The following is a 57392-nucleotide window of genomic DNA, read 5'->3' on the forward strand; positions in this document are numbered from 1 at the left end:
GCGTCCGGCCGTCTCTCCAGCCCGTCCCACCGTCTCTCCAGTGTGTCACAAGCGCCTCAGCAGCGCCGGTGAAGGGGTATTTACGGATTAGGTCTGGGACCTGCAACCCCCAATCTGAAAAAACTTTGCATTTCTTAACAGAAACTTCTCTATGTTAATAAAAACAAAATGTTAGCTTAATAATTCTCTCTTCCGAGTCGGTAACGGACCGCATGGAACAGCGGAAAGAACAGCCCCTGGGCGGAATCGTACCCATTGCTGGGTATGCGCCCGGAACCGGGGCAAGGAAACGCCGCCCGAGTCTCCTCGGACGGCGCAAATTCTGCGAAGGTCACAGGCTTACTTCAGATCGAACCTGTCTGCATTCATGACCTTGTTCCAGGCCGAGACGAAGTCGCAGACAAATTTGCCTTCTGCGCCTGCCTGACCGTAGACCTCGACCAGAGCCCGCAGCTGCGAGTTGGAGCCGAAGACCAGATCGACGCGGGTACCGGTCCACTTGACCTCACCGCTGGCGCGGTCCCGACCTTCATAGACGCCTTTGCCCGCGGGTTTCCATTCGGTGCCCATGTCCAGCAGGTTGGTGAAGAAGTCGGTGCTGAGCGTGCCGACGCGGTCGGTCAACACACCATGCTTGGTGTCACCAAAATTGGCGCCGATCACGCGCAGACCGCCAACCAGCGCGGTCATTTCAGGCGCCGACAGCGTCAGCAGCTGGGCTTTGTCGACCAGAAGCTCTTCGGGCGAAACCGAATAATCCGTCTTCTGATAGTTGCGGAAGCCGTCGGCCTCGGGCTCGAGCACGGCAAAGCTGTCCACATCGGTTTGATCTTGCGTCGCATCGGTACGGCCCGGGGTGAACGGAACCTCAACCTCCTGACCGCCGGCCTTGGCGGCCTGTTCGACACCCACATTACCGGCCAGAACGATCACGTCGGCCAGAGACACTTTCTTGCCCCCGGATTGTGCGCCGTTGAACACCGCCTGAACGCCCTCAAGCGCGGTCAGTGCCTTGGCCAGCTTCATCGGTTCGTTCGCGTCCCAGTCTTTCTGCGGAGCAAGACGGATACGTGCGCCATTGGCACCGCCGCGCTTGTCCGAGCCGCGGAAGGTCGAGGCCGAAGCCCATGCGGTCGAAACCAGCTCGGACACCGAGAGGCCAGTGGCCGCGATCTTAGCCTTCAGCTCGGCCACATCCGCGTCACCGATCAGCTCGTGATCCACGGCGGGGACATTGTCTTGCCACAGCAGTTCCTCGGCCGGAAATTCCTCGCCGATGTAATTCGAACGCGGGCCCATGTCGCGGTGGGTCAGTTTGAACCATGCGCGGGCGAAAGCGTCAGCGAATTCTTCCGGGTTCTCGTGAAAACGCTTTGAGATCGGACCATAGATCGGGTCCATGCGCATCGCCATGTCGGCGGTGGTCATCATGGTTTTGACCTTCTTCGACGCGTCATGCGCCGCCGGGGCCATGTCTTCTTCTTTGACATTCACCGGTTCCCAAATCCACGCGCCCGAGGGGCTTTTGGTCAGGTTCCAGTCATATCCGAACAGCAGGTCGAAATAGCCGTTATCCCATTGGATCGGATTTGCGGTCCAGGCGCCTTCGATCCCTGATGTCGTGGTATCGTCACCCTTGCCGGACCCAAACTTGTTGATCCAACCAAAGCCCATCTCTTCGATCGGGGCGGCTTCGGGTTCGGGGCCGACCAGATCGGGATCGCCCGCGCCATGCGCCTTGCCGAAAGTGTGACCACCAGCAACCAGAGCAACGGTTTCCTCGTCATTCATTGCCATCCGGCCAAAAGTGTCGCGGATGTCACGACCCGAAGCCAGAACGTTGGGCTCTCCGTCCGGACCTTCAGGGTTTACATAGATCAGGCCCATCTGCACTGCGGCCAGAGGGTTTTCCAGATCGCGCTCACCGGAATACCGGCTCTGCGGATTGTCGGTCGGGGCCAGCCATTCTGTCTCGGTTCCCCAATAGATGTCTTCTTCGGGGGCCCAGATATCGGCACGGCCGCCGGCAAAACCAAAGGTTTTGCCACCCATGGATTCGATGGCGCAGTTACCTGCCAGGATCATCAGATCAGCCCAGGAAATCTGGTTTCCGTATTTTTGCTTGATCGGCCACAGCAGACGACGCGCCTTGTCGAGGTTACCGTTGTCCGGCCAACTGTTGAGCGGCGCAAAACGCTGGTTCCCGGTCGAGGCCCCGCCACGGCCATCTGCCGTCCGGTAGGTGCCTGCACTATGCCAGGCCATCCGAATGAACAGACCGCCGTAATGGCCATAATCCGCCGGCCACCACTCCTGTGAATCGGTCATCAGCGCATATAGGTCTTCTTTCAGCGCCTTCATATCCAGCTTTTTGAACTCTTCGGCATAGTCGAAATCCGAACCCAGAGGGTTCGAAGCCGCTCCGTGCTGGTGCAGGATCGACAGGTTTAGCTGGTTCGGCCACCAATCCCGGTTGGAACGGGTTCCAGCGCCGTGCATCACAGGGCATCCGCCTGCTTTGGGGTTATCACTTCCGTCCATATCGGTCTCCAATCCTAGCTAATATCCGGCGATCTTGCGCAGTGAAATTCGTGGTAATCAAGAACACAGATTCAAGACACGTCTTCCCCATCCAAATACGCTGAGCATCTGGCAAGGGTATCGGTATTCCTGAAGTCCTGACCTAGTCAGAAATAGCAAATTGCATTCATGCATAAAAGTTTTGTTTAATGATGAAAACCATAGGAAATAATTATGAAGAGAACATCCCCGGATCCCGTGCAATCGGAGCAATTTTCAAATCCCTGAATAACCTTGGGTCACATATAGACCACAGCCCTTGTTTTTCATCCGTATGCGACCACTGTCTTTATGAACGACATGAGCGCGGGTTCTTTTGTTCGGATCCGCGCCTAATACAGATTGACCGGCGTATTTGACTGCCGGTTCCGAAAATTTTTGGAGTCTGAATGCAATTTGATTATGTAATTGTCGGCGCAGGATCCGCCGGTTCGGTTCTTGCCGGTCGTCTGAGCGAAGATCCTGGAATACGTGTCTGCCTTCTTGAAGCCGGAAACGGCGGCAACGGCATGCTTACCAGATTGCCCGCGGCAACAGTGGCCTCGCTGCCGGGGCGGCCGAAAATCAACAACTGGGCATTTGAAACCGTGGCCCAACCGGGGCTGAACGGCCGCAAAGGATATCAGCCGCGCGGCAAAACGGTGGGTGGGTCCAGCGCGATTAACGCAATGTTGTACGTCCGGGGTCAGCGTCAGGACTATGATGGCTGGGCTGAACTGGGCTGTGCCGGTTGGGACTGGGACAGCGTCCTTCCCTATTTCAAGATGTCCGAACATAACGAAGATGGCGCCGACGACCATCACGGCGACAGCGGCCCTCTGCACGTGTCAAACCAGAAACAGCCGCGCCCGATCACACTTGCCTTTATCGAGGCCGCCGAACAGATGCAGCACCGCCGAAGCCGGGACTTCAACCGCGGCGATAACGAGGGCGTTGGTTTGTATCAGGTCACACAGTTTCACGACCCGTCGAAGAATGGCGAGCGATGCTCGGCAGCGGCGGCCTATGTCTTTCCGGTCATGGACCGCCCGAACCTGACGGTCATTACTGACGCCCATGCCAAAGAGCTGACCTTTGAAGGAAAGCGGGCCACCGGCGTGGTGTACAGGAAAAAGGCCAAAGGTGCGGATATCACTGTCTCCGCCAGGCGCGAGGTTCTGGTTTGCGCCGGTGCACTTCAAACTCCGCAGTTGTTGCAGCTATCCGGGATTGGTGCCGCTGATGATCTGGTCAAACATGGGATCGAGGTACGGCACGACCTGCCGGGCGTTGGCAAGAACCTGCAGGACCATCTGGATTTCACGCTGCTCTATAAAACCCGGGACACCAACACATTCGGCATCGGTGCCGCTGCCGCATTGAATTTGGCAGGACATATTTGGCGCTGGCGTAAGACCGGTAAGTCGATGGCGGCCACGCCATTTGCCGAGGGCGCCGCGTTTCTGAAAACCTCCCCGGCTTTGGATCGCCCCGACATCCAGCTGCACTTTGTCATTTCCTTGGCCGATGATCATGCAAGGAAGCTGCATTATGGCTATGGGTTCGGCTGCCATGTGTGCAAATTGCGCCCCGAAAGCCGTGGCACGGTCGGGCTGCACAGCGCCGATCCCTTTGCCGCTCCGGCCATTGATCCGGCTTACCTGTCCGATGACCGCGATCTGGACACGCTGATCAAGGGCGCGCGTATAACCAAAGACATTCTGCACGCGCCGGCCTTCAGTAGATTCCGGCACAAAGCGATGTACGGCATAGATGACGCTCAAACCGATGCGGATTGGGAGCACCATATTCGCGCTCGCGCAGATACGATCTATCACCCGGTCGGAACCTGCAAAATGGGTGTGGATGCGATGGCCGTGGTTGACCCCGAACTGCGTGTGCGCGGGATCGAGGGGCTGCGCGTGGTCGATGCATCGGTCATGCCTACTCTGGTTTCGGGAAACACCAACGCCCCAACCATCATGATCGCCGAGAAAGCCGCGGACCTGATCAAAGCCACCGCCCGATAATGGCTCAGCCGTCCTTCATCAGGGCCTGCAGTCCAGCGCGGTAATCCGGATACAAAAGCCGGATACCCAGTTCATCCTTGATCCGGTCATTCCTGACCCGCTTGTTTTCATTATAGAAACTTCGGGCCATCGGGGACATATCGGCCTGGTCGAACGGAACCGCAGCGGGCAGAGGCAGGCCTTGCAGTTCAGCCGCATAGGCGATGACATCCTGTGGCGGCACCGGCTCATCGTCACAGACATTGTAAATCGCACCTGGGTTCGGCGATGCCATCGACGCCGCAAGCACCTGCGAGATGTCCGCCACATGGATGCGCGAGAACACCTGCCCCGGTTTGATTATGCGGCGCATTCCCACCCGTTTAAGTTTGGAAAATGGGCCGCGCCCGGGGCCATATATCCCGGCAAGGCGAAAGATGTGGACGGGCAGGCCCGTAATGTCTTGCCATTGTGTCTCGGCCCGGACGCGCCACCTGCCGCGCTCGGCCATTGGTGAAGGAAGGGTCGCCTCGTCCACCCAACCGCCTTTGTGGTCCCCATAGACTGCGGTTGTGGAAAGGTATCCGACCCAATCGAACTGACCTGCGCGGTCAGCGATTTTGTCGCCAAGCGCCGCCAGCACCGGATCTCCGCCCGCATTCGGCGCGGTCGAAATCAACAGATGTGTTACCCCGTCCAAATCAACCTTCTGACCGGGCCAGATCACCGGTTCGGCACCGGATGCGCGGACCGCACCCGATTGCGCCGGATCGCGCGTAGTTCCGAATACGCGCCAACCCGCCGGTTCAAGATGCCGCGACAGGGCCTGCGCCGAATATCCGTGACCGAATGAAAAGAGTGTCTTAACCATATCCTTCTTGATGATCGCCAATGGTCCAAGATGCAAGCACCCGCCACTGGATACTTGATTCGAATCCCCACATACGCCTTTCATGAGTCATGCGTACAAAATCGCCCGACCTGCATGCAGCTTATGCGCTAGACAGCCCCGAGGACCACAAACGGCTTTATGCCGAATGGGCTGGCGACTATGATGACGGTTTTGCGGCGCGCGAGGACTATCAGTTGCATATCCACACCGCCCGCGCCTTTGTCAGCGCCGGGGGACAGGGTCCGGTTTTGGATGTCGGTGCAGGCACCGGGCTTTGCGGTGCGGTACTGGCCGGGTTGGGCGTTGGCCCAATCGACGCCACCGATATCAGCGCCGAGATGCTGGATCAGGCCCTGCGCAAAGACATCTACCGCGACGCGATTGAGGCTGACCTGAACCAGGGCATCCCGGTGCCGCGCGACAGCTATTCGGGCATTGTGTCCTCGGGCACATTTACCCATGGCCATCTCGGCCCCGAGGCCCTGCCCGCGCTGTTGAACGTGGCCCGGACAGGCGCGCAATTCGCTCTGTCGATTAACGCGAAACACTACGAATCTCTGGGATTTGCTGACGCACTGCACCAGCTTGCCCATGGGCAGATACAAAACCTGTCCCTGCCCGAAGTTCGAATCTACGGCGACCTGGCTGCCGGGCCCAACCGGGACGATACCGCCCTTATCGCAATGTTCGAGAAGATCTGAACCCGCTCAGCGCCCTTTCCAGACCGGGTCGCGTTTCTCGGCAAAGGCGCGCGCGCCTTCGAGGTTGTCTTCAGAACCATATAGAATGTCCACCGTCGGCAACTGCCGCCCGGTGATCCGGTTCATGGCATCCTGAAACTTGGAATCTTCGGCGTCGCGCACGATCTCTTTGATCGCCGCGTAAACCAGCGGGGGGCCGCTGGCCAGTAAACGGGCCAGTTCCCATGCCCGGTCTAAAAGCTGATCACCTGGGACGATCTCGTTGATCAGGCCCCACCCTTTTGCCTCAACCGGATCGAACCAGCGGCCAGTCAGCAGCAGTTCCATCGCGATATGGTAGGGGATGCGTTTTGGCAGCTTTACACTGGCCGCATCGGCCACGGTGCCCGACCGGATTTCGGGCAGGGCAAAGCTGGCATGCTCTGCAGCGATGATCATATCCGCACTCAGCGCCAGTTCCAGCCCGCCACCACAGGCAATCCCGTTCACCGCGGCGATGACAGGCTTGTTCATATCCCGTAATTCCTGCAGCCCGCCAAAACCGCCGACTCCATAATCTCCGTCCACGGCGTCTCCGTCCGCGGCGGCCTTCAGGTCCCACCCCGGGCAAAAGAACTTTTCGCCACCACCGGTCAGGATGGCCACGCGCAACTCAGGATCATCGCGGAATTCGCGGAACACTTCACCCATGATCCGGCTGGTGGCCAGATCAATGGCATTTGCCTTGGGTCGGTCCAGAGTGACCTGCAGAATCGCGCCATCGCGCATGGTTTTAACCGGGTTCATATACGTGCCTTTCGGATCAGAGCATCCACGGCCACAGCGCCATCGGGATTGCAGATGAGTGGATTGATTTCAACTTCGCTGACATGGGCTGCATTGGCAATAACATAGGCTTGCACAGCCTCGGCTGCATTCAGGATCGCCTCGGTATCCGCCGCCGGTTTACCGCGATACCCCGCAAGCAACGGCGCACAGTTCAGCTTGCCCAGCGCCTGACGGACCACGTCCCGGGATGACGGGATCAGCACTGAAACACTGTCGCGCAGAATTTCGGTCAGCACGCCTCCAGCCCCTAGCGTCAGAACATAGCCATGGGCCGGATCACGGGTGACGCCGATCAATAACTCGGCAACACCGCCTTGGGCCATCTCTTCGATCAGAACTTCGTCGGTTCCAAGCTCGGTCGCAACCGCGCTCAGATCGTCCAAGCCGACGCCAAGGCGCACCGCACCGTGTTCGGATTTATGCGCAAGCCCGACGCCCTTGACCGCGAAAGGCGCGGTCAGATTCGATGCAGCATGCGCAGCCTTGTCCGGACGCGTCACTACGGATTGAGGAATCCGCAGACCATGATCTGCCAGCGCCCGTTTGGCCTCTGCTTCGGTCAAGACATGGTCTGCCTCAGCCTGCGAGGGCAACAGTACCGGATCAGCCGGTGCCGCAACCGGCCGCGCGGCGGCCTCAACCGCAGCCAAGGCTTCATGCAGACCGGCAAAGGGCACCACACCGCCGTCCAGCAGGCGCTGCGCCACATCCTCTGGCAAAAGTTCGGGTAGGGTCGCGGCAACGGCAAAAGGTCGCTCGGTTTGGGCGGCGCAGTTCAACGCCGCTTGGGTGGCACATTCCCAATCCGATGCGTCGGTGTGAGGATAGTCCACAATCGCAATGGTAATGGCCTGTTCCGGCCCGGTCATCGCCGACCACGCGCGGGTCATCGCTTCGGTATCGCGCCATATATAGGTGTGGTAGTCCAGCGGGTTCGCCAACGCCACCATGGGCCCCAAAGCTGCGCGCAGGTCAGCTTGCTGTACCTTGGTCAATGGCGGGAAATGCAGATCGCGTCCCTCGGACATATCTGCGGCTAGGCTGGCCTCACCGCCCGAGCAGCTGATGGTACCCAACCCGCTGCCGCGCAATCGCCCCGTAACATGCAACAGCTTGAGACATTCCAAAAAGCTGGGAATGTCGTCCAACCGTGCGATTCCCAACCGGTCCAAAAAAGCCTGCGCGCCCGCATCACCACCTGCCAAAGACGCCGTATGGGATATCGTTGCCGCCTGCGCATGGGACGAGCGGCCCATTTTCAAAGCAACGACCGATACGCCCCGTCTGCGTGCCTTGTCGGCCAAAGCCTCCCATTTTCGCAGATCGCCAAACCCTTCGATATGAACACCGATAGCAGTGATCCGGTCGTCGTCCAGAAGTGTTGAGGCAACGTCAGCCTGATGTGTCTGCGCCTGATTCCCGCAGGTCAGCATGAACGCCAGGGGCAGGGCCCGGCGTTGCATGGTCATGTTGATTGCAATATTCGAACTTTGCGTCAGGATCGCTACGCCTCGTTCCACCGGTTGCATCCCATGCTGATCCGGCCAGACTGCGACTTGATCCAGCCCGTTGACGAAACCATAGCAGTTGGGACCCAGAACAGGCATTTCGCCGGCGGCCGCAATCAACTGGTCCTGCAGATCGGCGCCCAGATCATCCTCGGCTCGCGCCTCGGTGAACCCCGACGCGAAACAAACCGCGCCCCCTGCCCCGATCGCTGCCAGCGCCTGAACCGCCTCGATTGTTGCATGACGATTGATGCCCACAAAGGCCACATCCGGGGCCGAGGGCAGATCTTCGAGCCGTGCAAACACCCTCTCTCTGGCGACCTCGGCGGCTTTGGGATGGACCGGCCAGATATCGCCCTGAAACCCGAACTTGCGCGCCTGTTGAATGACTGACGCGCACCAAGCCCCACCACCGATCACGGCAATGGAGCTGGGGTTCAACGCCCGTGCCAGCGCCGTTGTCATGCGCCAAGTGCCCGCAACAGCTCACGACTGATGATGTGACGCTGAATCTCGCTGGTACCGTCCCAGATGCGTTCGACACGCGCATCGCGCCAGAACCGTTCCAGCGGGTAATCGTCCATCAGCCCCATGCCGCCATGCACCTGAATCGCGGCATCGGTCACGCGCGACAGCATTTCGGACGCATAGAGCTTGGCCGAGGCAATCTCGCGGTTTGCAGGCAGCCCCTTGTCCAGCCGGTCGGCCGCTGCCAGCGTCAACAGGTCAGCGGCATCGATTTCGGTGATCATATCGGCGATCTGGAATGACACGCCCTGGAACTTGCCGATTTTCTGACCGAATTGTTCACGCGTGGCTGCATAGTCCAGCGCATAGTCAAAGGCGCGACGTGCGCGTCCGACCGACATGGTCGCCACGGTGATGCGGGTGGCATAAAGCCAGGTATTCATCACCTCGAACCCGCCATCGACCTCGCCCAACACCTGACTGTCGGGCAGGCGACAATCGTCAAAATCCAGGACCATGTTCTTATAGCCCCGGTGGCTGACCGATTTATACCCGTCCCGGATGGTGAATCCCGGCGTGCCCCGATCCACAAGAAAGGCTGTGATCCGTTTCTTTGGACCTTTTGGCGTCTGATCTTCACCCGTCGCGATGAAAACGATGATGAAATCGGCATGCTCCGCGCCCGAGATGAAATGTTTGGTCCCGTTGACGACCCAATCTCCGCCGTCTCGAACTGCGGCACATTTCATACCACGCACATCCGAACCTGCACCTGGTTCGGTCATCGCCAGTGCATCCATCCTTTCGCCCCGAACTGCGGGCATCAGATAGCGTTCGACTTGCTCGCCCTCGCAGGCCATCAGGATGTTTTGCGGACGGCCAAAGAAGTGGTTCAAGGCCATCGATCCCCGGCCCAGTTCGCGCTCGACCAGTGCAAATTCCCGATGGTTCAGCCCGGCACATCCGACGCTTTCGGGAAAATTGCAGGCATAGAAACCCAATTCAATTGTCTTGCGCTTGATCTCATCCGCTATTTCCTGCGGAACCTCGCCGGTACGTTCAACCAGCTCTTCATGTGGATAGATCTCTTTCTCGACGAAACTGCGAACAGTCGCGGCGATCATCTCTTGCTCGTCGGTCAGGCCATATTGCATCTGCGGTCTCCACATCTGGGGCTTGCGATATCGTGGCCCGGGTTGCAAAGTTCATCGTGCAGAAATAGACGTTAAACATGCGAAGATGGACAAAATCGCCTGCCGCGATGCAGCAATTCGGGGTTCTGCTTTTTGATGGGTTTTCAAACCATTGCCTTGCCAACACGGTCGAACCCCTGCGCGCGGCCAATTCGCTGGCTGGAAGAAAACTGTATGACTGGGAATTCCTGTCGCTGACAGAAGGGCCGGTCACATCATCCTCGGGGTTGCAGGTTACGCCGCACGCAAGACTGCAATCTGCCCACGGCGGTACATTGATGGTGATGCCATCATATGGGTTTCGCGCGCATGGCGGCTGGCCGACGCTGACCGGATTGCGATCCGCCGCAAATCGCTATGACGTTCTGGCTGGGCTGGACACCGGAAGCTGGCTGCTGGCGCTGGCCGGACTGCTGGACGGGTATCGCGCCACCATCCATTGGGAAGAGCTGACCGGCTTTACCGAGCGGTTCCCCGAGATCGACGCCCGGCGCGAGCGGTATGTCTTAGACCGGAATCGCATTACCTGTTCCGGCGCCATGGCAGCTTTCGATCTTGTGTTGCATCTGATCGGTCATGACCACGGGCAGGCACTGGCACTGGAAGTCGCGCAGTTGTTCATGACCCGTGATTCCGCTCGGTCGCATTCCGGAGGGGCTGGGGCGACTACCGGCTATGTAAACAAGGCTCTGGCGCTGATGCAGGAGAATCTTGAAACTCCGCTGCCCATTACGGATATCGCCCGACAGGTCGGACGCTCGCACAAGGCATTGTCCACAAGGATGCAATCCGAACTGGGTGCGGGTCCGGCCCAGGTCTATCGCCGCTTGCGCCTGAATTTAGCGCGGAAGCTGGTGGCAGAAACCGACCTGACTGTCAGCGAGATCGCCCTGCGGGCCGGATACGATGATCCCAGCGCCCTGACCCGCGCCTTCCGAGCCGAATTCGGGATCACCCCCCGTGCCCTACGGGTCGGCTAGGTATACATCTGCTTTTTATAAGCCCGCGTGCGCGTCGTCGCCTCGGCTGAGCCGTCATGATAGGTGCCAAACCACTTGTCGAACGGGATCTCTGAGGTGCCATAGTTGCACTCGAAATACCGGTGATGCAGCTGGTGGAAAAAATCGCCTGCGCGGGCGGCCTCGGTCTCCCCGGCTTTCAGCTTTTCGAACCCGGAATGGGACAGAACCGGGCTGACCTGCTGGAAATAGGCGTGGAATAACAAATGTATCGGGTGCGACGGCACGATCAGGTGGATGAAATAGGTGGTGAAGTACAACAGGTTCTCAAACCAGTGATTTGATATCCCCGACCACGGCCCGATATTGACGTTGCGGTGATGCACCGCGTGGACATGTTTATACAGCTTGGGGTGATGTTCCAGCCGATGCACCCAATAGAAATGCAGCCCCGACCACATGGGGATTAGCGACATCCAGATCACAAACCAGACCGGTGCGGCGGACCATGTGACCGTGGGGACATAGCCATTTGCCATCGCCCAATAGATCCCCCATTGGTAAATCGTGGCGACACTCATGGCGCTGCCCAGGGTCCACCAGATATTGTCCCAGACCTGATTGCGAAAGGTGAAGGTCCCGTTGTCCCGGGTCAGATCCCGGCGGTCGAACTTCTTGTACATGCCCTGCCCTTTGCGCATGTACAGCCACCAATGCAGCCCGCCCGCGACCAGAATCTGAGGCACCATGTTCAGCAACCAGATTCGGAACATCCAGCCGGGCTGGAAGGTCTTCATCGTCTCTAAACCCGGGAAAAACAGCACATAGGCCACCACCGCAAGCCCCAGGCACAGGGTCAGGGCAGTGACCTGAAGCCATGCACCACCATACCATTTCAACACTGCAGACAGGCGGGGCGGCCAGTTAAACAGCGGGTTCAAAGCCACAGGCCCATCGGGGTGGTAATTCCAGCGGGCGGCCTCGGGATTTTGGTCAGTGTCCGGCATCACGGTCTCTCGTCAGCTTGCGTAATCCGAGCCTTCGGCATCCAACAGGGCCTTGATCTCACGCAAATGTGCCTCGGCCTGATCGGGATATTCTTCCAGTTCCTGAGCTGTCTTTTCCGCAATCTCGTCTGACAAAACGCGCAGGGGTTGGCCCGTCTGTAAGGCACGGATATACGTTTCAGCAGCGCGTTCGAAATAGTAGAGTCTATTAAAGGCATCTGCCGGGTTACTGCCCAAAATCAAAACCCCATGATTACCCATGATCATGACTTTCTTTTTTGGGTCTGCCAGCATGGTCGCGCAACGTTCCCCCTCGCTTTCGAAAGCAAGTCCACCAAATTCGTGATCGACCACATAACGGTTGTAGAACGTAGTGGTGTTCTGATCGATCGGCGGCAATGTGCTGTCGGCCAACGAGGCCAGAACCGTGGCAAAGATGGAATGCACATGCATTACACAGCGGGCATGAGGACAGTGCCGGTGAATCGAACCATGCAGGCCCCAGGCAGTTGGGTCCGGTGCGCCGGGTTGGGTCATGACATCAGCGTCTTTGGCATCCAGAAAAAGCAGGTTCGATGCTTTGACTCGTGCAAAATGCATCTGATTGGCGTTCATCAAGAATTGCGTGCCGTCCTGATTCACCGCCAAGCTAAAATGGTTTGCAACCCCTTCGTGCATATTCAGACGTTCAGCCCATCGAAATGTGGCCGCCAGATCCACACGCTCAGGCCAATGGTCAATATTGGGGCGCAAGCTGGCAACGCTCATTTCCGTCTCCTGTCAGCGGATTGCTTGATTGGAAAATCGTGCCCGCAGTAGAAAAAATTGACCAACGAAAAAATCGCGCCTATTTCATAAGCTGAACTAATGGCCAGGTTATGCCCATGCAAAAACAGCTGCCCCCGTTGGGTTGGCTTCGGACTTTCGAGGCCGCGGCCCGCCACCTGTCCTTTACCGCTGCAGCGCGCGACCTGAACATGACACAAAGTGCAGTCAGCCAGCAAATCAAGTCGCTTGAGGCCTATCTTGGCCAACCGCTTTTCCTGCGCCGTCCCCGCGCACTTGAACTGACCGGGGCCGGGATCAGCTATCTCCCTGTCGTGCGTGAGGCATTTCGCACATTACTGCGCGGAACGCGGGCCGTGACCGGGGCCCAGCAGAACGCGGTGCAGGTACAATGCAACATCACTTTTGCGGTCAACTGGCTGGCCCCCCGCCTTCCAATGTTTCAGGCCGAACACCCGTCTGTACAGCTGAACATATTCACCGAGTTGTGGGAGCCCCGGGAAATGGCGGAGGGGGCTGCGGTAGAAATTCGATTTTCGCTCAGACCTTCGGACACGGTGCGAACCGAACTGCTGCGATCCGATCATTATTATCCGGTTTGCGCGCCGGGCTATGAGGTGTCGCTGGATACACTACAGCGAACCCCTTTGTATGACTGCTCAAACCTGCTGTCGAATTGGCAGAATTGGATCGAAGATCAGGGTCTAATTTGGGAAAATCCTCCAATCACATATTCCACCACCTATCTGGTCAGCCTGTCGGTTGCGATGGCCGGGGGTGGCTTGTGCCTGACACATGACACAATCGCGCGCGACTTGATTGATGAAGGTCGATTGGTTGCACCATTCGAATATCGCGCAGTTGTGCCAGAGGCCTATTACCTGTTGCTGTCGCCTCAGGCAGAAGAGTCACCTGGAGCGATTGCCTTTGCCGAATGGGTCCGGCGCGAGATTGCGAAAACGTTCTCTGGCTAGGCTGTGGCTCTCCTGCCTAACATAGCGGCTCTTACGGGACCTTCACGGGGCTAGGCACAACAGCGCTGACGCGCTGCATGACGGAATCATGATAACTGCCGAGCAGGGGTTGCACCTTTCCGTGCGTTCGGGAAAGTTGGGCCATGGAATTCACACCTTTCCCAAGCTGGCCCGATACCGCCCCCCGTCTGATCGCTGTCGCCGCAGGGCGTCAAGCCGCTGACCTTGTTGTCCGTAGCGGGATCTGGGTTAACGTGCACAGCCGCGAAGCCCTGCCCGATCATGACATCGCGATTGTCGATGGACGTATCGCCTATGTTGGCCCTGATGCTTCGCACTGCGTCGGCCCGAACACCCGGATCATCGAGGCAGAGGGGCGGTATATGCTGCCCGGCCTGTGCGACGGGCATATGCATATCGAATCAGGAATGCTGACCCCGGCCGAATTTGCGGGGGCCGTTATCCCTCATGGCACGACAAGCATGTTCACTGACCCGCACGAAATAGCCAACGTCCTGGGGCTGGACGGCGTTCGTATGATGCATGACGAGGCGCTGATGCAGCCCGTTAACATTTTCACCCAGATGCCCTCTTGCGCGCCATCGGCGCCGGGGCTTGAGACCACCGGTTATGAGATCACCGCCGAGGACGTTGCCGAAGCAATGAGCTGGCCGGGCATCATCGGGCTGGGTGAGATGATGAATTTCCCTGGGGTGATCAATGGTGATCCCGTGATGCTGGCCGAGATTGCCGCGACCCAACGGGCAGGGAAAACCGTTGGCGGGCACTATGCTTCGCCTGATTTAGGGCCTGATTTCGCAGCTTATGTCGCAGGCGGCCCTGCCGACGACCACGAAGGCACCTGCGAGGCCGATGCCATCGCGCGGGTGCGTCAAGGGATGCGGTCGATGATGCGATTGGGATCGGCCTGGTATGACGTGGAAACTCAGATCACCGCCATCACCGAGAAAGGGCTGGATCCGCGCAACTTCATCCTGTGCACGGATGATTGCCACTCCGGCACACTGGTCAATGAAGGGCATATGAACCGCGTGGTGCGCCATGCGATTGCCTGTGGCTGTGATCCTTTGGTGGCGCTGCAGATGGCAACGATCAACACAGCCACGCATTTCGGGTTGGAACGCGATATCGGCTCGATCACGCCCGGGCGCAGGGCGGATATCATCCTCAGCTCGGACCTGAAGGACCTGCCCATCGAGCTTGTCATAGCGCGCGGCCAAATCGTGGCAGAGGACGGCAAGATCACTGTGGACTGCCCGCATCTGAATTGGCCTGCAGCCGCTCGAAACACCGTGCATCTGGGCCATGCCCTGACCAGCGCGGATTTTCAGATCGAGGCCCCCAAAGGGGCGAACCGCGTTCAGGCCAATGTGATTGGTGTGGTCGAAAACCAGGCCCCGACCAAAGCGCTAAAGGCCGAACTGCCCATCATTGGCGGCCTGGTTGAAGCCGAGGGGGAGGTCTGCCAGATTGCGCTTGTCGAACGCCACCGCGCAACGGGCGGGGTCACAAATGCCTTTGTCTCGGGGTTTGGATATCAGGGGCGCATGGCAATGGCTTCGACCGTGGCCCATGACAGTCACCATATGATTGTTGTTGGGACCGACCGCGAACAGATGGCCCTTGCCGCAAATCGGCTGGCCGAGATCGGCGGTGGCATCACCATTTTCCGAGACGGTGAGGAACTGGCGCTGGTGGAATTGCCCATCGCTGGACTGATGTCTGATAGCCCGGCAGCCGAAGTGGCCGCCAAGGCCGAACAAATGGTTCGGGCGATGCAGGCCTGTGGCTGTAAACTGAACAACGCCTATATGCAGCACTCATTGCTGGCCCTGGTGGTGATCCCTGAATTGCGGATCTCGGATGTCGGGCTGGTGGATGTGCGCAAATTTGAAAAGATCGATCTTTTGGAACCCCTTGCATGACAATAATACGAGCACCTAAGGCCCCCGCGCCCGAGAACTTCACCGATCCCGCAGCCGCGGTCGCAAGGTTGGAAGAACTGTACGAGCAAGCCACCAGCTTCCTGTGCGAGAACTTTGCCAATGTGATCGAGCACGGAGCACCAACTGAACGCTTCAGAGCCTATTACCCGGAAATTCGCATCAAAACCTCCTCCTATGCGCGGGTCGACAGCCGGCTAAGTTTTGGTCACGTCTCGGAACCGGGCATCCACTCGACCACTGTAACGCGGCCAGATCTGTTCCGGTCCTATTTGACCCAACAGATTGCCCTGTTGATCAGAAACCATGACCAGCCGGTCACGATCGGGGCTTCGGATACACCCATTCCGGTTCATTTCGCCGTGGCCAACAATCCTGATCTGATCGTTCCGCATCAGGGCGCCGCCGGATTTACCCTGCGCGATGTATTCGACGTACCGGACCTGACAACCACCCATGACGACATCGTCAATGGCGTCCATGACCACGAGGAAGAAGACGGCCCGCTGTCTTTGTTTACTGCGCAAAGGGTCGACTATTCACTGGCCCGGCTGGCGCATTACACTGCGACTGATCCCAGTCATTTCCAGAACCATGTGCTGTTCACCAACTATCAGTTCTACGTCTCGGAATTCGAAAACTATGCACGCGCGCAGCTGGCTGAACCAGACAGTGGCTATACCAGCTTTGTCTCGACTGGAAATGTAGAGATCACCACCGAAGGCGGAGTGCTGGAACAACCCCTAAAGCTGCCGCAGATGCCGACCTATCACCTAAAGCGGGCGGATGGATCGGGTATCACGCTGGTCAACATCGGCGTCGGTCCGTCGAACGCCAAAACCGCGACCGATCATATCGCCGTGCTACGCCCGCATGCCTGGCTGATGGTTGGCCACTGCGCCGGGCTGCGCAACACACAGGCATTGGGCGATTTTGTTCTGGCCCATGCCTATCTGCGCGAAGACAAGGTTCTGGATGATGACCTGCCGGTCTGGGTGCCGATTCCGCCTTTGGCCGAGGTTCAGGTTGCGCTGGAACAGGCTGTAGCCGAGGTCACCGAGCTGGAAGGTTATGAGCTGAAACGGGTCATGCGCACAGGCACAGTTGCTTCGGTCGATAACCGCAACTGGGAACTGCGCGACCAGTCCGGCCCGGTACAGCGGCTCAGCCAATCACGGGCAATCGCGCTGGATATGGAAAGCGCGACCATTGCCGCCAACGGCTATCGGTTCCGTGTTCCCTATGGCACGTTGCTCTGTGTTTCAGACAAGCCGCTGCACGGCGAATTAAAGCTTCCTGGCATGGCCTCTGCCTTCTATACCACACAGGTTAGCCGCCATCTCGCGATCGGAATTCGTGCGATGGAGCACCTGAGGGGCATGCCGCTAGAGCGCCTGCACAGCCGGAAATTGCGTTCCTTTGATGAAACGGCCTTTCTCTGAAGCAAAAAAGCAACGAATTCCCCCTATTTTTAGGGTTTTCGACGCTACTATTCGTTGTGTTCACCTACAATATCCCGTTACAGTTACGCGGTGAGGCCCTATTTATCGGGCACGTTAAGGAGACCAAGAAATGGCAAAGCCTATGACAAAGACTCAGCTGGTTGCTGCTCTCGCTGAGGAAATGGGAACCGACAAGAAAGCTGCGAACACTGCGCTGGAGGCCATGACCGGCCTGATCACCCGCGAAGTGTCGACGGGCGGCGCGGTGACCCTGCCTGGTGTCGGCAAAATCTACTGTCGCGAGCGCCCCGAGCGCATGGTGCGTAACCCTGCCACCGGCGAGCAGTTCAAGAAAGAAGCCGACAAAGTGGTCAAAATGACCATTGCGAAGGCGCTGAAGGACAGCGTGAACGGCTGATCCAGCTTTCACTGCAAAACGATCAAGGGCCGCCGCTTGGGGGCCCTTTTTCTTTTACCCCCCTATTGAAGCCAGTTTTTTGTAAGGCTTTGGGAGGCCGGCCGTGGTCAGCCTGGTGTTATGCAATCTGAGATCGGCGAAGAATAAATCTAGCGCCGCGCTCATTAGCTGGGTGCGCAACAGGACCGGTGGCCTAAGCTGGCGAATGCCACAAATTCGCGAGGCTGGCCCCGTCACAGAACAAGAACGGACAATATCCGGTCGACTTTCGGACCAGTAATTTGTTTTGCCGCACTCGCCCCAAAAAGAAATTCATTCTCGGCGATGGATATTTTGATTGGCTCATCCGAACCAATTTTTAGTCATGTGTCACCTTTCGAAGCGAGTGAACTGTCTAAAGTATGGAAAATAAATGATTTCATTAGATATCTTGGCGACCCCGGCAGGATTCGAACCTGCAACCTGCCCCTTAGGAGGGGGCTGCTCTATCCAGTTGAGCCACGGGGCCGCGCAAAACTCTCTGTAGCGTGGTTTTTTCGGGTTGTCATCGGCTTTGAAGGGCAGTTGTAAAATGCGTCCTGTTCACGCTACCATCGGACAAAACAACAACGCAGGTGCACCCCGTGACCACAGAAAACAAACGCCCACTCACCCTTCGTGATGTTTCTGAAGCGTCCGGAGTGTCTGAGATGACGGTCAGCCGGGTTCTGCGCAATCGGGGTGACGTGTCGGATGCGACCCGCACACGCGTTCTGGCCGCAGCAAAAGAACTGGGATACGTGCCGAACAAAATCGCTGGTGCGCTTGCCTCAAGCCGGGTGAACCTTGTGGCGGTGATCATCCCGTCGCTGTCGAACATGGTGTTCCCCGAGGTGCTGACCGGGATCAATCAGATTCTTGAGGATACCGAGCTACAGCCAGTGGTCGGCGTCACCGATTATTTGCCCGAAAAAGAGGAAAAAGTCCTGTACGAGATGCTCTCGTGGCGGCCCTCGGGCGTGATCATCGCCGGATTGGAACATACCGATGCCGCACGCGCCATGCTGGATTCGGCGGGGATTCCGGTGGTCGAGATCATGGACACCGATGGTAAGCCGGTGGACGCGATGGTCGGGATTTCCCATCGCCGCGCTGGGCGTGAGATGGCACAGGCGATCCTGAAAGCGGGCTATGAACATATCGGCTTTATGGGCACCAAAATGCCCCTGGATCACCGCGCCCGGAAACGGTTCGAAGGCTTTACCGAAGTGCTGGGCAAGCATGGGATCGAGATCGAAGACCGCGAGTTTTATTCCGGGGGCTCGGCCTTGGCCAAAGGCCGCGAGATGACTCAAGCCATGTTGGAACGCTCACCGGATCTGGATTTCCTGTATTATTCCAACGACATGATTGGTGCTGGCGGGTTGCTGTATCTGTTGGACCAGGGGATAGACATTCCAGGCCAGATCGGTTTGGCAGGGTTCAACAATGTCGAACTGTTACAGGGTCTGCCGCGCAAGCTGGCCACAATGGATGCATGTCGACACGAGATTGGGCGCAAGGCAGCCGAGATAATCGCCGTTCAGCTTTCCGATCCCGCTTCCGAGGTCGAAAACCGCATAACTCTGACCCCCAAGATCAGTTATGGCGATACGCTGAAACGCCGCTGACCCATGGCGATGCAAAGGCTGAACAATCGGGCGGCCCGCGCCCTGTTCATGGACCGGCACGCGCTGGCAGAACAGCCGTCCGGGGCTGCGAAAGGGCCTGACCTGCTTGAATTGATCAGGCGTCTGGGATTTGTTCAGCTGGACAGTATCAACACGGTCGCCCGCGCCCATGACATGATCCTGTTTTCGCGCAGGCCCGCCTATCGCGCCAAAAACCTCAAGCATGTCTACGAACGTGACCGTGGGCTGTTCGAACATTGGACCCATGATGCCGCAGTCATTCCGATGGAGTTCTACCCCCATTGGCATCTACGGTTTCAGCGCGACGCTGACCTGCTGAAATCGCGCTGGAAAAACTGGCGTCGCGATGGGTTCGAGCAGCAATTTGAAACCGTATTGCAGCATATACGCAATCATGGGCCAGTTTCCTCGTCGGATGTGGGAAAAGACGAAAAGAAAGGCTCCGGTGGCTGGTGGGATTGGCACCCGTCGAAAACCGCGCTTGAATTCCTCTGGCGCTCGGGCGCGCTGACCGTGATCGGCAGGCAAGGGTTCCAGAAACGCTATGACCTGACCGAGCGGGTGATCGAGACGCATCTTTGCCTCGGCAACATGCAGTGTGACGCCGAACAGACCGTGGATTGGTTGTGCCATGCGGCACTTGACCGGCTGGGGTTTGCGACCTCGGGCGAATTGGCGGCGTTTTGGGATACGGTCAGCAGCGCAGAAGCCCGAGACTGGTGCAAAACCGCCTTGACCGAAGGCCATGTCGAAGAAATCGAGATCGAATGTGCCAATGGTCAGGTCAGGAAACTGTTTGCACGCCCGGGTGTTGCTGAACAAGCCGCGCAGATCCCCCCAGCACCGGGTCGGATCAGAGTGCTCAGTCCGTTTGACCCGATGCTGCGGGACCGTGACCGCGCGCAGCGGCTGTTTGGGTTTCACTACCGGATCGAGGTTTTTGTTCCTGCCCCTAAACGCACCTATGGCTATTATGTTTTCCCGCTTCTCGAAGGCGACCGGCTGATTGGCCGGATCGACATGAAGGCCCATCGCGATCAGTCGGTGCTGCGGGTCAGCGCCCTGTGGCCAGAACGTACAGTACGGTGGTCAGATGCCCGCATGCGCCGCCTACAGGCCGAACTGGACCGGGTTCGTCGCTTTGCCGGGTTGGATGACATAGAATTTGCCGAGAATTGGCAAAAAGACCCTATTTAGGGTCTGATATACTCAATTTGACCGGCTGCAACCCGTCAATCTCACCCTCGAGTGAATCTCCGGGCTGAACCGGTCCTACACCAGCCGGCGTTCCGGTCAGGATCAAATCCCCTGGTCGCAGATGATAATAGCCGGACAAGTGACTTATGATCTCGTCAATCGACCAGATCAGCTCATCCAAGGTTGCGTCCTGCCGGGTTTCGCCATTAACGCGCAAAATGATGCGTTTTTGCGGGTCGGGTTGCCAATCGCTCACGCGGGTCAGAGGGGCAAATACGGCTGCATTCTCGAAATCTTTTCCAAGATCCCAAGGGCGCTGTTTGTTGCGCTCGCGAATTTGCAGATCACGTCGGGTCATGTCCAAGGCGCAGCCAAAGCCAAACACCGCTTCCTGCACCTGAGAAGTATCAGCCTGAAAAACCGGCTTTCCGATTGCAACAGCCAGCTCCATCTCATGGTGGAAATTTTCGGTCCCCGGAGGATAAGCCGTCGTCACCCCAGACAGGACCGCGTTTGCAGCGGCCTTGGTGAAATAGAAAGGGGCCTCACGGTCGACCTCATGTCCCATTTCAGCCGCATGTGCGGCATAGTTCCTGCCCACACAAAAGATTCGCCCAACCGGGTATGTGTCGTCCTCGCCGGTAACCGGCAAAGCGATCGGATCAGGAATAGAGAACAGGCTACCCATCATCATGCCGCCATAACACAGGTTAGTTAAAGTGGATATTAAAGGGCATAAACCAGAGCAAGTCGCAATCCTTGGAAACCCGCACGCCGGTTTTTGCCGACAATTCGGGGATGATTCGGCACAGGCTTGCCCAAATCGAACCGGTAAGCCTGCGCGTGTTTCAAAATTCGCAGACATGGCTACTTATGGCGCTGGGCTTACTTTCAACATGCGACTGAAAACACTGCGACAGCTCATTCAGATTTTAGCCGTCAAGCCTTGGAAAACTGCTGTATCGCGCTAGCTTATTGCTAACAGAAAGCGTTCAGCACTGAGACGTCACCACTCACAAAGGCGGCGGACCACCAATCCTCCGCCTTCTTGCGAAGACACCCGCGTGGACGGCAGAAATCGCTGAAATCCGGGTGCGAGTATTCAGAGGACCACGGCCAAACACCCATCCCCCTGGGTAAGTTTGCGCCTGAGAAACCCCGATTTTCGGGGTCTGATGTTCTCTGAAACGTTGCCGGATCGTTTGAACACCCCTCGTATCCGGCTGTAGGCCAGGCACATGGTCCACTCGGGCCTGGCCACTCCGCCAGAGAGGTCACAAAGGCCCTCTGGCGGGGCCCACACACTGTTAGTCCCGAGAATCTGATTGTAATTTCAACTCGTGCAGATCGTTGAGAAGATCCAGCAACGCCTCATGCCGCTCTGGTCCCAGCGTGTTGCGGATTTCTTCAGCCAAAAGCAACGTATAGTCGATGTTATCCCGGATAATCCCTGCCCCTTTGACCGTGATCTCAACAATCTGCCTGCGCTTGTCGACCGGATGGCTTTTCCGCGCGACAAGGCCCTTGGCCTCAAGCTTTTGCAGAATGCGGGTCAGGCTGGGCAAAAGCAGACAGGCACGGTCAGCAATATGCGTGGGCTCTTGAGGGCCTTCCTCTTCCAGCACCCGCAGAACTCGCCATTGCTGTTCGGTTACGCCCGCTTCGACAAGCATTCTACGGATAGGCCCCATAACCCGTTCCCTCGCGCGCAGCAGCGCAATAGGCAAAGACCGGGACGTCAATGGAATTTCATGAGCCATGTTAAATTCTGGCCGAATTCGGTTCATTCTTCAACTGACCTTTCCGTGTTTGGAATTCTAGGCATTTATCGCTTATTAGAGCCTAAATTATTCCATTTCTCTCTGCGGAAACATGTTCAGATAAATCTCAGACCACTGGATTCCTGCAAAGGGCGTTGACGTTTCAACCCGGATATTCATCACTGGCACAGGATCGAAAGCGGTGTTCAGAGAAGATTGGAAGATAAAATGAACTGGGATGAATTCTCGGATTGGGGCGCCAAGATTGCTGAGTGGGCACAGGATTACCATCTGACTGTCGGCGACAATCCGGTTCGGGCCAGAACGGAACCCGGTGATATTCTTAACGCCTTACCCGCGCGCCCTCCCGAGCGCTCCCAGGCGATGGAGGAAATCTTTCACGATTTCGAACAGATCGTGATGCCTGGGATTACCCATTGGCAACATCCTCGCTTTTTTGCCTATTTTAATGCAAACGCCTCGGCCCCGTCGGTTCTGGCCGAGTTTCTAACCAGCGCCATCGCTCCGCAATGCATGTTGTGGCAGACATCCCCCGCCGCGACCGAGATGGAGACGCGGATGATGGATTGGTTGCGGCAGGCCCTGGATCTGCCCACGGGCTTTGCAGGTGTCATTCAGGATTCCGCCTCGTCCGCGACCCTGGCCGCTGTGCTGACCATGCGGGAAAAGGCGCTGAATTGGCAGGGCAACCAACATGGGTTGTTCGGACAGAAACCGCTGCGCGTATATTGCTCGGCCGAAGTCCATACCTCGGTTGATCGCGCCATATGGGTTGCGGGGATCGGGCAGGAAAATCTGGTGCGGGTGCCCATACAAGGCGACTGGCGCGGGATGGACCCACAGGCGCTGGAAACAGCAATCCAAGCCGATTTAGACTCTGGTTATCAACCAACCGGCGTGATCCTCTGCGTCGGCGGCACCGGAACCGGCGCGACCGATCCGGTAGAGGAATGTCTGAAGATTGCGCAAAAATACGGGCTATATTCGCATGTCGATGCAGCTTGGGCTGGCTCGGCCATGATATGCCCCGAATACCGCCATTACTGGGAGGGAGTCGAGCAAGCCGACAGCATCGTGTTCAACCCGCATAAATGGCTGGGTGTTCAGTTCGATTGCTGCGCCCATTTTCTGAAGGACCCCGATGATCTGGTACGGACACTCGCGATCAGCCCGGAATTCCTGAAGACCCACGGCAAGGACGGGATCATAAATTATTCTGAATGGTCGGTACCGCTGGGCCGCAGGTTCCGAGCCCTGAAACTGTGGTTCGTCATCCGCGCCTATGGTCTGGAAGGGCTACGTGAAAGGTTGCGCAATCATATAACATGGTCAGTGGCTCTGCATGACCGGCTGAAAGCTGAATCCGATTTCGAAATCACCACTAACCCTATGTGGTCATTGTGGACATTCCGCTATGCCCCCCCTGGATCAACCGATCTGGACGATCTGAACCTACGGCTGGTCAATGCGATCAATGATGATGGCCGCATTTACTTGACTCAAACCCGCGTTGATGGCGACTTGGTGATCCGCTTTCAGGCCGGTCAGTTTGAGACCACGCAGGCAGACGTCCAAATGGCATTTGACGTGATCACTGAAATCGCCCGCTCGCTAAACTAGAGGTTCCACATGTCCGCACCCGTCAACACGTTCAAACAAGCCCTGAAAAACGGCGACCATCTGATTGGTTGTTGGTCCAGCTTTGCTGAGGCGGTAACAGCCGAGATCATGGGCACTGCCGGATTCGACTGGCTGGTGATCGACGGTGAGCACGCGCCGAATGATATCCGGTCCATCCGGGATCAGCTGATCGCGCTGGCCGCCAGTCCGACACATCCCGTCGTGCGAATCCCGGTGGGCGACACCGCATTGATCAAGATGGTGCTGGACGCAGGTGCTCAGACAATCCTGGTACCGATGGTGGAAAGTGCTGAACAGGCGCGCGATCTGGTACGTGCCTGCCGCTATCCGCCCCAAGGTGTGCGGGGCGTCGGCGCGATGGCCTCACGCGCAACGCAATACGGAACGGTTCAGGACTACATTCAGACCGCAGACGATCAGATATGTCTGCTGTTACAGGTGGAAAACCGCGCCGGTATCGCCGCATTGGATGCCATTGCACAGGTAAAAGGCGTGGATGGCGTGTTTATCGGTCCGTCTGACCTGTCCACTGACATGGGTTTTCAGGGAAACAGCGCCGCGCCCGAGGTCCAGGCGGTGATCGCCGACGCGATGAAGCGCATCGTTGCAGCAGGCAAAGCCCCGGGCATTCTTGGTGTCACGGATGAGGCATCGCAGGCCTATAAGGACATGGGCGCCCAGTTCCAGGCGGTGGGGATCGACGTGATGCTGCTGACACAGGCGGCGCGTGCCCTGGCCGCAAGGTGGAAGGCCTAAGCCCGCATCGCCGAGGCCGCCTGAGCATACCCGCCCGAGGCACCATCGACGAAATGTACGTGATCGTCACGGGTGGCCGAGGGGACAAAGCAGGTCATCATCGCCTCGTCCTGTGCATGCAAGCCATAGTGGATGCTGCCCTGTTTCCGAGCCTGTTCAAGAACGGTCTGAATTTGCTTCAAGGTTGCCGGGTCACAATCCAGCGTCATTTTAAGACCGTCATCGAATTTGCGGAAATCCGCATTGCGACTGACCGTGCGCTTGTAGTGACCAGGCTCGAAATTACCCAATCGCTTTCCAGATTTGAACAGCAGTGCGATCATCAAATTCTGCGCCAACAGCTTGAGTTTCTGTACCAACAGATTGCGACCCGCACGGGAAACATGGGCGTCCAGCGCCAAACCAGGCGGAGGCCAGCGGATCGGAGGGCCGCTTTCCGGCATCGGGTGGCCGGACCGGTCCAATCCTTCAGCGGCCACTAGAACAGCCCTTGACAGGTCGGCGAAATCGGTCTCGGTAGCGCGGGCAGTTGGCTGAACCACCACCGAGACAATCTGACCATTCTGCGCCTTGCTGTTGGACCAGCGGCAGGACAGCCCGGTCAAATCCGGCAGCGCACCAGGGGCTGCGTACGGAACCTCAAACCGGCCTGCTTTCATCTCGGCCTCGGCCCAGGCCAGACCACCGCCCGAGAACATTGCATAATCCACCCCCTCGGATGGCGCGTAACGCGCAACCCGAAGATCCTTGCCCGCCTGCCGGATTTCGGCGACGGGCACGACGGCCCCACGCAACGCGATCGAGAACTCTTCTTCTGCCCAGCGCCGCAAATCGGCCAGAACGCTACGTGCTGCCTCTGCCGCGCTTGCCGGTACGGCGAACCCGGCACCATCACCCCCAAAGACATAGGGAAATTCTTGCCCGCGCAGCGCATTGATCATGGCCGAGATCACCGCGGCCCCCACCATGTTCACGGCCTTATATCGGCCCCGCCCAATCTGACCGGTGGAATCCACCACATCCGCAACACCAAGAACCCATTCCGTCGGCACCGCGGTAAAGCGTTCAGGATCGGTCAGATTGTTAAAGTCCCGCAACAGCGGAAGGCTGTCATAAAATGCGGCCTGTGCGTCTTTCATTGGTTCCTCGACAATATGAATAGACCTTCAGATAGCCCAAATTTGTTCGATGTCCGCTGAAAACATCATAGCACACGCGCTTGTACATATCACGGGGACATGCCAAGCATTTGCTGGCGGGTTGGGCGAAAGAGGCGTCTCATGAAAACCGGACTGGTGGTTCTGTGTCTGGGCTATGTGCTCAGCCAATTTTTTCGTGCCTTTCTTGCCGTGCTCAGCGTCGATCTGGGGCGTGACATCGGGGCAAGGCCCGAAGATCTGGCCTTTGCTTCGGGGCTTTGGTTTCTGGTCTTTGCCGCCATGCAACTGCCAGTGGGTTGGGCGCTGGACCGGATCGGGCCGCGTTTGACGGCAGCGGTTTTGTTGCTGGCAGGCGGCGCCGGCGGCGCTGCGTTGTTTGCAGTGGCCAGCACCCCGTTTCATATCGCAATCGCGATGGGGCTGATCGGAGTCGGGTGCTCGCCCGTTCTGATGGCTTCCTATTACATCTTTGCCCGCGAATACCCGCCCGCCCGCTTTGCCACGCTAGCAGCCATCATGCTGGGCGTTGGGTCGGTCGGCAATCTTGTGGCCTCCTACCCCACAGCACTTGCGGTCGAACTGATGGGCTGGCGCGCCACAATGGCTACACTGGCCGTCGTTTCGGCCATTATCGCAGCGGGCATCTGGATCAGCGTACACGACCCGAAACCGGTTGAGACCGAGCATCGCGGATCAGTGCTGGACCTGCTGAAAGAACCTGCCCTGTGGGCCATCCTGCCGCTGATGCTGGTGGCCTACGCCCCGGCGGCTGCGACACGAGGCCTGTGGGCGGGTCCATATCTGAACGACGTTTTTGCCCTCAGCACCACGCAGATCGGAACCGCGACGCTGGTCATGGGGGCGGCTATGATTGCCGGCACCTTTGCCTATGGGCCACTGGACCGGCTTTTGGGCACACGGAAATGGGTGATCTTTGGCGGCAATGCCTTGGGCGCGGCGGCGCTGGGGCTGTTGTGCCTGTGGATCGACATGGCAGTCTGGGTGTCAGTAAGTCTGATGGCGGTGATCGGTTTCATGGGCGCCAGCTTTCCGGTCATCATGGCCCATGGCCGCGCCTTCGTGCCGCCGCATCTGGTCGGGCGTGGCATGACCCTGTTGAATCTGTTCGGCATCGGCGGAGTGGGACTGGCGCAATTTGTCACCGGCCGCGTCCATGCCGCGACAGTGGACATCAGTCCAACCGCGCCCTACACAGCGATATTCGGCTTTTTTGCAGTCACGCTTGCCATTGGATGCGTGATTTACCTATTCAGCCGCGACAGCGTTGACTGACGCTGGAACCATCGGGAGAGCCCATGTCCGACCCTGTTGTCATCGCACCCAACCTCAAACGCAGGCTGTCCGGCGTGACCGCGACGATTGCGCGGCTGGTGCCTTTGCAGGTGCAATGGATCGACATCGCCGCCACCGGACCGGGCCTTCCAGCCGACCTGCCCCATATCCCGCTGGGCCGCCTGCCCTTTCTGTCGCGCAAGACCACGCGCGTCTGGCATGCGCGCCGCAATACCGAGATGCTGTTGGGCCTGTTCCTGCGCAATGTCTTTCGTCTGCGCCTGAGACTGCTATTCACCAGCGCCTCGCAGCGGTCGCATACGGGCTATACCAAATGGCTGATCGACCAGATGGACGCGGTGGTTGCCACCTCGCGCAAAACCGCCGGATATCTTGAGCGGGACGCGCAGGTCATCATGCATGGCATCAACCTGCAGAATTTCACCCCGCCCGCGGACAAAGCCGCCCTGCGGGGCAAACTTGGCCTGCCCAGTGGTCTGCTGCTTGGGTGCTATGGCCGTATCCGGCACCAGAAAGGCACCGATGCTTTCGTCGATGCGATGATCGACCTTTGTGGCCGTTTCGAAGACGTCCATGGCATCGTCATGGGCCGCGCGACCGAAAAACACACCGGCTTTCTGGCCGAGCTGAAAGACAAGGTCGCCAAGGCGGGCCTGTCTGACCGCATCCTATTCAAACCCGAGGTCACGGTGGATCAGATCGCCGAGTGGTACCAGGTGCTGGACTTGTTCATCGCGCCGCAACGCTGGGAAGGCTTTGGTCTGACCCCGCTCGAGGCGATGGCCTGCGGCGTGCCTGTGGTGGCAACCGATGTCGGTGCCTTTGCAGAGATCGTGACCGACCCCTCACTGGGCCAAGTGGTCGAACCGGGGAACATTCCCGCCTTGGCTGATGCCGCCGCTGAAATGCTGTCGAACTCCGAGTCGCTGGCGCTATCCGGCAGCGCCGCCCGCGTCCATGTGGAACAGAATTTCGACATCTACGGCGAGGCAAAGACCTTGGTGGCGCTCTATGAACGGCTTCTAACCGACGCCTGAGGCGATGCACCGCGTCAAATCGGTGTCATTGGGGGAAATATCCCGTGAAACCTCTTTTTTCTTTGCTGCAACGCGGCTATGAACGCGCGTCCTTAACTTTGGAGACATGAAATGGGCTATCGCGTCGTAGTCGTCGGCGCCACAGGTAATGTGGGCCGCGAAATGCTGAACATTCTGGCAGAACGCCAGTTCCCCATCGATGAACTTGCCGTGCTGGCAAGCCGTCGGTCGCTGGGAACCGAAGTAAGCTTTGGCGACAAGACACTCACGACCAAAGACCTGGACACGTTTGATTTCACCGGCTGGGACATGGCGCTGTTTGCCGTGGGATCCGAGGCGACCAAGGTCTACGCCCCCAAGGCGGCGGCGGCTGGCTGCGTGGTGATCGACAACTCGTCCCTGTATCGCTATGACCCTGCAATTCCGCTGATCGTGCCGGAATGTAACCCCGAGGCGATCCACGACTATAAGAACAAGAACATCATCGCCAACCCCAACTGCTCGACCGCGCAGATGGTTGTCGCGCTGAAACCGCTGCATGACCGCGCCAAGATCAAGCGCGTCGTCGTGTCGACCTATCAGTCGGTTTCCGGCGCGGGCAAAGAAGGGATGGATGAGCTGTGGGATCAGACCAAAGCCATCTACAACCCCACCACCGAAGTTCCGCCGAACAAGTTCCAGAAGCAGATCGCCTTCAACGTCATTCCGCAGATCGACGTCTTCATGGAAGACGGCTCGACTAAAGAAGAGTGGAAGATGGTTGTCGAAACCAAGAAGATCGTCGATCCCTCGATCAAGGTTACAGCCACTTGCGTCCGCGTTCCGGTCTTTGTCGGCCATTCAGAGGCCGTGAATATCGAGTTCGAGGAATTCTTGGACGAAGACGAAGCCCGTGACATCCTGCGCGAAGCACCAGGTATCATGGTGATCGATAAGCGCGAACCGGGCGGCTACGTCTCGCCGATCGAATGCGCAGGTGATTTCGCCACCTTCATCAGCCGCATCCGTCAGGATTCAACCATCGAGAACGGCCTGAACCTGTGGTGCGTCAGTGACAACCTGCGCAAGGGCGCAGCGCTGAACGCGGTACAAATCGCCGAATTGCTGGGCCGTGAGGTCCTGAAGAAGGGGTGAGCGATACGCACAACCCTTAGCATTGATTAAGTAAACCCCGCTGCATGGTCAGCGGGGGGTTTCTTTATTGAACGTCGGCTAGGCGGACAAAACGGACATCCGACGCACAAGGCCGAATGTCCGCTTAATCCAATCAATCTCAGTTGATATCCTGAACATCCATGACCAGGTTTTCCCAGTTCCGCTGGTTTTCCATGTCGTGCTCTAGGCCCTGCTCGTCTGCGATCGTGAAGCGTTTAACGGCTGATGTTTTGCTCGTTGCCTGGTAGAGCCAATAGGCCTCGGCCTTCAGGGCCTCATCGATAGGCTTGTCGATCGACTCGTAGACCATCTGCTTGCAGGCATTGATGGACTCTGCCGGGAACTTGGAAATCCGCTGCGCCAAGGTGTTTACGTAGTCGTCGATCTCATCGGCATCCAACGCTTTATTGATCGTGCCCATTGCCTCGGCTTCATCGGCGTCAAAGTCTCGGGCACTCAGGATGATTTCCAGCGCGCGGCCCAGACCGGTCTGACGGGCCATGCGGGACGCACCGCCGCCGCAGGGCAGGATACCCATGCCGACTTCCATCTGCATGAACTTGAATTTGCCACGCGCCGCAAAGCGCATGTCCAGCGCCAGGGCCAACTCGTGGCCACCACCGCGTGCGAAGCCTTCCAGCTTCGCGATCGTGGCCTGAGGCACCTTGCTGATGCGTTCGCAGACCGCTTGCAAATCGAGCAGCTGGGCTTCATCGCGGGAGACAGCTTCGGTCGACATGTCCTTGAGCAGCTCGGTGTCGTAGTGGCAGACCCAAACCTCGGGGTTCGCGGATTGGAAGATGACCACCTTGGTATCGCGGTCCCGCTCCAGCCGCATGGCAAGGCTGTTGAGGTCGGCCAGCATTTCCTGGCCTTGCACATTCACTGTTCCAAAATCGAATGCCACCGTTGCGATGGCGTCTTGGACCTTCACGTCAAAGGTTTGAAAATTCTCGTATTTCATCAGTCAGTCCTTTCTTGGGTCCGGACAACGCATGTCGCCGGAGGGTTGCAGCTTCAGGTGGTGTAAAAGACGCCCGACGTCAGACGGGCGTCAGTGGGATCAGCTGAGAGATTTCAAAGCATCTTCGATGCCTTGCATCACCTGCGCCGAATGAGTTGCGTCCAGTGCAGCCGCATGTGGCTGCGCGAACTGGCCGCTGTCATTGTCAAAATACTTGCCCGAAACATCCGCGAACGACGACCCGAGCGCCGCTTCACGCAGGATGTTCGCGCCGATGGACAGATCGTTGCCCGCGATGCCGTAGCCTTCTTTGACCATCTTCGAAGCCAACAACGATCCGGGATTGACGGCGACGACGACGGGTCCGTCGGTCAACTCCTTCGCCAATTCGCGGGTCCAGATCGTGATGCCGAGCTTGCTTTGCGCGTAGGCGTCATTGTGGCCAAGCTGTTTTTCCCCGCGCATGGCAGCCAAATCAATCGGCGCTTGCGCGGCAGAGGATAGATTCACGATCCGCCCGTCTTTCGGAATGATCGGCAGAAGCGCGCGGGTCAGCGCATAGGGCGCCAAGGTGTTGACCATGAACCGCACATCATGGCCGGCCTCGGTCTGGGTGTCCGCGACTTTCAGCACGCCCGCGTTATTGATCAGCACATCAAGGCGGTCGTGTTTCTCGCGCACCTCTGCCGCGAAGGTTTGGATATCGGCCATACGCGACAGGTCAGCGGCATAGGTTTCGACGTCGCCGCCGACCTCGTTGACGGCGGCTTCCAGTTTGGCTGCACCGCGTCCATGAAGCAGAATTTTGTGCCCCTCTTTTGCGAGGGTCTGCGCCGTCAAAAGACCGATGCCGTCTGTTGATCCGGTGACAAGAATTGTCTTGGTCATGATTGTCTCTCTCCGTTTGCTCGTGTTTCGTGGGTCCGATGATGGGATCAGGCAAAACGCACTAGGGTGCGGCTCTCAATGCTTTTGCGGATGGTCATGACGTTTGGGTCTTCGACCATGTCCAACGCGGAGTGCCCGATGGAGGGCCGTCCCTGATTGTCGAAGATGTTGAAGTAGGCGACCTCATCCGGGGTCATCTTCGACATGTAGATCCACTGATGATTCGGGTTTGCCGCCAACCCCATGATCTGTCCTTTGCGGTCGGGATAGATCAGATCAAGCAGGATCCAGTCTTCCGGGGCGACGCTCGACGGCAGGATAAACCCGAGCGGGGCTGAGTTGATCGCCGCCTCGATCGGTCGCCAGATGTTAATGAAGGCGTAGTGCCCCGCGCTCCATTTTGCCGCTGTATCAGCACCAAGAATGTCGATCAGTCGCTGTTCTGCGCCGTCAGGGCTGTAGTCGCTGTGGACGTTTCGTGCGGGCTTGCGCGCGGCGTCAGGGTCATCCACCCGGATCGTGTGATCAAAGATGATCACCTCCTGCGCGTCCAGCTTGGTCGTCAGAAGCGACGTCAGCTCTGCGTCGTACTCCGCTTGCCAGGCATCATCGTCTTGCGCGAACGAGACCGCTGTGGGGGCGAAAGAAAACGCGACAGCGTCATCCTCGAATGATGGGTCTGTGGCTGACCTGCGCGCGTCGCGCACTTTCACTTCGGTTGGGGCGAGTTCTGGCGCGATCAGATTGCCAACGATGCCACCGGCATCAAGCTCGAACGCCTGACGCTCCGGTTTGTGGACGTGATAATTCACTGTCGCTGTCTGAGTCATTCCGCTCTCCGCTCTGTCTTGAGCTTTGACCTATACCGCTGCGCAGATATATAAACGGTAGATAATCGAATTCAGTTTTCTGGAAAAATATACAATATGGATACGCAAAGCCTCCGCCTCTTCGTCCTTGCTACTGAAACGCTGAACATCAGCGCGGCGGGCCGAACGCTAGGGATGGCACCGGCGGTGGCCAGCGCGCGGCTCGCAAAGCTTGAAAAACTGCTGGGCGCCGAATTGTTGCATCGATCCACGCGGAAAGTCTCGGTGTCCCTAGAGGGGCAGGACTTCTTGCCGTACGCCCGAGAGATGATCGAACAGGAAGAAGCGGCCCTCGCCGCATTCGGCAAAGGCAAGGCCGAGGTGAGCGGGACATTGCGCTTTGCCGCTCCAAGCACCTTTGCCCAGCTCTATATCGCGCCCCTGTTGCCCGCTTTTATGGATGCCTATCCAGACCTGACGCTCGATTTGCATTTATCAGATACCCAGTTCAACCTGATTGAGGGCAGCTATGATCTGGCCCTCCGCAATTCTATTCTGGAGGACAGCAGTCTGACGGCGCGCAAACTGGCAAACGACACACGTATTCTTTGTGCAGCACCAGACTATCTGGAAACACATGGGGTGCCCGGCACACCGGATGACCTCGCGGCGCATCGTCTGGTCGCCTTCAAGGATCTGGAGCCGCGCGCCTTGGTGTCAGATGACGGAGCCAAAGCAACATTCGACCTCCACAAAGCCTCCCACAGGCTGATCGTGAACGACGGGCTGACACAAGTGCGTGTCACGCTCAAGGGTGCCGGCATTTCGATTAACTCCCTCTGGGCGGTCCACAGCGAGCTGAATGATGGGTCCCTTGTGCAGGTGCTGCCCGGGTACACACTGGCGGACAATCCGGCGCTTTGGCTGATCTACCCCAAAAGCAACGTAGTCTCCGCAAAGGTCCGCGTCTTCATGGACTATCTGATCCAACAGATCGGACGGTCAGCGGCTTGGGCCGGGTCCTAGGCGCCACACCTCTATTATGTAGAAAAAACGAATTCTGTTATCAAAAATATGTCCATTCATACGCAATCTAAGCGTAATATCTGATGTCTCGGAAGCAACAGGCTTGACCATCAGAAAGTTGAGACAGGACATGACACAATCTGCATTAGAGCGCGCACGCGCCGTGGAACGCCCCACACGCGAAGCAATGCTGCAACGCGCCCCGCAAGTCGCGCAATTCTGGAATGACAACCAGGAGCTGTTCAAACACGCATGGAAGGAATGGGAGCAGGCCAATCAAACCGCCTTGGATGCATCTGTTCATGACGACCGTCTCCGCGCAGCGGTCGAGGGGGCCTGGAAAGACCCGGCAACCGAAGGCGAAGTGAAAAAACTATGGGAAGAGGTCTTCCCCGGTGTCTACAAAACCCAGTTCTTTGACCCCGAACGGCTGTTCGTTTTGCGCAGCTATCTGGACAGCGTCGCCGATGCAGGCATTCCGCTGCGCCCACCCTATGGCATTTCCCTCAACCGGGGCGGTGCAATGCTTGACCCGCGCTCGGAAGGGCATCTTGGGGCCTCAGCCTTCCAGACGTTCTACCGCGACCTCATGAACACCTATATGCGGCCCATCTCACGGCTCTTGTTCCCGGATGTGATAGGATACGACACGCAGACCTTCGGGTTTTCCATCCAGTGGCAAGCAGATAAGGACACGTCGCTCCGGCCTCACTCAGACGCATCATCGGTCACGCTGAATATCAATCTAAATCTACCGGACGAGGCCTTTTCTGGCTCTGCTGTCAGCTTCATTGATCCCGCGTCGCGACGGGTCGAAAAACTGCACTTTGAGCCCGGCACGGCCTTGATCCACCACGGCAGCGTCCCCCATGCGTCTGAACCGATCACCGAAGGTCAACGCTCCAATTTCGTGCTGTGGCTCTACGGTCAAAACGGCCAGATCCCGCATCCTGGTGCGTTCGCGCCCACAATCGATCCGCGCGCGCGCTGGACGGTCCCGACCGATCCATCGGACGGGTTTGCGCCCTTCTGATCCGCGGACCTCGACAGGTTGGTTGGGTGATAGACGTCGCCCAGCCAACATAGCGGAGGCTCGTTGGCCGCTTTTTCAGATAATCTCGAAGCAGCCATTGGTGCAGGTTGCAGCATTCGTTGTTTTGGGCTCAAAGCCGCCATCCGAATACACCTCGGGGTCCTCTAAATCACCCCTGCCCCTCGACCAGCGTTTTCAGATTATCCAACCCGCGCTGGTAATCTCCGCCAACCCATTTATCCATCATCAGCCCCATCCAGCGGGACATGGGATTCATACCCAATTCGGATTCAAACCCCCAGGTCACTTTGGTGCCGCTGCCCTCCGGCTGCAGTTCAAACATGGCAATGGCAGTGCCCATTGGACCAAAATCCAAGGCGGTTCTGACCATCTGGTTTTCAACGCTTTCGGTGATCTCTTGCGAACCGGTGCCGACCTGCGGGTGATCCGACGACCAGTTCAGCACATTCCCGACCCCGGAATCAGGCCCGCCATAGGTCAGCTTCGTCTCGGGATCACGAGATAACCATGGCGACCATTTCTCGGTCTCCTGCATGGAGTTGACATAAGGAAAGATGACCTCGGGCGAGGCATCAATCGTGATGCTACGCGAAACATCTGCTTTGCCTGGCAATATAAAGGACACCCCTACCAGAACCAGAATCAAGACTAGCAAGGTGACAAGAACACGTTTGATCAATCGCATGGAATGCTCCGAATCCCTAAAATGACATCCCAAACTTATCAAAAAAACAGCGCGGAATCAGTAGTCTGATCCGCGCTGCCTGAAATTGTCGAAAATCCGCCGGGTCAGACGACCACGAATTTCTTTTCGCCGGGATCATAACACTGAAGGCCACCTTCACCGATATCTGTCCACAAACCGTGCAGGCTGAGCGAGCCGCTCTCTACCGCCGCGGAGATGAAGGGGAAGGTCATCAGGTTTTCGAGCGAAGCAACAACCGCCTGCCGTTCGAACTGGCGCGCTTGGTCGGTGCTGTCTTCGATATCGGCAACCAGATCATATTTTGGTTTGAGGATATCCATCCAGCGACCAACAAAGCTTTCTTTGGCTTCCAGCAGTGGTGCCTGGCCCTTGCACATGTCGATACAGCCCTGCACACCACCGCATTGGGAATGGCCCAGCACGATCAGATGCGCCACTTTCAGCGCAGTCACCGCGTATTCGATGGCAGCACTGGTACCGTGATGATCACCGTCGGGCGCATAAGGCGGAACCAGGTTTGCAATATTGCGGTGAATAAAGAACTCACCTTGATCCGCCCCAAAAATCGAGGTGACATGAACCCGGCTGTCGCAACAGGAAATCACCATGGCCCGCGGACGCTGCCCTTCGGTGGCCAGACGGCGATACCAGACCTGGTTTTCCGAATATGTGGTGGCTTTCCAGCCATGATACCGATTGACCAGATAGTTTGGCAAAGGTTTGGCGAATTCCATTCTTGTGTCCCTGTTCGTGTCTCGGTGGACTGCTGTAACCTGAATTCGAAGAAAATTCGAGCCATTATCCTGCCCCATGGCAAGGTTTTGCAAAGGAATTGCGCACCACATTCGGGCTATGCCGTGGGGGCGTATAGAATTGGGGTGAATGTGGTGGAAAAGATCGTCACGCTTGAACACAAAGAAACAGTGCGGCTGGATTCGGATCGTCTGAATGGGCTGTATCGACAACTGGGTGAGAAAAACGCGTTGGACGTGCTGTGTCGCACGGTCGAGGAATTGGCGGTGCGCCTGTCGAATTGCGAGCGGTTCTGGAGACAGCGTGACTGGGCCGGGCTGCGCAAATGTGCGCGATCCATTGTGGCCATTGCCGAACAGATCGGAATGATGGCGCTGGCCCGTGTGGCGAATGATGTGGCGCAGAATGTGGACGCGGGCGACTCGGTCGCCGCCGGGGCCACGCTGTCGCGGCTGATCAGGGTGGGTGAGAAATCGCTGACTGTGATCTGGGATCAGCAAGATCTTTCGGTCTGACAGGGCTTGCGGACGGTCCATGGACGGCTAGGTTGGGCATAAGCCACAACAGTCGAGATTTCCATGACCCTGTCTTTCGCTCCATCGTCGGACGCATCTGTCCCCCTTCAAGTCATTGCCCAGCCGGATCTGGACGACTGGCTGGCGGGTCAGCCCGAAGCCGTGACGACCTGGGCCAAGATCAGTGGATTTACTGGTGCACTGGGTCAGGTCTTACTGATTCCCGGCGCTGACGGTGCGGTACAGTCTGCTTTGGCGGGGTATGGCACAGCCACAGGTCGGGCCCGCAAGCGGTTTCCGCTGGCCGCCGCCGCCGAAGCCCTGCCCAAAGGCACATATCACATCGCATCGGGCATTGACCAAGCGGATCTCGAAACCGAATGCCTGGGGTGGTTGCTGACCGGCTATGCCTTTGACCGCTATGCCAGCCAATCCCCGGCCAAGGCCCGATTGGTTGCACCCGATGGTATCGACGCAGCCCGGCTTGAAATTCTGGCCGGGGCCGAGGCCTTGACCCGCGATCTGGTCAATACACCGGCCTCTGATATGGGGCCGGAACAGCTTCATAGCGCAGCCGAAGCCCTGGCACAGGAATTCGGCGCCTCTTTCGAGGTTGTTCTGGGCGACGCCCTGCTAGAGCAGAACTTCCCCATGATCCACACGGTTGGCCGCGCCGCCGCACAAGCGCCCCGTCTGATTGAGATGAACTGGGGCGTGACAGGCCCAAAGCTGACCCTTGTCGGTAAGGGCGTCTGCTTTGACACTGGAGGGCTAAACCTGAAACCCGGCGCCTCGATGGGGCTGATGAAGAAAGATATGGGCGGGGCCGCAAATGTATTGGGGCTAGCCCGGATGATCATGGCCCTAGAGCTGCCCGTGCAGCTGCGCGTGCTGATCCCGGCAGTAGAGAATTCCGTTGCGGGCAACGCCTTCCGGCCCGGCGACATCCTGACCTCGCGCAAGGGGCTGACGGTTGAGATCAATAATACCGATGCCGAAGGGCGCTTGGTTCTGGCCGATGCATTGGCGCTGGCGGATGAGGGCGAACCGGATCTGGTAATCTCGATGGCGACACTGACCGGGGCGGCACGTGTGGCGGTGGGCAGCGATCTGGCGCCGTTCTATACCGACAGCGATACTGCGGCGAACGCCTTGACCCGCGCAGCGGGCAAAGCGGCCGATCCGGTCTGGCGCATGCCTTTCCACGACCCCTATGAGGGCCTGATTGAACCCGGTATTGCGGACCTGGATAACGCACCGGCGGGTGGTTTTGCCGGTTCGATCACCGCCGCGCTGTTCCTGCGCAGATTTGTCGGTGACAGCCCCTATATGCATTTCGACATCTTCTCGTGGCAGCGCAGCAAGGAACCCGGACGCAGCAAGGGCGGGTTCGGTCAGGGGCCCCGCGCCCTTCTGACGGCCCTGCCTGAGATTTTGGGCATATGACCCGGCACCGCATCATACAACCGGTCATCGACCTGTTGCGCGCCCCGGACGGGCCGCGAGATCGCCAGCTTTTGTATGGGGATGGTGTTTGCACGCATGAAGAGAACAAGGGCTGGAGCCGGATCACCTCGGACAAGGACGGCTATGCGGGCTGGGTCCGGTCAGACTGTCTGGCTCCCGAATTGCCTGCCACCCATTGGATCACCGCGCCCTCAACCCATGCTTATGAGCAGCCCGCGATGAAATCCCGGGACCGAACCTCGTTAAGCTTTGGCAGCAAGGTTCAGGCCCTGTCCGAACAGAATGGATTTCTTGAGACGGAACTAGGCTTTATCCCGGCCATACACGCCAAACAGATCAACGTAACCCTGACCGATCCGGTCGCCGTGGCCGAGCTGTTTCTGGGAACGCCCTATCTTTGGGGCGGCAACAGCCGGTTCGGACTTGATTGTTCAGGTCTGGTTCAGGCCGGAATGCTGGCTTGTGGGCTGCCCTGCCCCGGTGATAGTGGCGACCAGGAGCGTGATCTGGGTCAGGCGCTGACCCCTGGCACACCCGCTCAGCGCGGTGATCTGTTGTTCTGGAAAGGGCATGTGGCCTGGGTCTACGGCGACAATATGCTGCTGCACGCAAATGCGTTCCACATGGACGTGACCTTTGAGCCGATGGATGTTGCAATCACGCGCATTCTGGAACAGGGCGATGGGCCCGTGACCGCCCATAAAAGGCTCTAATCCAAGTCGACCGACCGTATCAGCTTGCGTTCCAATACTCGCAGAACCGTGCGCAGATCATGACCGCGTTTCAGGATGCGACCATCCATACCGACCACCGAATACATCCCTTGTCGTGCCCGCAGACGCGGGTCCTTTTCAACCCGATAGATCGGATGTTCTGCTGTGCGCCTGAAAATGGAAAACACCGCCATATCACACAGGTTCGAAATCCCGTAGTCGCGCCATTCTCCGGCGGCGACCATCCGGCCATAGACAGAAAGGATTTGGGACATCTCGTGCCGATCGAACGCGACGGGCATCTGGGTCGAGTTTGCAGAATACCGGCTGGGAGGCTGCATGTTCATGGTTCAAGCCTTGCCGGAAAACGCGTTCGAATCAAGCCCATCCGCAAATAGGTGTGGTTTTTTGGTCAAGTCTAACGCTGTCGCCCGACTTGCCGACAGATCAGGATCACCGGCAGCAACCCCACTGCCAATATGACCAGCGAGGGCACAGCAGCGCCCTCTAACCGCTCGTCTGATGCCAGCCTATAGGCCTGCACCGCCAGCGTATCGAAATTGAAAGGCCGCATGATCAGGGTCGCGGGAAGCTCTTTCATCACGTCCACAAAGACGATCAACAAAGCTGTCAGCAAGGAGGGTGTCAGAATCGGCAAATGCACCCGGCGCAACGTCCCTAGCGGCGTCTGCCCCAAAGACCGCGAGGCCGCATCCATATTGGCATGCACCGTGCTCTGCCCTCCCTCATATGCGCTGAGCGCGGCGGCCAGAAACCGCACCATATAAGCGGCTACCAACAGCCAGATCGAACCGGTAACAAGCAACCCGGTCGACAGGTCGAAATTCTGCCGCATCCATGCATCCAGTGCGTTATCGAAACTGGCAAAAGGCACCATCAGCCCGACGGCGATCACACCGCCTGGAACCGCATAGCCCAGCCGCGCCATGTACCCGGCACCAGAGGACACCCTCCCCGGCCGCAATCGCTGGAAGAACCCAACGCTGATGGCCGCAAAGACCGTAACAAACGCCGCCACACCGGCCAGCGTCAGCGAATTCTGAATGAACCCGAGATAGCGCCGTGACAGAAGGTTCTGTTCGGACTCCATCCCCATCTGAACCAGAATGAACACCGGCAACAGAAATCCGAACAGCACCGGTATGGCACACAGGGCAAAAGCCGCGCCCGCTTGCCAGCCCTTCAGCCGGGCGGATGGTAGCGAGGCGTGGCTTTTGCCTGCCTGATAGTATTTGGCCTTCCCGCGCTGCATCCGTTCTGCCACGGCCATGACCAGCGCAAAGCCCAGAAGGCAGAGCGCCAGCTGCGCCGCACCCACCCGATCACCGATCGAAAACCAACTGGTATAGATACCCGTGGCAAATGTCTGCACCCCGAAATAGGCCACGGTGCCGAAATCGGCGATGGTTTCCATGATGGCAAGCAGCACGCCACCCGCAATCGCGGGACGCGCCATTGGCAGCGACACGTGCCAAAAGGCCAGCCACGGACTTTTGCCCAACGCGCGCGCTGCCAGAAAGGCCGTTGCACTCTGCTGCAGAAAAGCGGCCCGGGCCAACAGGTAGACGTAAGGATACAAGACCAAGATCAACATCACCGCCGCACCCTCGGTCGACCGAATCTCGGGGAACCAATAGTCGCGCGGGCCCCAGCCCGTTACCTGACGCAGGGTGGTCTGGACAATGCCCGGGTGATCAAGAATGAATGTATAGGCATAGGCCAGCACATAGGCCGGAAAGGCCAGCGGCAGCACCAACGCTATTTCCAGAATGCGCACGCCAGGGAACCGCGTCATCGTCACGAGCCAAGCTGCGCCCACGCCGATGGAAAACGTGCCCGTGGCCACCAGCACGACCAGTATCAGCGTCGTCATAGCATAGCCGGGCAGAACAGTTTCCAGGAGATGCGAAACCGTATCCGTGCCGCCCGTCGTAGCGGCCAGAACAACCGCAAGCATCGGCAACAGACAGGCTGCCGCCACAAGGCAGGCCACTACGCCGACGAGGCGTGTACCTACAGCGCCGCGGTTGCGCCGTCCGTGCTCAGAGATTTCGATATCGGCCATGATCCCGGCTTTAACTGGCTAAGGCGCAGAGTCCGTCTTTAATCGACCAAAACGCTCGGAAACACCAGTGGGCAGCGAAACAAATCTGCGACACATACTGCCGCAGAGTTGCACAGCCTTCATTCGTAGACGCGCTGATCCTCGATCACCAAACCATCTTTCGGCAGCGATCCCGGCGCCACGACTTCGATCGCGCCTTTCAGCTTCAGCACCTCGACGACGGATTTCGCATAAACCAAGTCATTTCCGCCGGCACTTTCGATCTGAACCGTCATCGTGTCCATCTCACCCTGGCGGGCGGCAATGACGCGCGCCTTGACGATTTCATCATGCTTGTCGACCAGCGCCGCGACCTGTTCAGGGCGCACGAACATACCCTTGATCTTGGTTGTCTGATCCGCGCGTCCCATCCAGCCCTTGATGCGCATGTTGGTACGACCGCAAGGTGACTGACCAGGTTGAACCGCCGACAGATCACCGGTGGCAAACCGGATCAGCGGATAATCGGGGTTCAGTGAGGTCACGACAACCTCACCCACTTCACCCGGCGCCACCGGGTTTCCGGTTCCGGGGGTGACGATCTCGACGATGACATGCTCATCAATGATCATCCCGTCCATCGCCGGGCTTTCATAAGCGATGCTGCCCAGATCGGCGGTGGCATAGCATTGCAGACAGGCGATACCGCGATTGGCGTATTCCTGACGCAAAGACGGGAACAAAGCACCGCCGCCAACAACGGCAGTCACGAAATCCAGTGCCACGCCCATCTCATCGGCCTTGTCCAAAATGACCTTGAGGTAATCCGGTGTGCCCGCATAAGCGGTGCAGCCGACATCGCGCGCGGCTGTTACCTGCAGTTCGGTTTGGCCGGTGCCGGCAGGCAGCACCGCAGCACCCACCGCCCGCGCGCCGCTTTCGAAGATCATGCCCGCCGGGGTCAGGTGATAGCCAAAGCAATTCTGAACGATGTCTCCGGGCCCGACACCTGCTGCGTGCAGGAACCGCCCCATCCGCCACCAGTCGTGATCGGTGCTGCCGGGCTCATAGATCGGGCCGGGCGACTGGAAAACATGATGGAAATGCCGGGCCGGTTTGACGGTAAACCCGCCAAAGGGCGGGCGCGACGCCTGCGCCTTAGCCATATCGGACTTGCGCAGAACTGGCAGCTTCACAAGGTCGTCCAGCGACTTTACAGCTGCCGTATCAACATCCGCCATATGCGCTGCAAACCCCGGAGCCGAGTTCGCGCGCCTGATCTGTACCTGCAACGCCTCAGCCTGTTCAGAAGCGCGCTGGTCGGCCGAGCGGGTTTCTAGCGCATCGTAGAATTTCGTCATCGCCAAATCCTCCATCCGCCTACAGCCACCTCTTGCGGCGGCGGTATGAGCGCACATCGCGGAAGCTTTTGCGGCCGTCATCCGACATGCCCAGATAGAATTCCTTAACATCGGGGTTTTCGCGCAGCTCGGCAGCTGGGCCATCCATCACCACGCGGCCGGATTCAAGAATATAGCCGTAATGTGCGAACCTGAGCGCCACATTGGTGTTCTGCTCGGCCAGCAGAAACGAGACGCCCTCTTTTTCGTTCAGATCTTGGACGATGCCGAAAATCTCTTCGACAAGCTGCGGGGCCAGCCCCATGGACGGCTCATCCAGCAGGATCGTCTCGGGCCGCGACATCAGCGCCCGACCCATCGCAACCATCTGTTGCTCTCCGCCCGACGTGTAACCCGCCTGGCTGCGGCGGCGTTCCTTCAGACGTGGGAAATAGGTGTAAACAAGGTCCAGATCCTGTTGGATCGCGGCCTTACCATCTTTGCGGGTATAGGCGCCGGTCAGCAGGTTTTCCTCGACCGTCAAATGTTCGAAACAATGGCGGCCCTCCATCACCTGGATGACGCCTTTTTCCACCAGATCTGCAGGATCGCTTTCATGCACGCTGGTCCCGCGATACTTGATTGATCCCTTGGTGACTTCGCCCCGTTCCGAATGCAGCAGGTTCGACACAGCCTTGAGTGTGGTGGTCTTGCCTGCCCCATTGCCGCCCAGCAGGGCCGTAATGCCCCCTTTGGGCACCGTTAGGCTGACGCCTTTCAGCACAAGGATCACATGATTGTAGATCACCTCGATATTGTTGACCTCAAGCAGGGTTTCCGCCTGCACGTCAGTGGTTTGTGCCGCATCCAGCATCAGCGCGTGTCCTCATGACTGTCCCGCGAGGGACCGTTGGGATAGAGCGGCGGCTACCCGCCGCTCTGGTCAGTTTCGCGGCCCCGGATCAAGACCGGGGCCAGCCATTATTCACACCCGGGTGTGATGTTGTTTTCCGCTGCATAGGCTGCGGAATCTTCTTCGATCAACGTGTTGATCACATCTGCATCGGTCGGCTGGAAGTCCTGAACCGGGTTCCAGGTTCCGGCCGCAGCATCCCACTGCACAACGCCGACAAGGCCGGGTCCGCCGTGATTTTCGCACGAGACCGAGAATTCAGGCCCGAAACCGGTCATGCCCAGCGCTTCCATCTTGGCGTTGGTCATTTCCAGCGCCTCCATACCATCGCGCATCATGGATGCATCGATATCAGCGGTATTGTGGATTCCCTGTGCAGTCTTCACAGCTTCAGCGGCCAGCATGGCGGCATAGAGACCGCGGTTATACTGAACCGAGCCAAGCTGATCGCCCGCACCCGCCGCTTTGCCTGCATCCACCACGTATTTCTGCAGATCTTCATAGACCGGATAGTCCATGCCCAGCCCGGTAAAGGTCAGTGCCTTATAGCCGTTTGCCTTGTCGCCCGCGGGCTGCACGTCAAATTCAGCGCCAGACCACCAGACACCGATGAAGTTTTCCATCGGGAAGCGGATGTTCGCAGCTTCCTGCACCGCGACCTGGTTCATCACGCCCCAGCCCCACATGATTACATAATCAGGCTTTTCGCGGCGAATTTGCAGCCACTGCGATTTCTGTTCCTGACCGGGGTGGTCAACAGGCAGCAGCGTCAGGTCGTACCCGTGCTTTTCAGCCAGGGTCTCCAGCGTGCGGATCGGTTCCTTGCCATAGGCCGAGTTGTGATAGACCAGTGCGATTTTCTTACCGTTCAGGTCACCATCGTTTTCGCTCAGCAGATAGTTGATCGCGCCCGACGCTCCGTTCCAGTAGTTGGCCGGATAGTTGAACACGTGGCTGAATACCTTGCCGTTCGCAGCAGAGGTCCGGCCATAGCCCATCGTGTGCAGCGGAATGCCATCTGCGGTCACTTTTGGGATCAGCTGGTATGTAATGCCGGTCGACAATGGCTGATATACCAAGGCGCCTTCGCCCTTTGTGGATTCATAGCATTCCACGCCTTTTTCGGTGTTATAGCCGGTTTCGCATTCGATCACATTGGCTGAAACACCTCCGATGCCGCCATCACGCTCGTTGAGCAGTGTGAAATAATCGGCATAGCCGTCAGCAAACGGGATACCGCCTGCCGCATATGGTCCCGTCCGATAGCTGAGCGACGGGAACACAAGGTCGGCCATGGCCGGACCTGCGGCCATCATGGCGCCCAGCGCCAGGGTTGCCAGTTTCGTCTTCATCGGGTGTCTCCTCCCTTGATTGGTCCGATGTTGAATTCGGGCTTTGCACCCGTCTTGTCTTTGGGCCTGCCCGTCAGTGCGGAAACGGCCAGAGTCTGAGTTTCTCTTTCGCCACACGCCAAAGCTGCGCCAGCCCATGCGGTTCCAGAATCAAGAACATGATGATGAGTGCGCCGACGATCACCAGATTGAGATGCGCGACGATATCAGTGGGCCAGCCCAATAGATCGACACCGACCACCTTCAAAACAACCGGCAGCAATACCAAGAATGCTGCCCCGGCGAAGGAGCCGAAGATAGACCCTAATCCGCCGATAATGACCATGAATAGGACCAGGAACGATTTCTGGATGCCAAAGACTTCGCCAACCTCAACCGCGCCCAGATAGACCGCAAAGAATAGCGCCCCCGCGATACCCACAAAAAATGAGCTGACAGCAAAGGCGGTCAGTTTTGCCTTGAGCGGGTTTACCCCGATGATCTCGGCCGCGATATCCATGTCGCGGATCGCCATCCATGTCCTGCCGGTCGTTCCCCGAGTCAGGTTCCGTGCAATGATGGCGCAGAAGGTCAGGAAGATCAGGCAGAACAGATAGGTTGCCCAGGCCGGAGCATTCGGGCCTGTGATGATGATGCCGAACACATCCCGCTCGGGCGCGTTGATCTGCCCAGATGCCGAGTAGTTGTAGAACCACGGCACACGGTTGAACAGCCACACCAGAAAGAACTGCGCCGCAAGCGTGGCCACGGCCAAATAGAACCCTTTGATCCGAAGCGAAGGCAATCCGAACAGAACACCGACAATGGCGGTGATCCCGCCCGCAAGGATGACATGGATGAACATGCTGACTTCGGGAAAGGCCGTCATCAGCTTGTAGCAGGCATAGGCCCCCACAGCCATGAACCCACCGGTACCCAGCGACACCTGCCCGCAATAGCCAACCAATACATTCAATCCGATGGCGGCGATCGCATAGATCAGAAACGGAAGCAGCAGCGCGTTCGCCCAGTAGTCATTGATGATGAATGGAATGATCCCAAATGCCACTGCCAGCACCACATAGTACCGATACCGGTCAAATTTGATCGGAAAGGTCTGGCTGTCTTCCACGTAAGAGGTTTTGAAATCTCCGGCCTCGCGATAAAACATGTCTTACTTTCCCCATTCTTCCTGCGCCCGGTCGCGGGCAGCAGTGTTCAGTTGGCTGGAGCCTTTGGCATATCCGCTCGCCTCTGAGGCGCGCACAAGTTTCATGTAGGCCATGACACCCGTGACCAACCCGGCAAAAGCCAGGATCGCGGCGATCGTCAGTTGGCTGTCGGTCAGATCGTCCGAGGTCAGGGCGATATACCCAAACGCCCAGAACCCGGCCCATGCGATCACGTTGAGAATGGCGATGAGCTTGGTCATGACTACACCCTTTCGATGATCTTCTCGCCGAACAGGCCCTGCGGCCGGAACACAAGGAAGATCAGCGCAAGCACGTAGGCAAACCAGTTCTCGGTCGCACCGCCAACCATCGGGCCAATGGCGAACTCGAACAGTTTCTCACCCACACCGATGATCAACCCTCCGACGATGGCTCCGGGGATCGAGGTAAACCCGCCCAGCATCAGCACCGGCAACGCTTTGAGCGCGATCAGCGACAGTGAGAACTGCACGCCAGACTTGGTGCCCCACATGATGCCCGCGACCAGAGCCACGAACCCGGCCACAGACCAGACCATGATCCAGATGAAATTCAGCGAAATCCCCACCGACAGCGCCGCCTGATGGTCATCCGCCACAGCGCGCATCGCCCGGCCCTGCTTGGTATATTGGCTGAACACAACCAGCGCTGCCACCAGCAGCGCCGCAATTACCGTTGCCACAATGTCCAGATTGTCGATGAAGAACCCATAGCCGAAGACGTTAAAGGTCGCCTCATCGAGCCAGAGGTTGATGCCCTGCGGCAGGCCTACATCCAGCGTCTTGATCTCGGACCCCCACATCAGGTCGGCCACGCCCTCAAGGAAATAGGCCAGCCCGATGGTGGCCATGAACAGGATGATCGGCTCTTGGCCAACCAGATGGCGCATCACGAACCGCTGCACCGCCCAAGCCAGCAGAACCATCACCGCCATAGTCAGAATAATCGCCAGCAGCGCAGGGACACTCCAGCCAAAGTAATGGATATGCGTCCCGAAAGTCGCATTGATCAGATGTGCAAACGGCACCTGCCCGTTCATGATTCCGACCAGAGTCATCGCGGCAAACAGGGCCATAACCCCTTGCGCATAATTGAAAATCCCTGACGCCTTGTAGATCAGCACAAAGCCCAGCGCGACCAGCGCATAGAGCACCCCGGCCATAAGACCGTTGAGGATGACTTCCATCGCAAATACGAGTTGTTCAGGCATCCTATGTCCTCCGAACAGATTTCATCTGGCGCGTCATCCCGGAAAATTCGTCGAATTTTCTCAGCCCGTTCCGTAGATCAGTCATGGCTCACCCCCAAATAGGCATCGATGACTTCCTGGTTGTTGCGCACCTCATCAGGCGTGCCGTCGCCGATCTTCTTGCCGTAATCCATCACGACCACCCGATCGCTCAGATCCATCACCACGCCCATGTCATGTTCGATCAGGGCGATCGTGGTGCCGAATTCATCATTCACGTCGAGGATAAAGCGGCTCATGTCCTCTTTCTCTTCAACATTCATCCCGGCCATCGGCTCATCCAGCAGCAACAGCTTGGGTTCAGCGGCCAGCGCCCGGGCCAGTTCGACACGCTTTTTCAAGCCGTAGGGCAGGCGTGAAACGGGCGTCTTGCGGATATGCTGGATTTCGAGAAAGTCGATGATCCGTTCGACCGCCTCGCGGTTTTCGGTCTCTTCGGCCTCGGCCTTACCCTTCCACCAAGCCTGCTGCAGGATATTGGTCTTCATATAGTTCAGGCGCCCGGTCATGACGTTGTCCAAAACGCTCATCCCTTCGAACAGAGCGATGTTCTGGAATGTTCGCGCAATCCCCTGCCGCGCGACCTCATAGGGCCGCATTGGAGGGCGCTTGGCCCCGTGAAACCAGACCTCGCCCTCTTGTGGGACATAGAACCCCGAGATTACGTTCAACATCGAGGACTTACCCGCCCCGTTCGGACCGATAATGGCGCGGATCTCACCCTCACGGATGTCGAACGAGATATCCTTGATCGCCACCACACCGCCAAAGCGCAGAGTGATGTTCTTCATCTCCATCACGACGCCGCCGATCTTGCGGCCGTCTTCGGTGACATATCCTTCGGAACTATCCAACATCAGCCCCTCCTTGACTTACGCAATACACGGAATGGCGGGCGGGCGATGACCATAGGTCGAGCGGCGCAGGACCGGACTTCATTCCGCCGCTACCTTGTGTTGCGTGACCGTTACAACCGGCGCATCCACGATCTCAAGTGTGGCACTGATCGAGCCCTTGCGGCCGTCCTCATAGGTCACCTCGGTCGTGGTCGAAACGCTTGAAGACCCGTCGTAAAGGGCGGTGATGATGTCGTGGAATTTCTCTTCGACAAAGCCCCGGCGCACTTTGCGGGTTCGGGTCATCTCACCGTCATCCGCATCCAGTTCCTTGTGCAGCACCACAAAGCGATGCACCTGACAGCCCGACAGCATTTCATCGGCGGCGACCGATTTGTTGACCGCTTCCACATGGGACTTGATTGTCTCTAACACTTGCGGATGTGCCGTTAGTTCCTGATAGGACCCATAGGCGACGTTGTTGCGCTCGGCCCAGTTCCCCACGGCGGTAAGGTCGATATTGATGAACGCCACGCAGCGATCCTTGCCATTGCCGAACAGCACGACCTCAAGAATATCGGGATAGAACTTCAGCTTGTTCTCAACATATTTCGGCGCAAACATCGAGCCATCGACCATTTTTCCGACGTCCTTGGCGCGGTCGATGATCCGCAGATGACCGCTGCTTTCCTCAATGAACCCGGCATCACCCGTGGCCACCCAACCCTCGGCATCCTTGGTCGAGGCGGTCGAGTCCGGGTTGTTGTAATATTCGACAAACACACCTGGCGAGCGATAGTAGATCTCGCCCGTTTCGGCGATCTTCAGCTCGACATCTGGCGCGGGCACACCAACCGTATCGGCGCGCACCTCGCCATCGGGCTGCACGGTGATGAAGACCGTCGCCTCAGTCTGCCCGTAAAGCTGCTTCAGGTTAATCCCCAGCGAGCGGTAGAAATCGAAAATCTCAGGCCCGATCGCCTCGCCTGCCGTATAACCGACCCGGAACCGGCCATACCCCAGCGTATCCTTCAGCGGCCCATAGACCAGCAGATTGCCCAGCGCGTATTTGATCCGATCACCAAACCCAACCGCTTTGCCATCCAGCAGTAACCCACCCACCTTTTTGGCATGGGCCATAAAATGGTGGAACATACGCTGCTTCAGCTTGCCCGCATCTTCCATCCGGATCATGACGTTGGTCAGCTGCGTTTCAAATACCCGCGGCGGGGCAAAGAAATAGGTCGGACCGATCTCGCGCAGGTCGGTTATCATCGTGTCAGCGCTTTCGGGGCAGTTTACACAGAACCCGCACCAATAGGCCTGACCGATGGAAAAGATAAAATCACCTACCCAAGCCATTGGCAGATAGGACAGGATGTCCTCATTCCGGGTCAGGTGATCAAAATCGGATGAGTTTCTGGCGCTTTCGATCACATTGCGGTTCGACAGCACCACGCCTTTCGGCTTGCCGGTGGTGCCCGAGGTATACAGCATCACACAAGTGTCGTCATAGGTGATCGCAGCGATACGCGCGTCCAGCTCGGCATCAAAGCGAGCATGACCTGCGCTGCCTTCGGCCTTGATGTCGTCCAGCGCGTTCATCTGGGAATGATCATATTTCCGCATGCCACGCTTGTCAGTGTAGAGGATGTGTTTGATCTGGTGAACTTTTTCCTGAATCTCGATGACTTTATCGACCTGTTCCTGGTCACCGCAGACGACATATTTCGCACCGCAATGTTCCATCACATATGTCATCTCTTCGGCGACCGCGTCCTGATAGAGCGGCACCGGAATCGCACCCACCATTTGGGCCGCAACCATCGACCAGTAATGCGCCGGGCGGTTCCGGCCTATGACGGCGATATGGTCGCCCTTTTCAACGCCAATCTCAAGAAACCCCAGCGCAATGGCGCGGATTTCCTTGGCCGCCTCGGCCCAGGTCCAGCATTGCCAGATCCCGAATTCCTTTTCGCGATAGGCCGGGGCATCCCCGAACTGAGTCACATTGCGGTGTAGCAGCGCCGGAAGAGACTGCATCCCTTCAGCGCCTGACTGCGTCTGAGTCAATCTTTTTCTCCTCCCCACCCGGCCCCTCCCCGGGCCGGAAATGGCGGGTCCGGGTCTGGCCCGGACGCCAACGCCCCGATTAAGGGACGTCGACACGATCAGCGTCAAGTTTTGCCTGATGTTTTCTCAATTCTTACGAAATGTAACAAGTTGGGCCGTGCCGCCCGGGTCATACACCTCGTCAGAGACCCGACCCGAGATGACCACAAACTGTTCCGCGAACTGCAAATTTGCAGCAGGTAAGCGCATTCATCCACGTATACCGGTATTGGCTTGGGGTTTTGTATGTTTACCGCGCCTGGAATTCACCGTATGCATCCCGCAACTGAGTAGGATATTCAGAGCGGTTTTTCATGCCGATTTGCTATGCATGTGTATCGACCGAAGGCATCGGTTATGCGGAATGATCCAGATCGCATGACCAAAACCGCTCGAATTGTGCGATCAGAGGCGTGCGCCTTTGAAATCAACCGTTTTCTTGGACGGTCGGGCAGCACGAATTCCGACCCCTTTCCCACCCCAATACGCAAGGCAGGACTGCCGAGATGAATGTCACTCACCAGAGCATCACCAATGTGCTTTCACAGCATTATGACCTGACACCTTCGACCGAATTGGTTGAGGAAATGCAGGAGACCTATGCCCGGATGGACCGGGTGGTGACGCCGCCGGATTTCGCGATCTATGCGCCCTATATCAAGGCGATCAATGCGCTTAAAAAAGAGCGGAACGCGGTCATTCTGGGCCATAACTACATGACGCCTGAAATTTTCCATGGCGTGTCGGATTTTGTGGGTGACAGTCTGCAACTGGCGATGAAGGCCAGCGACGTCGAAGCCGACGTGATCGTACAGGCGGGCGTGCATTTCATGGCCGAAACCTCGAAAATCCTGAGCCCCGAGAAAATCGTGCTGATGCCGGACATGGCCGCAGGCTGTTCGCTGGCCGAAAGCATCACCGCCGAGGGAATCGACGAGATGCGCGCCAAATACCCCGGCGCGCCGGTCGTCTCCTATGTGAACACCACCGCCGAGGTGAAAGCCGCGTCCGATATCTGCTGTACATCGTCCAACGCCGTTCAGATCGTCGATGCGATGGAATCCGACACCGTCATCATGACGCCGGATCAATATCTGGCGCAGAACGTGGCAAATGAAAGCCGCAAGAACATCGTGTACTGGCCGGGCTCGTGCATCGTGCATGAACAATACACCGCGCAAGACCTGCGCGATTTTCGCAAATGGAATCCGGGCACGCGGTTGATTGCCCACCCGGAATGCCCGCCCGAAGTGGTGGCCGAGGCCGATTTCTCTGGCTCGACCAGCGGGATCATCAAGTATGTCAGCACCGAAAAGCCCGAAAAGGCGATGCTGATCACCGAATGCTCGATGGCGTCCAACATCGCCGATGAATTGCCCGAGGTCGACTTTGTCGGCCCCTGCAACATGTGCCCCTACATGAAGAAGATTACGCTGGAAAAGATCCTCTATGTGCTGCACACGATGGAAAGTCAGGTCGAGGTCGACGCCACGGTCGCGGAAAAAGCGCGTCATTCGGTGCAGGCGATGATCGACCTGTCGCGAAAGCTGGGTCTCTGATCCGAGATGGAAACCCTCACCACCGACCGCGTTATCATCGTGGGCGCCGGGCTGGGCGCGCTCTATGCTGCGCTGAAACTGGCCCCGCATCCGGTGGTGATGATCTCTCCTGAAGCTTTGGGCGAGGGTGCTAGTTCTGCCTGGGCGCAGGGGGGAGTGGCTGCGGCGATGGACGCCGATGACAGCCCGGAAAGCCACGCGGACGACACCGTGAATGCCGGTGCGGGCACCGTTGATCCGCAGGTGGCTGAATTGGTGACGCGTCAGGCGCGCGACTATATTCTGGACCTGACCACGCTGGGCACGCCTTTCGACCGGACCGCGGGCGGCGATTACGTGCTGTCACGCGAGGCCGCGCACAGCTTTGCCCGTGTCGTCCGGGTCAAGGGCGATCAGGCAGGCGCGCAGATCATGGCCGCCCTGATCGAACAGGTGCACGAAACCCCGTCGATCCAGGTTCTGGAGGGCGCCATGGCCCTTGGGCTGGACGTCGAAGACGGGCGCGTTACCGGCGTCAGCATTCAGCGTGCGGATAATGGCGGGTCAGCCCCGGTGATGCTGCGCGGGGCTGCGGTTTTGCTGGCCGGGGGCGGGTCAGGCGGGCTCTATGCGCTGACAACCAACCCGCCGCGTATTCGCGGGCAGGTGATTGGCATGGCGGCACGCGCGGGGGCGCTGATTGCGGATGCCGAATTTGTCCAGTTCCACCCCACCGCGATGGATGTAGGTGAAGACCCCGCGCCGCTGGCGACCGAAGCGCTGCGCGGTGAAGGGGCCATTTTGATCAACCGTCATGGCACGCGGTTCATGCAGGCCATCCACCCGGATGCCGAGCTTGCCCCGCGCGACGTCGTCGCCCGCGCCATCTATGCGCAGGTTCAGGCGGGCAACCGTCCCATGCTGGACACGCGCGAGGTTCTGGGCGAGGCGATCAAGGCACAGTTCCCCTCGGTCGCCGAATATTGCGCCCGCAATGGCATCGACCCGGCGCAGGAACCCATCCCCGTTGCCCCCGCTGCGCATTACCACATGGGTGGCATCGCGACCGAAACCAGCGGATGCGCCAGTATCGACGGCTTATGGGTCTGCGGTGAGGCATCCTCGACCGGGTTGCACGGTGCCAACCGTCTGGCCTCGAACGGTCTGCTTGAGGCGCTGGTCTACGCCCGCATCTGCGCGGAAGGCATCGCCCGGACCCTGCCAACACCTAGCGCGACGCCGCCGCTGGAAATCACCTTTCAGGACGGCGGCACCCCATCTGACCCTGCCGCCGTGACAGAGCTGCGCCAGACCATGACCCGCTATGTTGGCGTTATCCGTGATCGCAAGGGCCTGATCAAAGCGCTTGGCATCATCGCGCGGCTAGAGGCAGCAAACAGCGACAACCCGTCTTTCCTGAACATGTGCGCCACCGCCACTTTAATCGCGGCGGGCGCTTTGGCGCGCGAAGAAAGCCGCGGCGCGCATGAACGATCCGATTTCCCCGACCCCTCGGCCGGACCCGGCAAACGATCCGAAATGTACCTTTCCCAAGCACTCGCCATCCGCGCGCAGGCCTGCAAGGAGCAATCATGAGCTTCTCTACCGTTCCCGATCTTGTCCTTGAACCGATGATCCGCATTGCCCTGATGGAAGATCTTGGCAGCTATGGCGACGTCACCACCCGCGCGGTGATCCCGGCGGATACCACCTATGATGCTTGCCTGAACGCGCGCGAGGATGCGGTCGTGTCCGGCATGCAAGTCGCGGCGCTGGCGTTTCGCCTGATCGACCCCTCATTGGACATCACCACGCATATTGCCGATGGCCAACCCTGTAAGGCAGGCGATACGCTGATGACCATCAAGGGATCGGCCGCCTCAATCCTGTCGGGCGAACGGGTGGCCCTGAACTTTGCCGGTCGCCTGACCGGGATCGCCACAAAGACCGCCGGCTTCGTGGCTGAAACTAAAGGCACAAATGCCCGCGTCACCTGCACCCGCAAAACAACCCCCGGCCTGCGTCTGGTTGAAAAACTGGCCGTGCTGCATGGCGGCGGGTTCAACCACCGATACTCTCTGTCAGATGCGATCCTGATCAAGGACAACCACATCGCAGCCGCTGGCGGGGTGCGTCAGGTGCTGGAGGCCACCAAGGCCCATGCCAGCCACATGATGGCCGTCGAGATCGAGGTCGACCGTCTGGACCAACTGGCCCAAGTGCTTGAGGTCGGAGGCGCCTCGGTCGTCCTGTTAGACAATATGGACAATGACATGCTGCGCGAGGCGGTGGCGATGTTGGATGGCAGGCTCAAGACCGAAGCCTCGGGCAATGTGAAGCTGGATCGCATCGCCTCAATCGCGGCAACGGGTGTTGACTATATCTCTTCAGGTGCATTGACCCATTCGGCGCGCACCGTGGATTTGGGATTAGACTTTCCGGTCTAGACCACGGTCGCGCGTCAGCACTGGCACATGGGCTACAGCTGCTAACCCTGTGCAGAAAGCTCCACCATTTCCCTGTGCCGGTCCCGCGCCTGCCCCTGTACACGCTTGACGAAGGGCTGAGGCAGCTCCGGGCCAAGGCGCGTCCCATATTTTTCGCAGGATTTATCACCGATCAGCTCAGCGAACCTGACCCATGTCCGAAAGGCAAAAACGTCCCGCAAGCTGAGGATCGGTTTGGAATTGCTTGGTCTTTCCGGGGCAGGCATCGGAATGTCCGTGAAATACGCCTCTTCGATCCCGCTCCAATCGGATGGTGTTTCAAAGTCGTCACCCGCACCCTCGGAATACTTAAACGCGGGGTATTCCATACTGTATTCAGAACATCCGTGGGATATTTTTGAGTGAACCCCAGTGATCTCAAATTCCGCCTGTGCGGCACGGAAAATCGCAAGACACTCTTTCGCCTCTGCGATCGACTCACAATAGATATACGCCTTATAGGGAAACTTGACCGCTTCGCGCAGCTCGATCATGCTTTTTCTGGCATTGTCCCTGGGCAGCTGCAGGTTGAGCAGCAAGAAATAGACCTGAAACATCCCCTCAAGGTTCTCAGGCAGGATCTGCACCTTGTAGCACTCGTGGCACAGTCCACAAATCACCTTGGTTTCTTCAAAGAAATTCAGGCGTTGGCCGCAATTCCCATGCTCGCCATTGATGGTGATGGTTTGACCCACATAGATCTGGGCGATGGGCACGGCCAACTGGATTTTCTGTGTGTCCAGGGCTTTCATCCAACCAGAATAGGCGGCGGTCTGCCGTCCGGTGTCGACCAGGGCTGCCTGCCAGCCCTTTTTCAACCCGCCCGTCACCTCAAGCTGCGCTTTGCTGTAGGCGCCCAGATGCTGTTTCGGTAGGTTGGAGTATTCCAGCATCGTCACAAGCTGCCGGATGGCCTGTCGGTCATTGGGCTTGAGTGAAACCCGCTTCTCAAGACGTTCCAGCTGCGCGTAATCCATCACTCTGGCCTCCTGCTTCGGGTTTGGCCCGCCAGTTTTTCTTGTGATTGCGCCGAATGAGGTCGCCGTCAACTGAAATGCGCGAAACTGGCTAGCTGCCGGATTGTTCTGAGACGATCTCTCCGAGCCGGGTAAAGAATTTCCCCGACAGTTTCTTGGCAGTCCCGGCAATCAAACGGCTGCCAAGCTGGGCGATCTTGCCGCCGACATCCACCTTAGCAGTATAGGCAAGAACCGTCTCGGACCCGTCTTCGGTCAGGGTCACATCGGCACCGCCCTTGGCAAACCCCGCAGCCCCGCCCTTGCCCTCGCCCTGCAGCGAAAATCCGTCCGGTGCCTTGGATTTATCCAGCGTGACCTGACCCGCGAACCGCGCTTTCACCGGACCGATTTTCAGAACCACCTTTGCCTCAAGGTCTTGCGGCGAAGATTGGGTCAGCTCTTCGCAGCCGGGGATACATTCCTGCAGGATATCGGGGTTGTTCAGCGCCTCATACACCACGTCCCGCGGGGCAGCGATGCGGATTTCGTCACTGAGTTCCATTCTGGCATCCTTCGCACAACAGCTTTGTGCCTATCAATAACGCGGTTTTTGCCAAATGTTTCAATTTTTTGTTTCAGATCAGGATACCCGACCCCAAAACTTACCTAATCGGGCGCCACCGGTTTGCGGTGACGCCCAATGCGGTCAGTCGCTGATCGCGCCCTCTTCGTCGCGGCGCTGATGCATCTTGGCTTTGACACGCGCGCCTACAATCAGAGGCAGAACAAATCCGATCAGGGCAATGGACCACAAGCCGATGGCCAGCGGGCTGTCAACCAGCGTCCACCAGTTGCCATTGTCGATGGTGACCGCACGGCGCAGGTTATTCTCCATCGAGTTGCCCAGCAGCGTGCCCAGAATGATCGGCACCAGCGGCACGTCCAGCTTGCGCAGAACCCAGCCCATGACACCGAACCCGATCATCACCAGCAGATCAAAGCTGGACCCCGAGATGCCGTAAATACCCACAAAGCTGACCATCGCCACGACGGGCATCAGGATACGCGAGGGCACCATCAGGACGCGGGTGAACAGGCCCACCATCGGGATATTCATCGCGAGCAACATAAAGTTGGCAATGAACAGTGCCGCAATCAGGCCCCAGACCACATCCGGGTTCTGGGTGAACAGCAGCGGTCCGGGCGTGATATTCAGCGCCAACAGAACCGCCAGCAGCACGGCGGTGGTCCCTGACCCCGGCACGCCCAGCGCCAGCATCGGCACCAAGGCCCCCCCGGCGGCGGCGTTGTTGCCGGCCTCGGGCGCGGCGACGCCACGCGGATCACCGGTGCCAAATGTGTTGTCCTTGTCGACCAACCGTTTCTCCATCGAATAGGAAATAAACGAGCCCAAAGACGCCCCGGCCCCCGGCAGAACCCCCGCCAGAAAGCCCAGGAATGAGGTGCGCAGCATGGTCGGCATGCATTGCTTGATCATCGACATCGGCGGGTAAAGCCGCCCGATATTCAACTTGCGCCCAGCGGCATCCGATCCGCCATGACGGTTTTCCAGAAAGATGAACACTTCGGACAGTGCAAACAGGCCGACAATGGCGACAAGGAAATCCAGCCCATCATACAGGTGCACTTCGCCAAAGGTGAACCGAGGCACGCCGGTCTGGGTATCGACACCAATGGTCGCCAACCCAAGGCCCAGCGCAGCGGCAAAAGCCGATTTCGCCTGATTGGTCGAGGACACGCCGCCCAGCGTCATGAAGGCCAGCGCGAACAGGGCGAAATACTCAGCCGGTCCAAACAGCAGCGCGATCTTGACCAGCTGCGGCGCCAGAAAGATCAGGCCCCATGTGGCCAGAAACGCACCAATGAATGAGGCGATACCGGACAGCGAGAGCGCCTCGCCCGCAAGGCCTTTTTTGGCCATCGGATGCCCGTCCAAGCAGGTCATCATCGCAGGCTCGTCCCCAGGGATGTTCAGCAGGATCGATGAGATTCTCCCGCCATACATTGCCCCATAATAAACACTGGTCAGCAGGATCAGAGACGGCGTCGCGCCCAGCCCCAGCGTGAACGCAAGAGGGATCAAAATGGCCACGCCGTTCGACGGGCCCAGACCGGGCAACGCGCCCATGATCGTGCCCAGAAAACAACCCAACAGGGCCAGCAACAGGTTTTGCCATGTCAGCGCGATAGCGAATCCATCGCCAAGGGATGCAAGAGTTTCCATGACGTTCCCCTTAGAAACCCAATGGTCCGCGAGCCAGTGACAGGCCCAGAACCAGATGGAAGATGACGTAGATACCGACAGAAGTACCGATTCCGACCACTACGCTTTCGATCGGACCAGATCCCAGCCGCCAAGCCAGGTAAGCCGCAGCAAAGGCGGTAGAGATTACAAATCCCAGAACCGGCAACAGCTCGGCATAGAAGATCATCACGACTACAGCGGCGCCGACTTCGACCAGCCGGCCCAGCGCGGGCCACTCGGGCTCGGCATCCGGGCGCAACGCGATGACCGCGCTGGAAAGGCCAAGGATGGCGGCGACAATTAGTGGAAAGGCCTTGGGGCCAACCGCGTCTGACAGAAAGCTCTCTTCAATCGCCAGCGCTGACAGGGCAAAGCCGATGGCAAGAAGAATGCCGAAGACCCCGAATATGCGATCACTCATGGGTATCTCCTATGTAAGGGAAGTATGGGTCTGGTCGGGGTGCCGCGCGCCCGGCGCGACACCCCGCTCTCAGGTGAGTGCTGGTCTTATTTGATGATCCCGATCTCTTTCGAGATGGTCTGGATCTGACCCACGGATTGTGCAACAAAATCCTGGAAAGCTGCGCCTTGCAGGTCCAGCGGGGCCAGACCATTGGCGGCCATGACCTCTTTCCATTCATCCGAGGCGTAAAGATCACCGATCTTACCAACCCAATCGCCATAGGCCTCATCGCTCATTCCGCCAGGGGCGTAGAACCCGCGCCAGTTTGCGCCGATGGCATCAATGCCCTGTTCCTTGGCCGTCGGGAAA

Annotated in this window: 52 protein-coding genes and 1 tRNA gene (1 of these 53 running past the window's edge); 22 read left to right on the plus strand and 31 right to left on the minus strand. The window is 58.2% G+C overall.

The features are described 5' to 3' along the window. Window positions 1-339: 339 nt before the first annotated feature. Window positions 340-2541, minus strand: coding sequence for a catalase/peroxidase HPI (gene katG, locus AC2FJV_RS18195; RefSeq protein ID WP_496714252.1), 2202 nt, complete (start codon window positions 2539-2541; stop codon window positions 340-342). A 428-nt stretch (window positions 2542-2969) separates the two neighbouring features. Here katG and AC2FJV_RS18200 point away from each other — a divergent pair, with 428 nt between their 5' ends. Continuing rightward, window positions 2970-4589: a GMC family oxidoreductase gene (locus AC2FJV_RS18200; RefSeq protein ID WP_496714253.1), complete on the plus strand. Its 1620-nt coding sequence runs from the start codon at window positions 2970-2972 to the stop codon at window positions 4587-4589. A 4-nt stretch (window positions 4590-4593) separates the two neighbouring features. Here the strand turns inward: AC2FJV_RS18200 and AC2FJV_RS18205 are convergent, their stop codons facing one another. Continuing rightward, window positions 4594-5439, minus strand: coding sequence for an SDR family oxidoreductase (locus AC2FJV_RS18205; RefSeq protein WP_496714254.1), 846 nt, complete (start codon window positions 5437-5439; stop codon window positions 4594-4596). Between the two features lie 89 nt (window positions 5440-5528). Between AC2FJV_RS18205 and AC2FJV_RS18210 the strand changes: the two genes are divergently transcribed. Further along, on the plus strand, window positions 5529-6161 hold the full coding sequence (locus tag AC2FJV_RS18210; RefSeq protein ID WP_281996129.1) for a class I SAM-dependent DNA methyltransferase: 633 nt from the start codon (window positions 5529-5531) through the stop codon (window positions 6159-6161). Window positions 6162-6167: 6 nt separating this feature from the next. Here AC2FJV_RS18210 and AC2FJV_RS18215 read toward each other — a convergent pair whose 3' ends face one another. From AC2FJV_RS18215 to AC2FJV_RS18225, 3 genes are read right to left on the minus strand one after another with little or no spacing between them, the layout of a single operon-like run. Continuing rightward, window positions 6168-6947 carry a carnitinyl-CoA dehydratase gene (locus AC2FJV_RS18215; RefSeq protein WP_271952585.1) on the minus strand — a complete coding sequence of 260 codons (780 nt, stop codon included), beginning with the start codon at window positions 6945-6947 and terminating at the stop codon, window positions 6168-6170. Next, a complete protein-coding gene (locus AC2FJV_RS18220) occupies window positions 6944-8962 on the minus strand; it encodes an acetate--CoA ligase family protein (RefSeq protein WP_496714256.1) in 2019 nt (672 codons plus the stop codon). Before AC2FJV_RS18220 ends, AC2FJV_RS18215 begins: the two co-directional genes overlap by 4 nt. Next, the gene (locus AC2FJV_RS18225) at window positions 8959-10119 is read right to left on the minus strand and encodes an acyl-CoA dehydrogenase family protein (RefSeq protein ID WP_281973960.1); all 1161 of its coding nucleotides are present in this window, start codon (window positions 10117-10119) and stop codon (window positions 8959-8961) included. Before AC2FJV_RS18225 ends, AC2FJV_RS18220 begins: the two co-directional genes overlap by 4 nt. 77 nt (window positions 10120-10196) lie before the next feature. On the opposite strand from AC2FJV_RS18225, the gene AC2FJV_RS18230 reads away from it, so the two are divergent. Further along, window positions 10197-11138, plus strand: coding sequence for a GlxA family transcriptional regulator (locus AC2FJV_RS18230; protein ID WP_496714258.1), 942 nt, complete (start codon window positions 10197-10199; stop codon window positions 11136-11138). Here AC2FJV_RS18230 and AC2FJV_RS18235 read toward each other — a convergent pair. Continuing rightward, a complete protein-coding gene (locus tag AC2FJV_RS18235) occupies window positions 11135-12124 on the minus strand; it encodes a sterol desaturase family protein (RefSeq protein WP_271952593.1) in 990 nt (329 codons plus the stop codon). The two genes, AC2FJV_RS18230 and AC2FJV_RS18235, sit on opposite strands and share 4 nt — an antisense overlap. A 12-nt stretch (window positions 12125-12136) precedes the next feature. Then, a complete protein-coding gene (locus AC2FJV_RS18240; RefSeq protein WP_271952596.1) occupies window positions 12137-12892 on the minus strand; it encodes a class II aldolase and adducin N-terminal domain-containing protein in 756 nt (251 codons plus the stop codon). A 116-nt stretch (window positions 12893-13008) separates the two neighbouring features. On the opposite strand from AC2FJV_RS18240, the gene AC2FJV_RS18245 reads away from it, so the two are divergent. From AC2FJV_RS18245 to AC2FJV_RS18260, 4 genes are all read left to right on the plus strand, one after another. Beyond that, entirely contained in the window at window positions 13009-13884 is an 876-nt protein-coding gene (locus AC2FJV_RS18245) for a LysR family transcriptional regulator (protein WP_271952598.1), read from the plus strand. Between the two features lie 143 nt (window positions 13885-14027). Then, window positions 14028-15830, plus strand: coding sequence for an adenine deaminase (gene ade / locus AC2FJV_RS18250; RefSeq protein WP_496714260.1), 1803 nt, complete (start codon window positions 14028-14030; stop codon window positions 15828-15830). Next, complete coding sequence (locus AC2FJV_RS18255; protein ID WP_496679274.1) at window positions 15827-17290, plus strand: AMP nucleosidase; 1464 nt, start codon at window positions 15827-15829, stop codon at window positions 17288-17290. The genes ade and AC2FJV_RS18255 overlap by 4 nt, the downstream gene beginning before the upstream one ends. Window positions 17291-17420: 130 nt before the next feature. Next, window positions 17421-17708, plus strand: a complete 288-nt coding sequence (locus AC2FJV_RS18260) for an HU family DNA-binding protein (RefSeq protein WP_496714262.1) — start codon at window positions 17421-17423, stop codon at window positions 17706-17708. Window positions 17709-18139: 431 nt separating this feature from the next. Here AC2FJV_RS18260 and AC2FJV_RS18265 read toward each other — a convergent pair. Then, window positions 18140-18216: transfer RNA gene (locus tag AC2FJV_RS18265), tRNA-Arg, on the minus strand. Window positions 18217-18331: 115 nt separating this feature from the next. Here AC2FJV_RS18265 and AC2FJV_RS18270 point away from each other — a divergent pair. Both AC2FJV_RS18270 and AC2FJV_RS18275 read left to right on the plus strand, forming a co-directional pair. After that, window positions 18332-19357 (plus strand): LacI family DNA-binding transcriptional regulator, encoded by a 1026-nt coding sequence (locus AC2FJV_RS18270; RefSeq protein ID WP_496690504.1) that lies wholly within the window; start codon window positions 18332-18334, stop codon window positions 19355-19357. A 3-nt stretch (window positions 19358-19360) separates the two neighbouring features. Continuing rightward, window positions 19361-20575 (plus strand): winged helix-turn-helix domain-containing protein, encoded by a 1215-nt coding sequence (locus tag AC2FJV_RS18275; protein WP_496694577.1) that lies wholly within the window; start codon window positions 19361-19363, stop codon window positions 20573-20575. Here the strand turns inward: AC2FJV_RS18275 and AC2FJV_RS18280 are convergent. Continuing rightward, window positions 20568-21266: a fumarylacetoacetate hydrolase family protein gene (locus AC2FJV_RS18280; protein WP_496693083.1), complete on the minus strand. Its 699-nt coding sequence runs from the start codon at window positions 21264-21266 to the stop codon at window positions 20568-20570. The genes AC2FJV_RS18275 and AC2FJV_RS18280 overlap by 8 nt on opposite strands. Window positions 21267-21882: 616 nt before the next feature. Beyond that, window positions 21883-22335 (minus strand): homoprotocatechuate degradation operon regulator HpaR, encoded by a 453-nt coding sequence (gene hpaR, locus AC2FJV_RS18285; protein WP_496714264.1) that lies wholly within the window; start codon window positions 22333-22335, stop codon window positions 21883-21885. A gap of 228 nt (window positions 22336-22563) precedes the next feature. Between hpaR and AC2FJV_RS18290 the strand changes: the two genes are divergently transcribed. Then, window positions 22564-23976, plus strand: coding sequence for a pyridoxal phosphate-dependent decarboxylase family protein (locus AC2FJV_RS18290; protein WP_496714266.1), 1413 nt, complete (start codon window positions 22564-22566; stop codon window positions 23974-23976). 9 nt (window positions 23977-23985) lie between these two features. Then, a complete protein-coding gene (locus tag AC2FJV_RS18295) occupies window positions 23986-24753 on the plus strand; it encodes an HpcH/HpaI aldolase family protein (RefSeq protein WP_496714268.1) in 768 nt (255 codons plus the stop codon). Here AC2FJV_RS18295 and AC2FJV_RS18300 read toward each other — a convergent pair. Continuing rightward, the gene (locus AC2FJV_RS18300; protein ID WP_496714270.1) at window positions 24750-25892 is read right to left on the minus strand and encodes a DUF3095 domain-containing protein; all 1143 of its coding nucleotides are present in this window, start codon (window positions 25890-25892) and stop codon (window positions 24750-24752) included. The genes AC2FJV_RS18295 and AC2FJV_RS18300 overlap by 4 nt on opposite strands. A gap of 141 nt (window positions 25893-26033) precedes the next feature. Between AC2FJV_RS18300 and AC2FJV_RS18305 the strand changes: the two genes are divergently transcribed. From AC2FJV_RS18305 to AC2FJV_RS18315, 3 genes are all read left to right on the plus strand, one after another. After that, window positions 26034-27206, plus strand: coding sequence for an MFS transporter (locus tag AC2FJV_RS18305; protein WP_496714271.1), 1173 nt, complete (start codon window positions 26034-26036; stop codon window positions 27204-27206). A 23-nt stretch (window positions 27207-27229) separates the two neighbouring features. Continuing rightward, a complete protein-coding gene (locus AC2FJV_RS18310) occupies window positions 27230-28264 on the plus strand; it encodes a glycosyltransferase family 4 protein (RefSeq protein ID WP_496714273.1) in 1035 nt (344 codons plus the stop codon). A 111-nt stretch (window positions 28265-28375) separates the two neighbouring features. Continuing rightward, on the plus strand, window positions 28376-29398 hold the full coding sequence (locus AC2FJV_RS18315; protein ID WP_142637551.1) for an aspartate-semialdehyde dehydrogenase: 1023 nt from the start codon (window positions 28376-28378) through the stop codon (window positions 29396-29398). Between the two features lie 139 nt (window positions 29399-29537). Here the strand turns inward: AC2FJV_RS18315 and AC2FJV_RS18320 are convergent, their stop codons facing one another. From AC2FJV_RS18320 to AC2FJV_RS18330, 3 genes are all read right to left on the minus strand, one after another. Further along, a complete protein-coding gene (locus tag AC2FJV_RS18320) occupies window positions 29538-30383 on the minus strand; it encodes an enoyl-CoA hydratase/isomerase family protein (RefSeq protein WP_142640334.1) in 846 nt (281 codons plus the stop codon). 99 nt (window positions 30384-30482) lie between these two features. Then, window positions 30483-31271 (minus strand): SDR family NAD(P)-dependent oxidoreductase, encoded by a 789-nt coding sequence (locus AC2FJV_RS18325; protein ID WP_496714275.1) that lies wholly within the window; start codon window positions 31269-31271, stop codon window positions 30483-30485. A 47-nt stretch (window positions 31272-31318) separates the two neighbouring features. Continuing rightward, window positions 31319-32101, minus strand: coding sequence for a CmcJ/NvfI family oxidoreductase (locus tag AC2FJV_RS18330; RefSeq protein ID WP_496714277.1), 783 nt, complete (start codon window positions 32099-32101; stop codon window positions 31319-31321). 96 nt (window positions 32102-32197) lie between these two features. Between AC2FJV_RS18330 and AC2FJV_RS18335 the strand changes: the two genes are divergently transcribed. After that, a complete protein-coding gene (locus AC2FJV_RS18335) occupies window positions 32198-33106 on the plus strand; it encodes a LysR family transcriptional regulator (protein ID WP_271951652.1) in 909 nt (302 codons plus the stop codon). Window positions 33107-33236: 130 nt separating this feature from the next. Further along, the gene (locus AC2FJV_RS18340; protein ID WP_496714279.1) at window positions 33237-34139 is read left to right on the plus strand and encodes a 2OG-Fe(II) oxygenase family protein; all 903 of its coding nucleotides are present in this window, start codon (window positions 33237-33239) and stop codon (window positions 34137-34139) included. Between the two features lie 169 nt (window positions 34140-34308). Here the strand turns inward: AC2FJV_RS18340 and AC2FJV_RS18345 are convergent, their stop codons facing one another. Together AC2FJV_RS18345 and AC2FJV_RS18350 are read right to left on the minus strand one after the other, a co-directional pair. Next, window positions 34309-34845 (minus strand): SRPBCC family protein, encoded by a 537-nt coding sequence (locus AC2FJV_RS18345; RefSeq protein ID WP_281973868.1) that lies wholly within the window; start codon window positions 34843-34845, stop codon window positions 34309-34311. A 104-nt stretch (window positions 34846-34949) separates the two neighbouring features. Further along, a complete protein-coding gene (locus AC2FJV_RS18350; RefSeq protein ID WP_142637545.1) occupies window positions 34950-35600 on the minus strand; it encodes a carbonic anhydrase in 651 nt (216 codons plus the stop codon). 144 nt (window positions 35601-35744) lie between these two features. On the opposite strand from AC2FJV_RS18350, the gene AC2FJV_RS18355 reads away from it, so the two are divergent. The 3 genes from AC2FJV_RS18355 to AC2FJV_RS18365 all read left to right on the plus strand — a co-directional run bounded on the left by AC2FJV_RS18355 (window position 35745) and on the right by AC2FJV_RS18365 (window position 38314). Further along, entirely contained in the window at window positions 35745-36134 is a 390-nt protein-coding gene (locus AC2FJV_RS18355; protein WP_496707765.1) for a hypothetical protein, read from the plus strand. Between the two features lie 63 nt (window positions 36135-36197). Further along, window positions 36198-37580 carry a leucyl aminopeptidase family protein gene (locus tag AC2FJV_RS18360; protein WP_496714281.1) on the plus strand — a complete coding sequence of 461 codons (1383 nt, stop codon included), beginning with the start codon at window positions 36198-36200 and terminating at the stop codon, window positions 37578-37580. Continuing rightward, window positions 37577-38314, plus strand: coding sequence for a C40 family peptidase (locus tag AC2FJV_RS18365; protein ID WP_281996106.1), 738 nt, complete (start codon window positions 37577-37579; stop codon window positions 38312-38314). The genes AC2FJV_RS18360 and AC2FJV_RS18365 overlap by 4 nt, the downstream gene beginning before the upstream one ends. Here the strand turns inward: AC2FJV_RS18365 and AC2FJV_RS18370 are convergent. From AC2FJV_RS18370 to AC2FJV_RS18415, 10 genes are all read right to left on the minus strand, one after another. Further along, window positions 38311-38661, minus strand: a complete 351-nt coding sequence (locus AC2FJV_RS18370) for a DUF2794 domain-containing protein (protein ID WP_271950694.1) — start codon at window positions 38659-38661, stop codon at window positions 38311-38313. The genes AC2FJV_RS18365 and AC2FJV_RS18370 overlap by 4 nt on opposite strands. A 71-nt stretch (window positions 38662-38732) precedes the next feature. After that, entirely contained in the window at window positions 38733-40400 is a 1668-nt protein-coding gene (locus tag AC2FJV_RS18375; RefSeq protein ID WP_281996107.1) for an ABC transporter permease, read from the minus strand. A 119-nt stretch (window positions 40401-40519) separates the two neighbouring features. Further along, complete coding sequence (locus AC2FJV_RS18380) at window positions 40520-41740, minus strand: phenylacetate--CoA ligase family protein (RefSeq protein ID WP_281996108.1); 1221 nt, start codon at window positions 41738-41740, stop codon at window positions 40520-40522. 19 nt (window positions 41741-41759) lie between these two features. Then, a complete protein-coding gene (locus AC2FJV_RS18385) occupies window positions 41760-42593 on the minus strand; it encodes an ABC transporter ATP-binding protein (protein WP_271950688.1) in 834 nt (277 codons plus the stop codon). 107 nt (window positions 42594-42700) lie between these two features. Then, the gene (locus AC2FJV_RS18390) at window positions 42701-43984 is read right to left on the minus strand and encodes an ABC transporter substrate-binding protein (protein WP_142637531.1); all 1284 of its coding nucleotides are present in this window, start codon (window positions 43982-43984) and stop codon (window positions 42701-42703) included. A gap of 73 nt (window positions 43985-44057) precedes the next feature. Further along, on the minus strand, window positions 44058-45134 hold the full coding sequence (locus tag AC2FJV_RS18395) for a branched-chain amino acid ABC transporter permease (protein ID WP_142637529.1): 1077 nt from the start codon (window positions 45132-45134) through the stop codon (window positions 44058-44060). A gap of 3 nt (window positions 45135-45137) precedes the next feature. After that, window positions 45138-45395: a hypothetical protein gene (locus tag AC2FJV_RS18400; protein ID WP_271950685.1), complete on the minus strand. Its 258-nt coding sequence runs from the start codon at window positions 45393-45395 to the stop codon at window positions 45138-45140. Between the two features lie 2 nt (window positions 45396-45397). Next, complete coding sequence (locus AC2FJV_RS18405; protein ID WP_142637525.1) at window positions 45398-46384, minus strand: branched-chain amino acid ABC transporter permease; 987 nt, start codon at window positions 46382-46384, stop codon at window positions 45398-45400. 77 nt (window positions 46385-46461) lie between these two features. Then, window positions 46462-47280 carry an ABC transporter ATP-binding protein gene (locus AC2FJV_RS18410; protein WP_142637523.1) on the minus strand — a complete coding sequence of 273 codons (819 nt, stop codon included), beginning with the start codon at window positions 47278-47280 and terminating at the stop codon, window positions 46462-46464. Between the two features lie 78 nt (window positions 47281-47358). After that, complete coding sequence (locus tag AC2FJV_RS18415) at window positions 47359-49302, minus strand: AMP-binding protein (protein WP_185956699.1); 1944 nt, start codon at window positions 49300-49302, stop codon at window positions 47359-47361. Between the two features lie 575 nt (window positions 49303-49877). Here AC2FJV_RS18415 and nadA point away from each other — a divergent pair. Genes nadA through nadC form a run of 3 tightly spaced genes read left to right on the plus strand, consistent with a single transcriptional unit; the run spans window position 49878 to window position 53356 of the window. Continuing rightward, complete coding sequence (gene nadA, locus AC2FJV_RS18420; protein WP_496714284.1) at window positions 49878-50930, plus strand: quinolinate synthase NadA; 1053 nt, start codon at window positions 49878-49880, stop codon at window positions 50928-50930. Window positions 50931-50936: 6 nt separating this feature from the next. After that, window positions 50937-52505 carry an L-aspartate oxidase gene (locus AC2FJV_RS18425; RefSeq protein WP_496714285.1) on the plus strand — a complete coding sequence of 523 codons (1569 nt, stop codon included), beginning with the start codon at window positions 50937-50939 and terminating at the stop codon, window positions 52503-52505. After that, window positions 52502-53356: a carboxylating nicotinate-nucleotide diphosphorylase gene (gene nadC, locus AC2FJV_RS18430; RefSeq protein WP_496714287.1), complete on the plus strand. Its 855-nt coding sequence runs from the start codon at window positions 52502-52504 to the stop codon at window positions 53354-53356. Before AC2FJV_RS18425 ends, nadC begins: the two co-directional genes overlap by 4 nt. 41 nt (window positions 53357-53397) lie before the next feature. Here the strand turns inward: nadC and AC2FJV_RS18435 are convergent, their stop codons facing one another. The 5 genes from AC2FJV_RS18435 to AC2FJV_RS18455 form a co-directional block, all read right to left on the minus strand. Further along, on the minus strand, window positions 53398-54372 hold the full coding sequence (locus tag AC2FJV_RS18435) for a hypothetical protein (protein ID WP_281973874.1): 975 nt from the start codon (window positions 54370-54372) through the stop codon (window positions 53398-53400). Between the two features lie 91 nt (window positions 54373-54463). Beyond that, window positions 54464-54916 (minus strand): SRPBCC family protein, encoded by a 453-nt coding sequence (locus AC2FJV_RS18440; RefSeq protein WP_142637510.1) that lies wholly within the window; start codon window positions 54914-54916, stop codon window positions 54464-54466. 144 nt (window positions 54917-55060) lie between these two features. Beyond that, window positions 55061-56599 (minus strand): tripartite tricarboxylate transporter permease, encoded by a 1539-nt coding sequence (locus AC2FJV_RS18445; RefSeq protein ID WP_142637508.1) that lies wholly within the window; start codon window positions 56597-56599, stop codon window positions 55061-55063. A gap of 10 nt (window positions 56600-56609) precedes the next feature. Then, window positions 56610-57041: a tripartite tricarboxylate transporter TctB family protein gene (locus AC2FJV_RS18450; RefSeq protein ID WP_142637505.1), complete on the minus strand. Its 432-nt coding sequence runs from the start codon at window positions 57039-57041 to the stop codon at window positions 56610-56612. 86 nt (window positions 57042-57127) lie between these two features. Then, window positions 57128-57392: the 3' end of a Bug family tripartite tricarboxylate transporter substrate binding protein gene (locus tag AC2FJV_RS18455; protein ID WP_142637503.1), read on the minus strand. It continues 704 nt past the right edge of the window; only the last 265 of its 969 coding nucleotides appear in the window; its start codon lies beyond the right edge, outside the window — the gene reads right to left on this strand; the stop codon is at window positions 57128-57130.

This window comes from Ruegeria sp. CDSA241 (assembly GCF_059611265.1).

Bases quoted from the DNA above. Each gene is read 5' to 3' on its own strand.
- katG (WP_496714252.1), bottom strand. From the start codon at position 2,541: ATGGACGGAAGTGATAACCCCAAAGCAGGCGGATGCCCTGTGATGCAC.
- AC2FJV_RS18200 (WP_496714253.1), top strand. From the start codon at position 2,970: ATGCAATTTGATTATGTAATTGTCGGCGCAGGATCCGCCGGTTCGGTT.
- AC2FJV_RS18205 (WP_496714254.1), bottom strand. From the start codon at position 5,439: ATGGTTAAGACACTCTTTTCATTCGGTCACGGATATTCGGCGCAGGCC.
- AC2FJV_RS18210 (WP_281996129.1), top strand. From the start codon at position 5,529: ATGCGTACAAAATCGCCCGACCTGCATGCAGCTTATGCGCTAGACAGC.
- AC2FJV_RS18215 (WP_271952585.1), bottom strand. From the start codon at position 6,947: ATGAACCCGGTTAAAACCATGCGCGATGGCGCGATTCTGCAGGTCACT.
- AC2FJV_RS18220 (WP_496714256.1), bottom strand. From the start codon at position 8,962: ATGACAACGGCGCTGGCACGGGCGTTGAACCCCAGCTCCATTGCCGTG.
- AC2FJV_RS18225 (WP_281973960.1), bottom strand. From the start codon at position 10,119: ATGCAATATGGCCTGACCGACGAGCAAGAGATGATCGCCGCGACTGTT.
- AC2FJV_RS18230 (WP_496714258.1), top strand. From the start codon at position 10,197: ATGCGAAGATGGACAAAATCGCCTGCCGCGATGCAGCAATTCGGGGTT.
- AC2FJV_RS18235 (WP_271952593.1), bottom strand. From the start codon at position 12,124: ATGCCGGACACTGACCAAAATCCCGAGGCCGCCCGCTGGAATTACCAC.
- AC2FJV_RS18240 (WP_271952596.1), bottom strand. From the start codon at position 12,892: ATGAGCGTTGCCAGCTTGCGCCCCAATATTGACCATTGGCCTGAGCGT.
- AC2FJV_RS18245 (WP_271952598.1), top strand. From the start codon at position 13,009: ATGCAAAAACAGCTGCCCCCGTTGGGTTGGCTTCGGACTTTCGAGGCC.
- ade (WP_496714260.1), top strand. From the start codon at position 14,028: ATGGAATTCACACCTTTCCCAAGCTGGCCCGATACCGCCCCCCGTCTG.
- AC2FJV_RS18255 (WP_496679274.1), top strand. From the start codon at position 15,827: ATGACAATAATACGAGCACCTAAGGCCCCCGCGCCCGAGAACTTCACC.
- AC2FJV_RS18260 (WP_496714262.1), top strand. From the start codon at position 17,421: ATGGCAAAGCCTATGACAAAGACTCAGCTGGTTGCTGCTCTCGCTGAG.
- AC2FJV_RS18275 (WP_496694577.1), top strand. From the start codon at position 19,361: ATGGCGATGCAAAGGCTGAACAATCGGGCGGCCCGCGCCCTGTTCATG.
- AC2FJV_RS18280 (WP_496693083.1), bottom strand. From the start codon at position 21,266: ATGATGGGTAGCCTGTTCTCTATTCCTGATCCGATCGCTTTGCCGGTT.
- hpaR (WP_496714264.1), bottom strand. From the start codon at position 22,335: ATGGCTCATGAAATTCCATTGACGTCCCGGTCTTTGCCTATTGCGCTG.
- AC2FJV_RS18290 (WP_496714266.1), top strand. From the start codon at position 22,564: ATGAACTGGGATGAATTCTCGGATTGGGGCGCCAAGATTGCTGAGTGG.
- AC2FJV_RS18295 (WP_496714268.1), top strand. From the start codon at position 23,986: ATGTCCGCACCCGTCAACACGTTCAAACAAGCCCTGAAAAACGGCGAC.
- AC2FJV_RS18300 (WP_496714270.1), bottom strand. From the start codon at position 25,892: ATGAAAGACGCACAGGCCGCATTTTATGACAGCCTTCCGCTGTTGCGG.
- AC2FJV_RS18305 (WP_496714271.1), top strand. From the start codon at position 26,034: ATGAAAACCGGACTGGTGGTTCTGTGTCTGGGCTATGTGCTCAGCCAA.
- AC2FJV_RS18310 (WP_496714273.1), top strand. From the start codon at position 27,230: ATGTCCGACCCTGTTGTCATCGCACCCAACCTCAAACGCAGGCTGTCC.
- AC2FJV_RS18315 (WP_142637551.1), top strand. From the start codon at position 28,376: ATGGGCTATCGCGTCGTAGTCGTCGGCGCCACAGGTAATGTGGGCCGC.
- AC2FJV_RS18320 (WP_142640334.1), bottom strand. From the start codon at position 30,383: ATGAAATACGAGAATTTTCAAACCTTTGACGTGAAGGTCCAAGACGCC.
- AC2FJV_RS18325 (WP_496714275.1), bottom strand. From the start codon at position 31,271: ATGACCAAGACAATTCTTGTCACCGGATCAACAGACGGCATCGGTCTT.
- AC2FJV_RS18330 (WP_496714277.1), bottom strand. From the start codon at position 32,101: ATGACTCAGACAGCGACAGTGAATTATCACGTCCACAAACCGGAGCGT.
- AC2FJV_RS18335 (WP_271951652.1), top strand. From the start codon at position 32,198: ATGGATACGCAAAGCCTCCGCCTCTTCGTCCTTGCTACTGAAACGCTG.
- AC2FJV_RS18340 (WP_496714279.1), top strand. From the start codon at position 33,237: ATGACACAATCTGCATTAGAGCGCGCACGCGCCGTGGAACGCCCCACA.
- AC2FJV_RS18345 (WP_281973868.1), bottom strand. From the start codon at position 34,845: ATGCGATTGATCAAACGTGTTCTTGTCACCTTGCTAGTCTTGATTCTG.
- AC2FJV_RS18350 (WP_142637545.1), bottom strand. From the start codon at position 35,600: ATGGAATTCGCCAAACCTTTGCCAAACTATCTGGTCAATCGGTATCAT.
- AC2FJV_RS18360 (WP_496714281.1), top strand. From the start codon at position 36,198: ATGACCCTGTCTTTCGCTCCATCGTCGGACGCATCTGTCCCCCTTCAA.
- AC2FJV_RS18365 (WP_281996106.1), top strand. From the start codon at position 37,577: ATGACCCGGCACCGCATCATACAACCGGTCATCGACCTGTTGCGCGCC.
- AC2FJV_RS18370 (WP_271950694.1), bottom strand. From the start codon at position 38,661: ATGAACATGCAGCCTCCCAGCCGGTATTCTGCAAACTCGACCCAGATG.
- AC2FJV_RS18375 (WP_281996107.1), bottom strand. From the start codon at position 40,400: ATGGCCGATATCGAAATCTCTGAGCACGGACGGCGCAACCGCGGCGCT.
- AC2FJV_RS18380 (WP_281996108.1), bottom strand. From the start codon at position 41,740: ATGACGAAATTCTACGATGCGCTAGAAACCCGCTCGGCCGACCAGCGC.
- AC2FJV_RS18385 (WP_271950688.1), bottom strand. From the start codon at position 42,593: ATGCTGGATGCGGCACAAACCACTGACGTGCAGGCGGAAACCCTGCTT.
- AC2FJV_RS18390 (WP_142637531.1), bottom strand. From the start codon at position 43,984: ATGAAGACGAAACTGGCAACCCTGGCGCTGGGCGCCATGATGGCCGCA.
- AC2FJV_RS18395 (WP_142637529.1), bottom strand. From the start codon at position 45,134: ATGTTTTATCGCGAGGCCGGAGATTTCAAAACCTCTTACGTGGAAGAC.
- AC2FJV_RS18400 (WP_271950685.1), bottom strand. From the start codon at position 45,395: ATGACCAAGCTCATCGCCATTCTCAACGTGATCGCATGGGCCGGGTTC.
- AC2FJV_RS18405 (WP_142637525.1), bottom strand. From the start codon at position 46,384: ATGCCTGAACAACTCGTATTTGCGATGGAAGTCATCCTCAACGGTCTT.
- AC2FJV_RS18410 (WP_142637523.1), bottom strand. From the start codon at position 47,280: ATGTTGGATAGTTCCGAAGGATATGTCACCGAAGACGGCCGCAAGATC.
- AC2FJV_RS18415 (WP_185956699.1), bottom strand. From the start codon at position 49,302: ATGCAGTCTCTTCCGGCGCTGCTACACCGCAATGTGACTCAGTTCGGG.
- nadA (WP_496714284.1), top strand. From the start codon at position 49,878: ATGAATGTCACTCACCAGAGCATCACCAATGTGCTTTCACAGCATTAT.
- AC2FJV_RS18425 (WP_496714285.1), top strand. From the start codon at position 50,937: ATGGAAACCCTCACCACCGACCGCGTTATCATCGTGGGCGCCGGGCTG.
- nadC (WP_496714287.1), top strand. From the start codon at position 52,502: ATGAGCTTCTCTACCGTTCCCGATCTTGTCCTTGAACCGATGATCCGC.
- AC2FJV_RS18435 (WP_281973874.1), bottom strand. From the start codon at position 54,372: ATGGATTACGCGCAGCTGGAACGTCTTGAGAAGCGGGTTTCACTCAAG.
- AC2FJV_RS18440 (WP_142637510.1), bottom strand. From the start codon at position 54,916: ATGGAACTCAGTGACGAAATCCGCATCGCTGCCCCGCGGGACGTGGTG.
- AC2FJV_RS18445 (WP_142637508.1), bottom strand. From the start codon at position 56,599: ATGGAAACTCTTGCATCCCTTGGCGATGGATTCGCTATCGCGCTGACA.
- AC2FJV_RS18450 (WP_142637505.1), bottom strand. From the start codon at position 57,041: ATGAGTGATCGCATATTCGGGGTCTTCGGCATTCTTCTTGCCATCGGC.